Annotated in this window: 56 protein-coding genes, 1 tRNA gene and 1 riboswitch (1 of these 58 running past the window's edge); of the genes, 29 read left to right on the top strand and 28 right to left on the bottom strand. The window is 62.2% G+C overall.

The window, feature by feature from the left end; genetic code table 11:
• The 3 genes from dnaG to VKS22_09305 form a co-directional block, all read left to right on the top strand.
• On the top strand, positions 1-448 hold the final stretch of the coding sequence (dnaG, locus tag VKS22_09315) for a DNA primase (protein HLW70806.1). It extends 1,358 nt beyond the left edge of the window; 448 of the gene's 1,806 nt are visible here — the last part of the coding sequence; its start codon lies beyond the left edge, outside the window; its stop codon occupies positions 446-448.
• A 149-nt stretch (positions 449-597) separates the two neighbouring features.
• Positions 598-672 (top strand) — tRNA-Ile (locus VKS22_09310).
• 112 nt (positions 673-784) lie between these two features.
• Positions 785-1,489, top strand: a complete 705-nt coding sequence (locus tag VKS22_09305; GenBank protein ID HLW70805.1) for a C4-type zinc ribbon domain-containing protein — start codon at positions 785-787, stop codon at positions 1,487-1,489.
• A gap of 36 nt (positions 1,490-1,525) precedes the next feature.
• Here VKS22_09305 and gpmI read toward each other — a convergent pair whose 3' ends face one another.
• The 5 genes from gpmI to alr form a co-directional block, all read right to left on the bottom strand.
• Positions 1,526-3,061 carry a 2,3-bisphosphoglycerate-independent phosphoglycerate mutase gene (gene gpmI / locus VKS22_09300; GenBank protein ID HLW70804.1) on the bottom strand — a complete coding sequence of 512 codons (1,536 nt, stop codon included), beginning with the start codon at positions 3,059-3,061 and terminating at the stop codon, positions 1,526-1,528.
• Complete coding sequence (gene eno / locus VKS22_09295) at positions 3,058-4,359, bottom strand: phosphopyruvate hydratase (GenBank protein ID HLW70803.1); 1,302 nt, start codon at positions 4,357-4,359, stop codon at positions 3,058-3,060. Before eno ends, gpmI begins: the two co-directional genes overlap by 4 nt.
• A 77-nt stretch (positions 4,360-4,436) precedes the next feature.
• Entirely contained in the window at positions 4,437-5,858 is a 1,422-nt protein-coding gene (locus tag VKS22_09290) for a DUF1329 domain-containing protein (protein HLW70802.1), read from the bottom strand.
• Positions 5,859-5,878: 20 nt separating this feature from the next.
• Complete coding sequence (gene purH / locus VKS22_09285; GenBank protein ID HLW70801.1) at positions 5,879-7,495, bottom strand: bifunctional phosphoribosylaminoimidazolecarboxamide formyltransferase/IMP cyclohydrolase; 1,617 nt, start codon at positions 7,493-7,495, stop codon at positions 5,879-5,881.
• 13 nt (positions 7,496-7,508) lie between these two features.
• On the bottom strand, positions 7,509-8,636 hold the full coding sequence (gene alr / locus VKS22_09280) for an alanine racemase (GenBank protein HLW70800.1): 1,128 nt from the start codon (positions 8,634-8,636) through the stop codon (positions 7,509-7,511).
• Between the two features lie 66 nt (positions 8,637-8,702).
• Positions 8,703-8,802, top strand: a riboswitch (TPP riboswitch).
• A gap of 50 nt (positions 8,803-8,852) precedes the next feature.
• On the opposite strand from alr, the gene thiS reads away from it, so the two are divergent.
• The 3 genes from thiS to VKS22_09265 all read left to right on the top strand — a co-directional run bounded on the left by thiS (position 8,853) and on the right by VKS22_09265 (position 10,690).
• A complete protein-coding gene (gene thiS / locus VKS22_09275) occupies positions 8,853-9,074 on the top strand; it encodes a sulfur carrier protein ThiS (GenBank protein ID HLW70799.1) in 222 nt (73 codons plus the stop codon).
• A gap of 19 nt (positions 9,075-9,093) precedes the next feature.
• Positions 9,094-9,870: a thiazole synthase gene (locus tag VKS22_09270; protein ID HLW70798.1), complete on the top strand. Its 777-nt coding sequence runs from the start codon at positions 9,094-9,096 to the stop codon at positions 9,868-9,870.
• Between the two features lie 154 nt (positions 9,871-10,024).
• Positions 10,025-10,690 (top strand): thiamine phosphate synthase, encoded by a 666-nt coding sequence (locus tag VKS22_09265; GenBank protein ID HLW70797.1) that lies wholly within the window; start codon positions 10,025-10,027, stop codon positions 10,688-10,690.
• Positions 10,691-10,722: 32 nt separating this feature from the next.
• On the opposite strand, the gene VKS22_09260 is transcribed toward VKS22_09265, so the two are convergent.
• The 4 genes from VKS22_09260 to VKS22_09245 form a co-directional block, all read right to left on the bottom strand.
• Complete coding sequence (locus VKS22_09260; GenBank protein HLW70796.1) at positions 10,723-11,232, bottom strand: hypothetical protein; 510 nt, start codon at positions 11,230-11,232, stop codon at positions 10,723-10,725.
• A gap of 18 nt (positions 11,233-11,250) precedes the next feature.
• Positions 11,251-12,156 (bottom strand): cation diffusion facilitator family transporter, encoded by a 906-nt coding sequence (locus tag VKS22_09255; protein ID HLW70795.1) that lies wholly within the window; start codon positions 12,154-12,156, stop codon positions 11,251-11,253.
• A gap of 56 nt (positions 12,157-12,212) precedes the next feature.
• On the bottom strand, positions 12,213-12,737 hold the full coding sequence (locus VKS22_09250) for an adenine phosphoribosyltransferase (protein ID HLW70794.1): 525 nt from the start codon (positions 12,735-12,737) through the stop codon (positions 12,213-12,215).
• 89 nt (positions 12,738-12,826) lie between these two features.
• A complete protein-coding gene (locus VKS22_09245) occupies positions 12,827-13,579 on the bottom strand; it encodes a peptidoglycan DD-metalloendopeptidase family protein (protein ID HLW70793.1) in 753 nt (250 codons plus the stop codon).
• 274 nt (positions 13,580-13,853) lie between these two features.
• Between VKS22_09245 and VKS22_09240 the strand changes: the two genes are divergently transcribed.
• Positions 13,854-14,501: a histidine phosphatase family protein gene (locus tag VKS22_09240; GenBank protein HLW70792.1), complete on the top strand. Its 648-nt coding sequence runs from the start codon at positions 13,854-13,856 to the stop codon at positions 14,499-14,501.
• A gap of 59 nt (positions 14,502-14,560) precedes the next feature.
• Positions 14,561-15,631 carry a class I SAM-dependent methyltransferase gene (locus VKS22_09235; GenBank protein ID HLW70791.1) on the top strand — a complete coding sequence of 357 codons (1,071 nt, stop codon included), beginning with the start codon at positions 14,561-14,563 and terminating at the stop codon, positions 15,629-15,631.
• A gap of 51 nt (positions 15,632-15,682) precedes the next feature.
• On the opposite strand, the gene VKS22_09230 is transcribed toward VKS22_09235, so the two are convergent.
• The 9 genes from VKS22_09230 to VKS22_09190 all read right to left on the bottom strand — a co-directional run bounded on the left by VKS22_09230 (position 15,683) and on the right by VKS22_09190 (position 26,444).
• The gene (locus VKS22_09230) at positions 15,683-16,543 is read right to left on the bottom strand and encodes a hypothetical protein (protein HLW70790.1); all 861 of its coding nucleotides are present in this window, start codon (positions 16,541-16,543) and stop codon (positions 15,683-15,685) included.
• A complete protein-coding gene (locus VKS22_09225; protein ID HLW70789.1) occupies positions 16,543-17,586 on the bottom strand; it encodes a lysylphosphatidylglycerol synthase domain-containing protein in 1,044 nt (347 codons plus the stop codon). Before VKS22_09225 ends, VKS22_09230 begins: the two co-directional genes overlap by 1 nt.
• A gap of 294 nt (positions 17,587-17,880) precedes the next feature.
• Positions 17,881-18,912 carry a methyltransferase gene (locus tag VKS22_09220; protein HLW70788.1) on the bottom strand — a complete coding sequence of 344 codons (1,032 nt, stop codon included), beginning with the start codon at positions 18,910-18,912 and terminating at the stop codon, positions 17,881-17,883.
• A gap of 4 nt (positions 18,913-18,916) precedes the next feature.
• Positions 18,917-19,963 (bottom strand): DUF933 domain-containing protein, encoded by a 1,047-nt coding sequence (locus tag VKS22_09215; GenBank protein HLW70787.1) that lies wholly within the window; start codon positions 19,961-19,963, stop codon positions 18,917-18,919.
• Between the two features lie 30 nt (positions 19,964-19,993).
• On the bottom strand, positions 19,994-21,073 hold the full coding sequence (locus tag VKS22_09210) for an ABC transporter permease (GenBank protein ID HLW70786.1): 1,080 nt from the start codon (positions 21,071-21,073) through the stop codon (positions 19,994-19,996).
• Positions 21,070-22,050 (bottom strand): ABC transporter permease, encoded by a 981-nt coding sequence (locus VKS22_09205; GenBank protein HLW70785.1) that lies wholly within the window; start codon positions 22,048-22,050, stop codon positions 21,070-21,072. The genes VKS22_09210 and VKS22_09205 overlap by 4 nt, the downstream gene beginning before the upstream one ends.
• Positions 22,051-22,098: 48 nt before the next feature.
• Complete coding sequence (locus VKS22_09200) at positions 22,099-23,802, bottom strand: ABC transporter substrate-binding protein (GenBank protein ID HLW70784.1); 1,704 nt, start codon at positions 23,800-23,802, stop codon at positions 22,099-22,101.
• Positions 23,803-23,809: 7 nt separating this feature from the next.
• Positions 23,810-24,631 carry a DUF4292 domain-containing protein gene (locus VKS22_09195; protein HLW70783.1) on the bottom strand — a complete coding sequence of 274 codons (822 nt, stop codon included), beginning with the start codon at positions 24,629-24,631 and terminating at the stop codon, positions 23,810-23,812.
• Positions 24,632-24,635: 4 nt separating this feature from the next.
• Entirely contained in the window at positions 24,636-26,444 is a 1,809-nt protein-coding gene (locus VKS22_09190) for a tetratricopeptide repeat protein (protein HLW70782.1), read from the bottom strand.
• A gap of 165 nt (positions 26,445-26,609) precedes the next feature.
• Between VKS22_09190 and VKS22_09185 the strand changes: the two genes are divergently transcribed.
• The gene (locus VKS22_09185; GenBank protein ID HLW70781.1) at positions 26,610-27,986 is read left to right on the top strand and encodes an APC family permease; all 1,377 of its coding nucleotides are present in this window, start codon (positions 26,610-26,612) and stop codon (positions 27,984-27,986) included.
• On the opposite strand, the gene VKS22_09180 is transcribed toward VKS22_09185, so the two are convergent.
• From VKS22_09180 to VKS22_09170, 3 genes are read right to left on the bottom strand one after another with little or no spacing between them, the layout of a single operon-like run.
• Positions 27,950-28,522: an NUDIX hydrolase gene (locus VKS22_09180; protein ID HLW70780.1), complete on the bottom strand. Its 573-nt coding sequence runs from the start codon at positions 28,520-28,522 to the stop codon at positions 27,950-27,952. The two genes, VKS22_09185 and VKS22_09180, sit on opposite strands and share 37 nt — an antisense overlap.
• A 40-nt stretch (positions 28,523-28,562) precedes the next feature.
• The gene (locus VKS22_09175; protein ID HLW70779.1) at positions 28,563-28,991 is read right to left on the bottom strand and encodes a CoA-binding protein; all 429 of its coding nucleotides are present in this window, start codon (positions 28,989-28,991) and stop codon (positions 28,563-28,565) included.
• Between the two features lie 26 nt (positions 28,992-29,017).
• A complete protein-coding gene (locus VKS22_09170; protein HLW70778.1) occupies positions 29,018-29,533 on the bottom strand; it encodes a nuclear transport factor 2 family protein in 516 nt (171 codons plus the stop codon).
• A gap of 184 nt (positions 29,534-29,717) precedes the next feature.
• On the opposite strand from VKS22_09170, the gene VKS22_09165 reads away from it, so the two are divergent.
• Positions 29,718-31,682, top strand: a complete 1,965-nt coding sequence (locus VKS22_09165; protein HLW70777.1) for a choice-of-anchor D domain-containing protein — start codon at positions 29,718-29,720, stop codon at positions 31,680-31,682.
• A 45-nt stretch (positions 31,683-31,727) separates the two neighbouring features.
• Here VKS22_09165 and VKS22_09160 read toward each other — a convergent pair whose 3' ends face one another.
• The 6 genes from VKS22_09160 to VKS22_09135 all read right to left on the bottom strand — a co-directional run bounded on the left by VKS22_09160 (position 31,728) and on the right by VKS22_09135 (position 38,027).
• A complete protein-coding gene (locus VKS22_09160) occupies positions 31,728-32,222 on the bottom strand; it encodes a hypothetical protein (GenBank protein ID HLW70776.1) in 495 nt (164 codons plus the stop codon).
• A gap of 86 nt (positions 32,223-32,308) precedes the next feature.
• Positions 32,309-33,250 carry an SDR family oxidoreductase gene (locus tag VKS22_09155; protein HLW70775.1) on the bottom strand — a complete coding sequence of 314 codons (942 nt, stop codon included), beginning with the start codon at positions 33,248-33,250 and terminating at the stop codon, positions 32,309-32,311.
• A gap of 211 nt (positions 33,251-33,461) precedes the next feature.
• Positions 33,462-34,574 (bottom strand): beta-galactosidase, encoded by a 1,113-nt coding sequence (locus VKS22_09150; GenBank protein HLW70774.1) that lies wholly within the window; start codon positions 34,572-34,574, stop codon positions 33,462-33,464.
• 390 nt (positions 34,575-34,964) lie between these two features.
• Complete coding sequence (locus VKS22_09145) at positions 34,965-35,900, bottom strand: SDR family oxidoreductase (protein HLW70773.1); 936 nt, start codon at positions 35,898-35,900, stop codon at positions 34,965-34,967.
• Positions 35,901-35,949: 49 nt separating this feature from the next.
• Positions 35,950-36,705, bottom strand: a complete 756-nt coding sequence (locus VKS22_09140; GenBank protein ID HLW70772.1) for a class I SAM-dependent methyltransferase — start codon at positions 36,703-36,705, stop codon at positions 35,950-35,952.
• The gene (locus VKS22_09135) at positions 36,702-38,027 is read right to left on the bottom strand and encodes an NAD(P)/FAD-dependent oxidoreductase (protein HLW70771.1); all 1,326 of its coding nucleotides are present in this window, start codon (positions 38,025-38,027) and stop codon (positions 36,702-36,704) included. The genes VKS22_09140 and VKS22_09135 overlap by 4 nt, the downstream gene beginning before the upstream one ends.
• A 67-nt stretch (positions 38,028-38,094) precedes the next feature.
• Between VKS22_09135 and VKS22_09130 the strand changes: the two genes are divergently transcribed.
• The 18 genes from VKS22_09130 to VKS22_09045 all read left to right on the top strand — a co-directional run bounded on the left by VKS22_09130 (position 38,095) and on the right by VKS22_09045 (position 56,213).
• Positions 38,095-38,532: a hypothetical protein gene (locus VKS22_09130; GenBank protein ID HLW70770.1), complete on the top strand. Its 438-nt coding sequence runs from the start codon at positions 38,095-38,097 to the stop codon at positions 38,530-38,532.
• Between the two features lie 203 nt (positions 38,533-38,735).
• On the top strand, positions 38,736-39,545 hold the full coding sequence (locus VKS22_09125; protein HLW70769.1) for a beta-ketoacyl synthase chain length factor: 810 nt from the start codon (positions 38,736-38,738) through the stop codon (positions 39,543-39,545).
• The gene (locus VKS22_09120) at positions 39,538-40,329 is read left to right on the top strand and encodes a lysophospholipid acyltransferase family protein (protein HLW70768.1); all 792 of its coding nucleotides are present in this window, start codon (positions 39,538-39,540) and stop codon (positions 40,327-40,329) included. The genes VKS22_09125 and VKS22_09120 overlap by 8 nt, the downstream gene beginning before the upstream one ends.
• On the top strand, positions 40,322-40,582 hold the full coding sequence (locus VKS22_09115; GenBank protein ID HLW70767.1) for a phosphopantetheine-binding protein: 261 nt from the start codon (positions 40,322-40,324) through the stop codon (positions 40,580-40,582). The genes VKS22_09120 and VKS22_09115 overlap by 8 nt, the downstream gene beginning before the upstream one ends.
• Entirely contained in the window at positions 40,582-40,842 is a 261-nt protein-coding gene (locus tag VKS22_09110) for an acyl carrier protein (GenBank protein HLW70766.1), read from the top strand. Before VKS22_09115 ends, VKS22_09110 begins: the two co-directional genes overlap by 1 nt.
• Positions 40,826-40,978 (top strand): hypothetical protein, encoded by a 153-nt coding sequence (locus VKS22_09105; protein ID HLW70765.1) that lies wholly within the window; start codon positions 40,826-40,828, stop codon positions 40,976-40,978. Before VKS22_09110 ends, VKS22_09105 begins: the two co-directional genes overlap by 17 nt.
• The gene (locus tag VKS22_09100) at positions 40,975-42,330 is read left to right on the top strand and encodes an AMP-binding protein (GenBank protein HLW70764.1); all 1,356 of its coding nucleotides are present in this window, start codon (positions 40,975-40,977) and stop codon (positions 42,328-42,330) included. The genes VKS22_09105 and VKS22_09100 overlap by 4 nt, the downstream gene beginning before the upstream one ends.
• Positions 42,327-42,707 (top strand): hypothetical protein, encoded by a 381-nt coding sequence (locus VKS22_09095; protein HLW70763.1) that lies wholly within the window; start codon positions 42,327-42,329, stop codon positions 42,705-42,707. Before VKS22_09100 ends, VKS22_09095 begins: the two co-directional genes overlap by 4 nt.
• Positions 42,704-44,392 carry a glycosyltransferase gene (locus VKS22_09090; GenBank protein ID HLW70762.1) on the top strand — a complete coding sequence of 563 codons (1,689 nt, stop codon included), beginning with the start codon at positions 42,704-42,706 and terminating at the stop codon, positions 44,390-44,392. The genes VKS22_09095 and VKS22_09090 overlap by 4 nt, the downstream gene beginning before the upstream one ends.
• Positions 44,389-44,796 carry an acyl-CoA thioesterase gene (locus VKS22_09085; protein HLW70761.1) on the top strand — a complete coding sequence of 136 codons (408 nt, stop codon included), beginning with the start codon at positions 44,389-44,391 and terminating at the stop codon, positions 44,794-44,796. The genes VKS22_09090 and VKS22_09085 overlap by 4 nt, the downstream gene beginning before the upstream one ends.
• Complete coding sequence (locus VKS22_09080; GenBank protein ID HLW70760.1) at positions 44,793-45,434, top strand: outer membrane lipoprotein carrier protein LolA; 642 nt, start codon at positions 44,793-44,795, stop codon at positions 45,432-45,434. Before VKS22_09085 ends, VKS22_09080 begins: the two co-directional genes overlap by 4 nt.
• A gap of 2 nt (positions 45,435-45,436) precedes the next feature.
• Complete coding sequence (locus VKS22_09075; protein ID HLW70759.1) at positions 45,437-47,773, top strand: MMPL family transporter; 2,337 nt, start codon at positions 45,437-45,439, stop codon at positions 47,771-47,773.
• Positions 47,770-48,360: a DUF3261 domain-containing protein gene (locus VKS22_09070; GenBank protein ID HLW70758.1), complete on the top strand. Its 591-nt coding sequence runs from the start codon at positions 47,770-47,772 to the stop codon at positions 48,358-48,360. The genes VKS22_09075 and VKS22_09070 overlap by 4 nt, the downstream gene beginning before the upstream one ends.
• Positions 48,357-49,544 carry a beta-ketoacyl-[acyl-carrier-protein] synthase family protein gene (locus VKS22_09065; GenBank protein ID HLW70757.1) on the top strand — a complete coding sequence of 396 codons (1,188 nt, stop codon included), beginning with the start codon at positions 48,357-48,359 and terminating at the stop codon, positions 49,542-49,544. The genes VKS22_09070 and VKS22_09065 overlap by 4 nt, the downstream gene beginning before the upstream one ends.
• Before the next feature lie 4 nt (positions 49,545-49,548).
• Complete coding sequence (locus tag VKS22_09060) at positions 49,549-50,007, top strand: hypothetical protein (GenBank protein ID HLW70756.1); 459 nt, start codon at positions 49,549-49,551, stop codon at positions 50,005-50,007.
• A complete protein-coding gene (locus VKS22_09055) occupies positions 50,004-50,729 on the top strand; it encodes a 3-ketoacyl-ACP reductase FabG2 (GenBank protein HLW70755.1) in 726 nt (241 codons plus the stop codon). The genes VKS22_09060 and VKS22_09055 overlap by 4 nt, the downstream gene beginning before the upstream one ends.
• A complete protein-coding gene (locus tag VKS22_09050) occupies positions 50,726-51,952 on the top strand; it encodes a beta-ketoacyl-ACP synthase (GenBank protein ID HLW70754.1) in 1,227 nt (408 codons plus the stop codon). Before VKS22_09055 ends, VKS22_09050 begins: the two co-directional genes overlap by 4 nt.
• Before the next feature lie 202 nt (positions 51,953-52,154).
• Positions 52,155-56,213, top strand: coding sequence for a hypothetical protein (locus tag VKS22_09045; protein ID HLW70753.1), 4,059 nt, complete (start codon positions 52,155-52,157; stop codon positions 56,211-56,213).
• 35 nt (positions 56,214-56,248) lie between these two features.
• On the opposite strand, the gene VKS22_09040 is transcribed toward VKS22_09045, so the two are convergent.
• Positions 56,249-56,995, bottom strand: a complete 747-nt coding sequence (locus VKS22_09040; protein ID HLW70752.1) for a DUF1499 domain-containing protein — start codon at positions 56,993-56,995, stop codon at positions 56,249-56,251.
• A gap of 358 nt (positions 56,996-57,353) precedes the next feature.
• On the opposite strand from VKS22_09040, the gene VKS22_09035 reads away from it, so the two are divergent.
• A partial coding sequence (locus tag VKS22_09035) for a P-II family nitrogen regulator (GenBank protein HLW70751.1) occupies positions 57,354-57,671 on the top strand: 318 nt, incomplete at its 3' end.

Here is a 57,671-nt window from a genome sequence, read left to right as displayed (position 1 = left end):
GGCCGAACTGGGCCTCATCGCCATAGCCCATGTTTATCCGGAATTGCGCGCCGAAATTTTTTCCGAACAGCCTTTCAGACACTATAGGAATAAGGCGCTCGCTGATCTCCTTCAGTTTTTGCTCGAATCCATGTCTGAACCGCCGGAGTTGGGAGGCGTTCTAACAGAACGACTCTCTCAAGTTCAAAAGGAGTGGATCGCAAAGCAAGAAAAAGATCTAGACGACATCGTAGCGGAAGCAAAAAAACCAGTCACGGCTGGGCAGCAACCTCCTACCAACGAGATTTTTAAAGAATTTTTCGGCGGGCTCTATGAAAAAGAGGGACCAAGCGCGAGAGCCCGCGAATTAGCGCTGGTGCGTAAAATATTGGCTGGTTTCCTGAGAATCTTGAAGGAGTCTGACCCTCAGGAATTGAAGAAAAGGGCCACGATGCGCGGAGTCCAATAACGACTTCTGTAGGACCGAGGGAAACTGATCGGCGAGCGAATTCCGTTAGCGTAGAAAATGGCAATGGGACTCCCAGTCAGCATGGCTTAATTTGCGCCCGCGAAAACGCTAGAATCATTCCTGCCTTGCCACCCGAAATGCATTTACTGGGGCCCATAGCTCAGCCTGGTCAGAGCTGCCGGCTCATAACCGGCTGGTCCCAGGTTCAAATCCTGGTGGGCCCATCCAATCCAAGAGTGTCCACTCAAAGATCCTTAACCGAGTCCGGGCGAGAGCCTGCAGCACGCGCATTGAACTGCTGCGCTGCCGCAGTCCCGGGCCATTCCGGAGGACGCATTGCGTGAAGAAATAACCCGCCTCATGAGTTTGCAGGCGATCGACCGCGAATTGCACGAGCTCGAACAATCCCTCTCATCCGTTGCCGGCCGCGTCGAACAACTCCGAGCCGAATCCGAACTGCATCAGGCGGAACTCAGCCGCCTCACCGAAGAAGAACAGAAAAGCTCGACCACTCGGCGGTCGCTCGAAAAGGAGCTCGCGGAGGGTGAGGCGCGCATCCGCAACAAACGGATGCGGCTGAATCAGGTGCGCAACGACAAAGAGATGCAGGCCCTGACACACGAAGTCGAGGCCCAAAAGGAAACCAATCAGCGGCTCGAAGCTGAAGCGCTGGCGTTGATGGAAGGAGCCGAGCGCCGCTCCCCGCGGATCGCGGAGCTGACGGAGCTGGTCGCCGCTAAACGCAAGGAGCTGCTCGCCGCCGAAAAGGAAATCGCCGCCCAGGTCGAAGATCTGAAGGTCTCGATCAGCAAGCAGCGCGTCGATCGCGATCTGATGGCGCGCGGGATGGAGAGCAGCCTGCTGCAACGCTACGAGATGATTTTCAGCCGCCGCGGCGGGGTCGCGGTCACGGAAGCCAAAGGCGGCACGTGCCAAGGATGCCGGATGCGCCTGCCGCCGCAGTTGTACAACGAACTGCAGAAGCATCTGCAGGTGAACTACTGCCCGAACTGTCAGCGAATTCTGTATTTCGAAGCCTGACTGAGCGTTGCCACGGCCTCCGCACAGCCCGCAGAATTAACGCGGCGCCGGATCGCGCAGGTCGCGCCCGGTCATCTCCGCCGGAGGCTCGAGCCCCAGCATCGCAAGGAAGGTTGGTGCGACGTCGGCGAGTCCTCCATGGTTTCTCAGCCCACCTTTGAATGATGGATCGTAAAGGATGAGCGGAACCGGAAATGTCGTATGCGCGGTGTGCGGCTGGCCGGTCGCCGGGTCGGCCATGAATTCCGCGTTGCCGTGATCGGCCGTAATCAGCGCGACGCCGGCAACCCGCGCGAGCGCCTCGATCACGACACCCAGCGCAGCATCTGAGTTTTCGACCGCCTTGATCGTCTCTTCCAGTTTGCCGGTATGCCCGACCATATCGGGATTAGCAAAGTTCATGACGACCACACCGAATTTTCCCGAGGCGATCTCCGTCGCGGCGCGTTCGGCGATCGCCGCCGCGCGCATCGCGGGCTCCAAATCGTAGGTCGCGACTTTCGACGACGGGATTAGAATCCGTTCCTCACCCGCGAACGCCTGCTCGACGCCGCCATTGAGGAAGTAGGTGACGTGCGCGTATTTCTCGGTCTCCGCGATGCGCAAATTGGCGACGCCCGCGCGCGCGAAAACCTCCGCCAGCGTGTTGCGCACATCCTCCGCTCCGAAAGCCAGCGGCAGCCTGAAGCCGCGATCGTATTCCGTCATGCAGACGTAGCCGATTTGCGGGACGCGCGGCCGGCTGAACCCGGTAAAATCGTGGAGCGCCAGCGCCGCGGTCAATTCGCGCGCGCGATCAGCGCGGAAGTTGTAGCAGAGCACCTGATCGCCATCCTCGATTGGCGCCCGGCTCGCGACGATCACCGGCTCAACGAACTCGTCACCCTTGTTTTGTGCGTAGGACGCCTCGACCGCGGCGCGAGCGGTTGCAACGGCCGTGCCTTCACCCAGCACCAGCGCGCGCCAGGCGCGCTCGACGCGCTCCCAGCGCTTGTCGCGGTCCATCGCAAAGTAGCGGCCGCTGACGGTCGCGATCCGGCCGCAGCCGATTTCGCGCAACTTCGTCTCGACGCGATCGATAAACGGCAGCGCGGACCGCGGCGGCTTGTCCCGCCCATCGAGCACTGCGTGAACCGCGATGTCGCGGAGCCCTTCCCTTGCCGCCATCTCGAGCAGCGCCAGCAGATGATCGATATGGCTGTGCACGCTGCCGTCGGAGAGCAGCCCCCAAAGATGCAGCGTGCGGTGATTCTGTGCCGCGATGTGAATCGCGCCAAGGATCGTCTCGTTGCGAAAGAACGCGCCGGTCGCGATCGCTTTGCTGATCCGCATCACGTCCTGGTAGATGACGCGGCCAGATCCGATCGTCAGATGGCCGACCTCGGAATTCCCCATGACGCCCGCTTCTAGCCCAACGGCCTCACCCGAAGCCTCGATCTCGGTGTGCGCCTGCGTGCGCCACAACCGCTCCATGACGGGAGTGTGCGCGGCGAGGATCGCATTGGCCTCAGGCGCGGCGCGCAGTCCCCAACCGTCGAAGATCACCAGGGCGGCGACGGAGGGACGGCTCACCGCGCAGCTCCGCTGTGCGCCTTGAAAACGCTGCTGCCCGGCCAGGTCGCGCGCGGACCCAGCTCCTCGGCGATCCGCAGCAGCCGGTTGTACTTGGCGGTGCGCTCCCCGCGGCTCATGGAGCCCGTCTTGATCTGACCCGCGCCGGTGGCGACGGCGAGGTCGGCGATCGTGGTGTCCTCGGTCTCCCCCGAGCGATGAGAGATGACCGCGCTATAGCCGGCTGCGCGCGCGATTTTGATCGTCTCCAGCGTCTCCGTCAGCGTGCCGATTTGATTGACCTTGATCAGGATCGAGTTGCCCGCGCCTTCGGCGATCCCGCGGCGCAGGAATTTCGGATTGGTGACAAAGAGATCGTCGCCCACCAGTTGCACGCGCGCGCCGAGTTCGCGGGTCAGCAGTTTCCAGCCCTCCCAGTCCTCCTCGGCGAGGCCATCTTCGATTGACACGATCGGATAGCGCTCGAGCAGGTCTGCGTACAGGCCGACCATCTCCGTCGCCGAGCGCGCCCGCTTGTCCGAGCGCGCAAAGACGTATTTGCCGTTCTCGAAGAATTCGCTCGAAGCCGGGTCCAACGCGATCGAAACGTGCGTGCGCGGCTCGTAACCGGCGCGCACGATCGCTTCCATAATAGCCTCGATCGGCTCCTCGTTATTGCGCAGGTTGGGCGCGAAGCCGCCCTCGTCGCCGACGTTGGTCGAATGGCCGCCTTGCTTCAACACCGCCGCCAACGCGTGAAAGACCTCGGCGCCCATCCGGATCGCCTCGGCGAAGTTCGCCGCGCCATGCGGGACGATCATGAATTCCTGCATATCGACGCTCGAATCCGCATGGCGGCCACCGTTGATCACGTTCATCATCGGCACCGGCATCAGATGAGCCTGCGGATCAAGCTGGCGAAAGAGCGCGACGCCGTTGGCATTGGCGGTCGCGTGCGCCGCCGCGAGCGAGACTCCGAGCATCGCGTTGGCGCCGAGTTTGGACTTGTTTTCGGTGCCGTCGAGCGCAATCAGAATCGAGTCGAGTCCGGCTTGATTGGCAGCGTCAGTCCCGCGCAGCTTCGGCGCAATCACGTCGTTGACGTTGGTGACCGCACGCAAAACGCCTTTACCCAGGTAGCGGCTTTTGTCGCCGTCGCGCAGTTCGAGCGCCTCGTGCAGGCCCGTCGAAGCGCCCGACGGCACGGCCGCGCGGCCGAGCGCACCGCCGCGCAGACGCACGTCCACTTCGATCGTCGGGTTTCCGCGCGAGTCAATTATCTCGCGCGCGCGGATTGTCTCGATCTCGTTTGCCACCATCGATTAAATTCCGACTCCTTATCCTGACGCAGCTCGCGGACTCGCCTGCGCGGCTCCGCTAAGGCTCCGCCTAGTGTCTAACGCATCATGTTCATGATTGCGCCCGGATTTTGATACTCCTTGATATTGTTGTACTGCGGCTTCACCGCCGCATCGACGGTCCAGCTGCGATGGTTGGGGCCGGCGGTGAAGCCGAACGCCGCGTGATTCGTCGTCACGTCCCAGATTTGCACCATCCCGCCGCCCGCCCACGACTGCATCCCATAGGGCGGGAGCATTGCGGGCGTCAGACTTTCGACGATGATCTTGGCGAAATTGAGCTGATTGTCGTAGAGGTCCTGGGCCAACGGAGCGTAGGTGTTTGTGTCGATATACAGCACCCGCTTGCCGTAACAATAGCGCCCGCTGATCGCGGCGCGCGGCCGCACGTCGATCACCCACGTATCGCGCAACTCCCAGTCGCCCCATGAGGGCTTGGCCCACCCGAGCGGCATGTCGTAGTGGTCGGGAAAAGCGCCGTCATCGGTATTCATCTGGACGAGCGCGAGCAACTGCATCCGTTTGACAAACGTCGAATCGAAGTCGGCGATCCCGCCGTTCCATCCACCGCGGATGTCGTCGTGCGTGTAATCGGCAAAGGTGAAGATCTTCGAGCAATGCGCGGCGTCCGACAGTCGCAGCGAGCGGCGCAGTGACGGCACGAAGAGGAAATTATCCTCGATCCGCAGGTTGTCCTGATACAGCAGGACGAGATCGGTGGCGTAACGATATTGCTCCGGCTCGTCGACGTCGATCCACTCGCCGAGCCAGGCCCCGCCCGACTCTGCCTCCGTGCGCGGCACGCCCGGTTCCCAATTGTAAGCGAGTTGGCGCACGTCGTAGCCGAGTTTCCAGCAGAACGTATCGGCCAGCCGGTCCATGTTGCAGACGGTCAGCGGCGTGCCGGAATCGTCGAAGCCCGCGATCAGATGCGGCTGAATGCGGTAGTTGAGATTGGTCAGGATTTTCTGCCCCTTGTTCGGATCGTCAGGAATCGGAAAGGGCACGCCGGCGACGTAATTCTTCAAGACCCAGCGGCCGTCAGCCTGCTTTTCGATACGCGTCTGATCGCCGTATTTCTCCGAGTCCTCGACAAACGGGGTAGGCAGGGGATAGACCGTCGTCGCGGCGACCTTGATTTGCGCGTCAGCGGGCATTTTCCAGAACCACTTGCCCTGCCACAGACCAATTTCGCCCACCGTCATGTACTGCTGATAGGCCGACCAATTCGACGAGTTGATTACCGTGCCCGGCGGAATCGAGCCGGCGGGCGCCGCTACGGCTGCGGATTCCGCACCGGCAGCAGCGTCGCTATCAGGTGCGCTCTCGTCGGGGACCTCGGTCGCCCCCGACGGAAGCCACGAGGGCACCGCCGCCGGCGACTCCTGCGCGTAAACGAATCGAGGCAATCCCAACGCGACGGCAATTGCGATCACCAGCGCAAGTCGCTCAGCTCTCATAGCGCGCTCGCCGTTCAGGGTTAATGGCGGAAATGCCTCACGCCGGTAAAGACCATCGCGAGACCGAGCCGATCGGCCGCAGCGATCACTTCGTCGTCGCGCGCCGAGCCGCCGGGCTGCGCGATCGCGGTGGCGCCGGCTTCGGCCGCCAGCGTCGGTCCATCGGGGAAGGGGAAGAGCGCTTCCGAGACCAGCACCGAACCGCGCAGCGCAACGCCAAGGCGCGCCGCCTTTTCGCGCGCCGCATATACCGGATCGATCCGCGAGGTCGCGCCGCCGCCGACCGCGAGTGTGCGATCAGCATTGACGAAAGCGATCGCATTGGACTTGATATGCTTGCAAACCCGGATCCCGAAATTCATCGCGTCGAGTTCGTCCTCCGAGGGCCTCCGCTGCGTGACCACTTTGCCCGCGCGCGCATCCTCGAGGCTCAGATCGGCGGTCTGCACCAGCAGGCCGCCGACGACTTTGCGCAGGTCGAGTTCGTCGCGTCTGATGCGCTCCGGATGACAGCGCATCAGGCGGCGGTTCTTCTTCTTGCGCAAGAAGTCGATCACCTCGGCGGGAAAATCCGGCCCGATCAAAACCTCCGTGAAGAGTTCGTCGACGGCGCGCGCGAATTCGAGGTCCCACGGCCGGTTCGCGATTATGATCCCGCCGAACGGCGAATCCGGATCGGTGGCGAAGGCCTTGTCCCACGCTGCCTTGAGGGTCGCGCCGACGCCCACGCCGCAGGGCGTGTTGTGTTTGAGAATCGCGACCACGGCTTCGCGATAGTCGCTGAAATCGGCCATCAGGTTGAGCGCCGAGCTGATATCGAAAACGTTGTTGAAGGAAAGCTCGCGGCCGTGCAATTGTTCGGCGACGCGATGAAAATCTCCATACAGCGCGCCGCGCTGATGAGGATTCTCGCCATAGCGCAGTGCCTGCGTGCGCTCCAGCGTGAGGCTGAAGCTCGCGCCCAGAGGCGCCGCCTCGTCGCCTGCCGCGCCGAGGTAGTTCGCGATCGCGCAGTCGTAAGCCGCGACCCGCGCGAAAGCCTTGCGCATTAGCCGCCAGCGGGTCGCCGCGCCGAGCGCGCCGTCGTTGCTTTCCAGCTCCGCGGCGAGCGCCGCATAGTCCCCCGGATCGACGACCACCGCTACGTCCGCGTAGTTCTTTGCCGCCGCCCGCACCATCGCCGGACCGCCGATATCGATATTTTCGATCGCCTCCTCGCGGCTCACATCGGCTTTCGCGACCGTATCCTCGAATGGATAGAAATTCACCACGACGAGGTCGATCGGCTGAAGCTGATGCTCCGCCATCTGTCGGCGATGCGCCGGTTGGTCGCGCCGCGCGAGGATGCCGCCGTGGATCTTTGGATGCAGCGTCTTGACGCGACCATCGAGAATCTCCGGAAAGCCCGTGAAATCCTCTACCGCCCGCACCTTGACCCCCGCGCCTTCGAGCGCCGCCTTGGTCCCGCCAGTCGAAATCAACTCGATCCCGTGACGCTCGAGTGTGCGCGCGAAATCAGCCAAGCCCGCCTTATCTGAAACGCCAAGCAGCGCGCGGCCGATTTTAATCTTGTCGGTGGGTTTGAGGTTGTCTGGGGACTTGATCTTGTCGGAAGACATGACCTTGTCGGAAGGCATGGGCGTCATCCTTTCAATTCAGATAGACCCGCGCAACGCGGCGGCCGACCGTGCAGAGCATCTCATATGAGATAGTCCGTGCGATGCGCGCGACATCGTTGACGCTCAGGATCGTCCCGCCACTGGTCCCCCACAGAATCACTTCGTCACCGACCCGCGCCTCCGCGACACCGGTCAGATCGACCATCGTCAAGTCCATGCAGATCGCGCCGACCACGGGTGCGCGCCGTCCCCGGATCAGCACTTCGCCGCCATGCTGCAAACCCCGTCGGTAGCCGTCGGCATAGCCCACCGGCAGCACCCCGATCGTGCTCGCGCGCGAGGTCGTGAACGTATGGCCATAGCTGACGCCGGTTGCGGCGGGCACCCGTTTGAGCTGCATCAGCCGCGTCTTGAAGGTCATCACCGGTGTCAGTTCGATCCGCTCGCGGACCGCCTGCACCGGCGGCAGGCCATAGAGCGCGAGCCCGGGGCGCATCAGATTCAGATGAGCATCCGGGCGCAGCACAATCGCCGCCGAGTTCGCGACGTGATTTACCGCCAGCGCGAATCCGGCCGCTCGCAGTCGTGCGATGGCGTCATGAAAAATCGCGAGCTGCCGGTCGGTCACCGGGCTGGCTGGATCGGCCGCGCTGGCGAGCAGCGTGAAAGCGCCCTCGAAGCACAGCGCGCGCGCCCGCTTCATCAGTGTGATCGCCGCATCGAGATCAGCCGGCAGGATCCCGAGGCGGGTCGCTCCCGTATCGAGCTTGAGATGAACCCGCAGGGCGCCGCGGCCGGCGCGAGCCGACGCCCGGTCGAGCGGCTCGATCAGCGCAGGATCGAAGATCGCCGCCGTCAGATCGAGTTCAGCAATCAGCTCGGCCTGCGCCGCGAAGAACCCGCCCAGCAGATAGAGCCGCTCGCGCACGCCGGCGGCGCGCAACTCGCGCGCCTCCTCGATCGTGGCGACGCCAAAATGCCCGCAACCCTGATCGCGCAGCACTCGCGCAGCCTCGACCGCGCCATGCCCGTAAGCGTCAGCCTTGACCACCGCCATGATGTTTGCGCCGTTGGTGTAGGCGGCGAGCGCGCGATAATTGGCGCGCAGCGCTGCCCGATCGATTTCGGCTACAGTCGGCCGCCCGCTGTCATCTCGCATCGTCGAAAAGTGCCCGCCCGTCGTCTGGACCATTTTTGACAAAATTTCGCACGCGGTGATATAAGGAATCCAGGCTGGGGGTGTGCGCAAGCACTGAGAACTCGCTCGAGAACCCCTTGAACCTGATCCGGATAATACCGGCGGAGGGAAGCCGACTTTGTGGAACGATCGTGTTCCACCGGGGCCGCTTCCCAGAAAATTCTGAGAAACGGCCTCATGGCATCCAACACCGACAGCTTCCAAGTCGTGCTCAACGGCGAGCCCCACGCGGTTGCCGATGATGCGCGGCTGACCGCCCTCTTCGACCACTTGAACCTGCGGCGCGGCCGTGTTGCCGTGGAAATAAATCAAGTCGTGATACCCAAAGCTGACTGGGACGCCGTCGTGCTCCGGCCCGGCGATAAGGTTGAGATCGTGAACTTTGTCGGCGGCGGGTGAATTGCCCTGCGAGGCTGAAATGAACAATGACTCTTTTGAGTTGGCGGGCCGCATCTATCAATCGCGGCTGATCGTCGGGACCGGTAAGTACCGCGACTTCGCGGAAACCAAGGCTGCCATCGAGGCGAGCGGCGCCGAAATTGTCACGGTAGCCGTGCGCCGCGTGAATATCACCGACGCCAGCAAGGAAAACCTGCTCGATTATATTGATCCTTCGCGCTATCAAATCCTGCCCAACACCGCGGGCTGTTACACTGTCGAAGAAGCTGTGCGAACCTGCCGGCTGGCGCGCGAGGCGGGGGTGGGCGACCTCGTCAAGCTCGAGGTAATCGGCGATCAGCAGACCCTCTTTCCCGACGTTCCGGCGACGCTCGAGGCGGCAAAGATTCTGGTCAAGGAAGGCTTCAAGGTGTTGCCCTACATTACCGACGATCCGGTCGCCTGTCTGCGGCTTGCCGAAATCGGTTGCGCGGCCGTGATGCCGTTAGCCGCGCCGATCGGCTCGGGCATGGGTATCCGCAATCCCTACAATCTCCGCATTATTCTCGAGCAGGCGCGCGTGCCAGTGATTGTTGACGCCGGCGTCGGCACGGCGTCGGACGCGGTCGAAGCGATGGAGCTCGGATGCGACGGACTGCTGGTGAATTCCGCGATCGCGGCCGCGAAAGATCCGATCGCGATGGCGCGGGCGGTCCGCCTGGGAGTGGAGGCTGGGCGGCTGGCGTATCGCGCGGGTCGCATCGAGATGAAGCTCTATGCGACCGCGTCGAGTCCGCTGAGCGGCATGATTCGCTAGTTGCCGTTTCACTCGCGCAAGCCAGTTTGTCATTCTGAGAGAAGGCTCGCTAGGCGAAGTGAGGCTTGGCGAATGCAGCCGAACAGGCGAGTCTGCGAGCTGTGTTAAGAATCCTCATTGCGAAGAATCCCGGATATCTACACCTCGCAGACTTGTGTTCCAACTCTACCTGATCACTGATCGCAAGCTGGCGGCGCGCCATGGCGGGCTGCGTGCGATAGTGGAGGCGGCGCTGCGCGCCGCCTCCACTATCGCGTCCCCGGGCGCTGTCGCCGTCCAGTTACGTGAGAAAGACCTCGACGCGCATGAGCTCTACGAGTTGGCGCGCGCGCTGCGCGAACTATGCTCGCGCTATGGCGCTCCGCTGCTCGTCAACGATCGCCTCGATGTTGTGATGGCCGCAGAGGCCGACGGTGTGCATTTGCCGGCGAACTCGTTCGCCGTCGCAGATGCACGCCGCCTCCTCGGACCGTCGCGCCTGATAGGCGTCTCGACGCACCACGCCGGCGAGGTCGTGGCGGCCGCTCATGCGGGCGCCGACTTCACGGTTTTCGGGCCGGTCTACTCACCGCTGTCAAAGCCCGCGGCCGGCGCGGGACGCGGCGTCGCGGCGCTCTTCGCCGCTGCCCACGCGGGCGCTCCGATGCCCGTGTATGCGCTCGGCGGCATTACCACCGAGCGCATAGACAGATGGGCGGGGGTGGCCGCTCCAGGGAGCGACCGCCCCCGCGGAGCCGCCGTCATTGGTGCGGTCTTCGGTGCCGAAGACCCGGCCACCGCGACCATTGCATTGCTGCGCGCCCTCTCAGCCGCGCATTAGCATCGGTACCTGGGCGGACGCTAGCCTCGGCATTACTGCACTTTGTGCGGTCGGATTTCACCGCTTAGATAAAGAAAGAGTGTCCAGAAGCTCCGCGACCACGGGACGATCATGACGCCCGCGCCGACTGCCGCCAATGAAGCCACGATTATCTGTGCCGTGGCGGAACAGTCGAACATGACGAGCAGCGCCCAGGCGGCGAGCGCCCCCGCCAGCGCCGCGCTGTAGTTAATCACGGCCGGGCCGATCCATTCCCCTTCGTTGCTCCAGAAGGTCACGCTGCATCGCGGACACGTCTGGTTCATTTGAAACAGCGAACGCGAGATCGCGCCGCGTCCGCATACCGGGCATCGTCGCGCCAGCGCCAACCTGACGAAGCCGAAACCGGAGCGCGCAGCCGCAGGACCTCTGCGTTCGGCGGCGGACCTCTCGAAGTCCTGCCACGCCATTCCGATCATCAGAAATGCGGCGATAAGGGTTAGCAGAACGAGAATCCCGACGGCGGCGAGAATGCTGAGTGCGATCTTCTCGTTGACCGTCATAATCCCAGTCCGAGGGTTTTAGAAATGACCGGGCTCGCGCTCCTTACGATTGTCGCGTTCAATCTGCAAGGTGATGTGATGGATGTTGAATTGGCTTTCGATTAACTCCGTCATGTCAGTGAGCACGCGATCTTGATCGCCCGCCCCCGCCACAACGGCGTGCGCTGAGAGGGCTAGCTGATGGCTGGCCAGCGACCAGACGTGCAGATCGTGAATCTCTTCAGCGCCGGCGACTGCGAGCAAGCCTTCGCGCAGCCGCTCCAGATCGATATGCGCCGGTGTCGATTCCATCAGGATGTCCACGCCGTCGCGGATTAAACCCCACGACCCATAAATAATCAGGCCGCCGATCAGGAAGCTGACGAGCGGATCGGCCGCGCGCCAGCCGGTGAAATAGGTGATCGCGCCCGCAGTCACCACGCCGGCGCATCCGATCAAGTCGGAGATGACATGGATCAGTACCGCGCGCACGGCGAGATTCGCGTGGCCGTCGCGACTCGTCCCAAAAGTAAGCCACGCGGAGATGCTGTTGACCACAATCCCGACTGCCCCGATCGCTATAACCACCGCGGCCCGAACGTGCGGCGGATCGCGCAGGCGTTGCGCCGCTTCGAACCAGATAAATGCGACCAGCATCCACAGGAATAGCCCGTTGAACAAAGCGCCCAGGATTTCCGCACGCAGGTAGCCGTAGCTCTTGTCCGAATTGGCCGGGCGCGCCGAAATCCACAGCGTGAAGAGACTCATGCACAGCGCGGCAATATCGGTGAGCATGTGGATCGCGTCGGTCATCAGGGCGAGACTGTTGGCGTAAAAGCCGCCAGTCAATTCGGTGGCGAAATAGACGATCGTGATCGTCAATACGATGCGGATTCGGCCACTGTCGCTGCCAGCTTCGAGACGATGGTCGTGCGCGTCTTTCACGGGTTTGCTGTCGGATTGTTGGTCGTCGCGCCGGCCGTTTGATGGCGCGCGTTCGCTTAATCGTATTCGATCAGCGCCGCGCAATTGAGCGGTGCGAGGCGCTGGCGGCCACCGAGCGCCTTCAGCTCGATCACGAAGGCGCAGCCCGCGACTTCGGCGCCAAGCTGCGTGACCAGCCGGACGGCTGCCTGTGCGGTGCCGCCGGTGGCCAGAAGATCGTCAACTATCAGCACGCGTGAACGCTCGGCGAAGCTGTCCTGATGCATCTGCAGCGACGCGCTCCCGTATTCAAGCTCGTAACTCTCCGACAGGGTGCTGAAAGGCAGTTTGCCGGGTTTGCGTGCGATCGTGAGGCCGACTCCGAGGCGGTAGGCGACCGGTGCGCCAACGATAAAACCGCGCGATTCGATCCCCACCACGCGATCAATCTTGCCCAGCCAGGGTTCGGCGATCCGGTCAATCAGCGCGGCCAGTCCCTCGGCGTCGCCGATCAGCGGCGTGATATCTCGAAACAGGATTCCGGGCTGAGGAAAGTCCGGAATGTTACGGACGAGCTGCTTGAGTTCTTCGGCGGACAACATGCTGCGCGGCGCTCCCTTGCGCTAGAGATGCATTCACTATTTGACTTCCCGACCGAGCCAACGCACGGCCGATCAGGTCAACCAAAATACTAGGAGCCGCCGTTGCGGGCAAAGCTGATCCCGCTGGCGGGTCCCGGCGCCGGCAGATAAGCGAGCGGGTTCTGCGGATGATTGTGATAGCGGACCTCGAAGTGCAGGTTGGGACCGGAGGCGCGGCCGCTCGCGCCCAGCTCGGCGATCTCGCGTCCCTTGCCGATGCGCTCGCCCTCACTCACGAGGTTGCGCCGATTGTGCCCGTACACCGTTATGTAGGCGTCCACATGTTGCACAATTACGACATTGCCATAGCCATGCAGTCGTCCGGAGAAGACCACACGGCCGTCGTCGGCAGCGCATACGGGAGTTCCAGCGGGCGCCGCGATATCGACCCCATCGTGCATCACCCCGTTGCGCATTCCGAACGGCGATGAGACCACGCCCGCTAATACTGGCCACGCAAATTGTCGATCGGCAGGCGCAACCGACCAGGGATCACTGAAACCTAACGCCGATGCCTCAGACATCCGGCCAGGGATCACCAAAACCTCGCCAACGTAGAGGTTTTCTGGACGAGTCAGATGGTTTACTGCGATTAGACGATCGGGGCTGACCCCGTACTCATGCGCGATATGGTAAATGGTTTCGCCGCGACTGACGGTATGAGTGCCGCCGGTACCGATTGCGCTGGCCGCGGACGCGGTTACCTCCGCAGGAGCACCGCATCCGGCAAGTGCGATCAGGATGCCGAGACCAAGCGCGGCCAAGCTCAGCCGCGCAAGATGCAACTTCCTTCTTTCCGCCACCTCACCACCGCAGCAAAGCTCACACTCGGAGCCTCCGCAGCCGCGCTCCTCCGACCAAGAATCTTAACGCAGCTCGCAGACTTCTGACGTTGACCGCGCCTCGCAGACTCGGCCGCCCCCTGTGCTCGCTGCGCGCGGCAGTCGCGCTCCGCTAGTGTTCAGATTGTAGCTCTGCTCGCTAAGCAGCGGTAGCTGGACGGTTCATGTTGCGTTCAGCGCCCAATCTCCCGCTAAAGCATTTTCCGAATGGCTCGGCTAGAGTATTGCTTCAACGATGCCACCGCTTAAGGATTCAAATCCGACGCCTACTGCGCGCGGCCGCTTTATCATGGTTCGCCACGGTGAAAGCGAGGGCAACCGCGATCGTCACTTCACGCTGACGACGGAAACCCCGCTGACCGACCGGGGGCGCCAGCAGGCGCGGGAAGCCGGCCGGCGGATCGCGCTACGGTTCCGTCCCGAGCGGATCGTCTCGAGTCCGTTTGCGCGTGCGCGTCAGACCAGCGAGATCATCGCAGAAGAATTGCAGCTTCCGATCGAAATCGTCCACGACCTCCACGAGCGCGACCTCGGCTGCCTGAAGGGCCAATCATACGACTCCCTGCGTGAGATGGTGCGCACCGACCCGAATTATGATCCGGCCAACGGTTGGGCCTGGAAGCCCGACGGCGGCGAGAGCTACGAGGACGTGCGCCGCCGCGTGATGGTCGCGATGGCTGACTTGCGCGAGCGTTACGCCGCGCGCGAGATTGTGATTGTCAGCCACGGCGGCGTGATGCTCTCGGTGTGGGCGGATCTTGTCGGCGCCTGGCACGGCTCGCATCTGCCGCCGAACTGCGGGATCGTGCTGGTCGAGCACGATCGCGAGCGGATGTATCCGCCGAAGATCGTCACCGGCGCTGAGGAAGGCGAGCTCGGCTGACCCGCGCCGACCAGGGCTTCCAGCCACCGCTATTAAAGATCGCAGAGGAGAGAACCACGATGGCCGAAGAGCAAAGTCTCGATTGGGGCAAGGTGAAGGAATTCGCCGGCCTGATGACCAACGATCTTGGCGCGGCGATGCAGGGGGCGCTCAGTTACGTCGGCGACCGTCTCGGCATCTTCAAGACCTTGGCCAGCGCCGGCGCAGTGACCAGCGTCGAGCTCGCGGCGAAGACCGGACTCAACGAACGCTACCTCCGCGAATGGCTCGGGGCCATGACCGCGGCGAAATATATCAGCTACGACCCCGCCGGCAGCCGCTACTCGATGTCGCGCGAGCACGCAATGATTCTGGCCGACGAGACCTCACCATTCTTCATGGGCGGCTTCATGCAGATCGCCGCGCTGGAAGTCGGGATGGCGCCCAAGCTGCTCGAATCCTTCCGCACCGGTAAAGGTATCCCGCAAAGCGAATATCCGCCCGAAGTCTTCGAGGGAATCGAGCGCGGCTCGGCGCCGATGTATCGCCACTCGCTCGTGCGCAAGTGGATGCCTGCGATGCCGGAGGTGGTCGAGGCGCTGAACAACGGCGGGGTTGCGCTCGACGTCGGCTGCGGCAGTGGCCGCGCGGTGATCGCACTGGCGCAGGCCTACCCCAAGGCGAAGCTCTTCGGTTACGACGGCCATCCGGGATCGGTCGAGCGGGCGCGCGCCAACGCCGCGGCGGCCGGCGTTGCCGATCGCGTCGTTTTCGACGTAGTCGATTGCACGAAGCTGCCGGCGGAGAAATTCGACTTCATCGCAACTTTCGACGTGGTTCACGATTCGGTCGATCCGCTCGGCCTGCTGAAATCGATTCGTGCGGCGCTCAAACCCGGCGGTGCCTATTTGATGGTTGAGGTCAACGTCTCGAGCAATCCCGAGGACAACATCAACCCGATGGGCCGCATGATGTATTCGGCGAGCACGCTCTATTGCATGACTGTCTCGCTGGCGCACGGCGGCGCCGGAATCGGCGCGATGATGGGCGAGCCCAAAGCGCAGGAGCTAACGCAACAGGCCGGCTTCACCCGCTTCAAACGCTTGCCGGTCAAGGACGCGTTTTCGGTGCTCTACGAAATCCGCGCCTGAGCGATCAGCCGCGCTCGCTAATCGTCATCTGAAACCGCGGCGAGCAGAGATTTACTCCGGAACCTTCCCTGCGGGCGTCGCGGGCGCCTGCGGCGGAAGCCCAAATACTGGCGCGCCCGAGCCCGGCCGTTGGCCCATCGCGCCCGGGGCAGCTCCCATCGGCGGACGCGCGCCCATCATCCCCGGAGCCATCATCGGCATCTGCTGCTTGGTGTAACCCTTCGGCGGCTGGAAGGTATCGGCGGCCAGATTTTCTTCTGTGACTTTAGTGACGGTCATGTGAATCACCGTCGGCGGACGACCCGCCAGACGCTTGTTCATCTCTTCCATCTGCTGCGGGGTCAGGCCGGGCATCGACATGTGCGTCACTTTCATCGTGGTATCGATCTTGAGTGGGATGCCCGGTGGCGAATCGCTCATTAACGCCATCGGCGTGCCCTTGACTTTGTCGGCCATCGCTTTCTGAAAGTTAGTAAAGACTTGCGCGCCGGGGGCAGAGGACGAGAAGCAGCCAACGATGGTCATGTCGTTGCCGTTCATACTACCGGCGCCGGTATACTCATCGCAGGAATAACCGGCGAGAGTCTGCGTGCCGCCGGTTTTCTTGAAGGATATCGCCGTCGGGTTGGGTCCTTTCGGCATACCCTTGGACGGAAATGGCACTTCGACGTACATTTTGCGCGCGTCGCTTATCATCATCCGCATCCCCTGATCGAGGTCGATGATCAGCGACTGTTTGACGTCATCGATGACGGACTTCTGCTTGTTGCCTTGAACCATCACGACGATTTTGTGGGTGATCGGCGCGCCGCCGCCGCGGTCGCTGACCTGCTGCTCCTCGACGACGACGCCGGCTCGCGCGCTGGCCGCGAGCATCAGAATCCCGCAGAGCGCGGCGAAAAATTCCTTCATCAGATATCCCCTTCATGCGCACCGCGCATCTTAAGCAGATTTCGGCGGGCGCGCCGCGTGACGAGAGACTGCTTTTCAGCGACCACCCGATGGAGCGTCAGCCAGCCGAGACCGAACAGCACCCAAACCAGCTCTTTGAGCCGCCGTAAAAATCCGATCGCGAAACCGATCGCGGCCGGATAGCCCAAGAGCGCGAGTATCAGCGCCTTACCCCCCTCCTGACTGACCAGCTTGCCCGGTATCAGAAATGTCGCGCGCTCGAGCAAGAGTCCCAAGGCTTCGACGAGCACGGGCGTGGTCCAATTCAACGGCTGATGGAGCAACGTCAGGTATATCAGAATTTCGAGCGGACCCATGCTCCAGGCGAGCAGGTAACACAGGCACGAGAGCGCGAACCGTCCACGCTGGCGCGCGTAGAAATCGACCAGAATCGCGTCGGCTTCGGCGGCGGCCGCTTTCACTTCGGGGTCGGCCAGTTGCGGCACATTGAACCTGGCGGCGACCTTCCAGAGATGGGAGAAGGGCTGGCGCAATTGCACATAAAAAAAACCGCCCGCGAGCGCGACAGCGATCAGCAAACCGGCGATGATCGGCAAGAGCAGACGGTGATGCAGGTGAGCAGCAAACGGCAGCGCGGCGATGAGCGCCGCGCTGATGAAGCCGATCTGGCCGATCGCTTCCGCCAGCGACGCAATAATCACCGTCGCCAGCCCCACCGCCATCGTGAGTTTGCGCCGGACCGTCAGCGCCATCACAAATTGCCCGCCGAGTTGCGCCGAAGGCGTGACGTAGTCAATCGCCTCGCCCGCGACGCGCGCCATGAAGAGTTCACCGAGACCTAGCGCGGCCGGACAATCTGCAATCGCGACGCGCCATCCGAGCGTGTTGGCGAAGCGCGCGACGGCTTCGAGCGCGATCGTAAATAGCAGCCCCCAGCCAATCAGCCTGACGTATTCGAGAACCTGGCTCAGTCCAAAGCGCCGCAGAAACCAAGCATAAAACGCCAGCGCCAGCAGGATTATCAGGGTTTCAATGCGACGCATTTGTAGGGCGCGGCTGGCGAGCGCAACTGGAGTGCTCGCGGCATTCTTTCAGCCGCGATGGCCCCGCGCAAGGCGCGTTGTCGGCTTGATAGTGCCTCATGGAGGGGTTCAACATCAATTTTCTTTTTCGTGCTTGCCCGACTGCGCTATGCGGAATCACGCGGCTGACGCCGCAATTTTATTTCGCGAATGAAACCCCCAGCGGGTTCGGCGGAGCTATGTCGCGGCGTCCGGCCACTCCTTTGCTAAGGAGGAGAAATCAGATACCGCGCGCTAGGGTTGACTCGAAAACGGCTAGATTTTGCGAGCGGTGACAATATCGTAGGGACCGCCGGTGGGCGTAATACCGAGGAACCCGAAATCTGCGCCTTCGAGCAGCTTACGAAACTCGGCGGGCGTGCGCTCGCGGCCTCCTGGGGTCATAACCAGCATAGTCAGATCGATAAGATAGCGCAGCGCGGCTTCCACAGCGGGCTGCTCGGGAAGCACGCGTTCGAGTAGCAATAAAGTCGATGAGGGCGTCATCGCACGGTGACAGTTCCGCAGGATCTTCATCGCGTGGGTGTCGTCCCAATCGTGGAGGATGCTTTTGAGCACGTAGGCATCCCCGCCGGAAGGCACGGTCTCAAAAAAGTCACAACCAATAATCTCGCATCGATTGGCGACGCCGGCACGATTAAGGACCTCGGCGGCGCGGCTCACGACATGCGGGAGATCGGCGAGCTTTCCGCGCAAAGCGCCGTGCTGACGCAGCAGTGTCGCCAGCAAAGCGCCGTTCCCGCCGCCAACATCGACGAGCGTGCGAAACTGGGAAAAGTCATATGCGGCCAGAACGGCTGCCGACCCTAGCGTAGACAGTCCTTCCATTGCTTCGTCAAAAATTCTTGAGAAGTCGGGATGACGCTGCGAATACTCAAAGATGGACATCCCCCATGCGTGATCAAAGGCGGGCTCGGCTGTGCGGATGCTGTGTGGCAGATTTTCCCACGCTCGCCAAGTCGACGGGTCCGCAACAAATCGGACGGCGGAGCGCATCGAGCCGGGGAGATCGCTGCGAAGGAACTCAGCAATCGGGGCCAGCGTGAAGCGCTCCTCGGCGTCACCATTTAGTATCCCGAATGCGACGAGCGCGCGGAGCAGGCGGGCGAGGGCGTCGGGATGCGAGCCGGTTTTGCTGGCGAGTTCCTGCGCGGTCAGCGCCCCGTGGGTCAGGTAGTCGGCGAGGCCAAGGTCGGCGGCGACATACAGGGCTTGCGCGGCGACATAACCGTTAGCCATCCGGAAAAGCGCAACGGCATTTTGCGGGTCAGGATTGCTGTTCGACATATGTTCAAACCTTAAAGCGGATATGGATAATGTCGCCGTCGCGCATGACGTAGTCGCGGCCCTCGAGGCGCAGCTTGCCGGCTTCCTTGACCTTGGCGTCGGACCGCAGCACGGCGAAATCCTCGTAGCCGACGACCTCGGCGCGGATAAAGCCGCGCGCGATATCGCTGTGGATCCGTCCGGCCGCCTCCAGCGCGGAGGCTCCGCGCGGCAGCGGCCAGGCATGGGCCTCGGGCTCTCCCGCAGTATAAAAAGTCATCAGGCCGAGATGACGAAAGAGCGCCGTTATCAGGCGGTCGCGCGCCGGCGCAGCGAGCCCGGCCTCTGCGAGCATCTCGCGCTGGCTGACCGCGTCGAGCTCCCAAAGCTCAGCCTCAAAGGCCGCGGCCAGCCGCAAGAAATCGAGTCCGTGCTCAGTGACGATTTTCTGATCCGCAGGTGAGGACTCAGCCAGTGCGCGATCGACCTCGCAGTTGACCACCGCGAGTGCCGGCTTGCGTGAGACAAAGCCGAAGCTGGCAAAAGCCTGGAGTTCCTGCGCGGTCAATTCGAGCAGCCGCAAGGGCCGTCCGGCTTCGAGCCATTTGAGGCATTTGTCGAGCGCCGCGCGCTCGAAATCGGTCTGCCCCTTCTCTTTTTTGAGGCGCTCGCCCCGGCGCTCCGCCTGCTCATAATCGGCGAAGACCAATTCGGCCTCGACGCTGGCGACCGTCTCCGCCAGCGGCATCTGCTTGCCCGCAAACTCCGGCACGACGATCAGCAGGGCGTCGAGGTCGCGGATCAGTGGCAGCAGGCTCGGATCGAGCGCGGCGCCTTCCTTTTGCTCCTTCGGATTCGGCGCGAAGTCGAGGACGGTCAATTCGATCTCGACTTTCTTTTTCGACCCGTAGGTGACTTCGAGAAAATCGAGGCGCTCGTCGGCAACCTTGAGCTGTCCGGGGCGGGCGCGATTGCGCGCGTCCGCGTGCCCGGGCAGTGGAGCGAGTCCAGTAAGGGCATGAAACACCATCGATTTGCCGACGCCCCGCCCGCCGATAATTCCGGTCTTCACCTCATCACACTCCAATCACTGAATTTGACGTTAACGCAGATTGCCGGGGTCGAGACGATCCCGCAAATGATCGCCGAGGAAATTGAACGACATCACCGCGGCGGAGATGAAGAGGCCCGGGATCAGCACCCAGGGATAGTGCTCGATATTCTGCGGGTCCATCGCCTGCGACAGCAGATTCCCCCAACTTGACGCCGGCTCCTGAATACCCAGTCCCAGCAGCGACAGCGCGCTCTCGCCGAGGATATAGCCCGGAATCGCGAGCGAGGCGTTGATCGCGGCAAAGCCGAGCATCGAGGGAATCACGTGGCGGCGCAGAATCCGCATCCGCGAGCCGCCGAGCGCCCGTCCCGCATCGACGAACGGCGCCGTTCTGACGGCCGCCGCCATCCCGCGGATCACCCGCGCGAAGCCCGCCCAGCCGATGAAGGACATGATCGCGACGATCATGAAGAAGGTTGTGACGGTGCTCAGCCCCGAAGGGATCACGGCCGCCAGCGCGAGCAGGAAATAGAACTGCGGCAGCGACATCTCGATCTCGCACCAACGCATAATCAGGTTGTCGGTCCACCCGCCCATGTAGCCCGAGAAGGCGCCGACAAAAATGCCGAGCGAGAAGCTGATGAACACGCCGACCAGCCCGATACTCATGCTGACGCGTGCGCCATAGACGATGCGTGAAAAGAGGTCGCGACCAAGCCCTTCACTGCCGAGGATAAAAAACGGCATCGAGGCGTCGGCGGTGGTGAAGAGCCGGCCATCGTGAAAAAACCGGATGAAGGTTTTGCGGCTGTGATCCTCGGTGAAGCGCCGCGCCAGCGGATCGACCATCGTCAGCGGGTAGGCAAAGAAGAAACCGCGATCGCGATCGGCGCCGCGGCTGAGATGCAGCGTCATCGGCGGACAGTCGGGCAGATTGCGGTACTGATAGGCCGGGTCGTATGGCGCTATCACGGGCGAGGCCGCGGCGAAAAGATAGAAGATCAGGAGACAGATGATCGAGAGCCGCGCGGGCCAGCGCGCGACACCCCATTCCCGGCCGAGTCCCGCGATCAGGCCGTCGCGGGCTGGGGCTGGCTCGAAAGCGATTGGCTTGGGCAGGGCGCTCATTGTGACGCCAGGGTTGCGAAATCCACTCGCGGATCGACCGCGACGAGCGCGAGATCGGCAAGCAGATTCCCGAGCAGCAGCAGCACCGTGCCCATCAGCACTGAACCCATGACGAGCGGAACATCGAGCGAGCGCACGGCGTTGAGCAGCAGCAGGCCGAGGCCCTGCAGGTTCATGACGGACTCGACCAGCGCGGCGCCGCTCAACAGATCAGCCAGCGCATAGCCAGCCATCGTGACGAAGGGATTCAGCGCGTTGCGCAGCACGTGTATGTAAATCACGCGCGACTCGGGCAGACCCTTGGCGCGTGCCGTGCGGACAAAATCGGCGTTCTTGATTTCGAGGATCTGCGAGCGCATCAGGCGCATCAGGGAGGCCATCCCGGCCAGACCCAGGATCGCGGCGGGCAGAATCAGATGGTTGACGCGGTCGGCTAGCCGGTTCCAGGCATCGAGGTTCGCGTAATCGGGCGAGAAGCTGCCGCCTACCGGAAACCATCCGGTGCGCAGCGCGAAGTCCATCCCGAGAAAGGCCAGGAAAAAAGCCGGCACCGACATCCCGAGAAAGCTGAAAAAAGACAGCGTCCGATCGAGGATCGAGTTCTGCCGCATCGCGACGACGATACCGATCGGAATCGCGAGGGCCCACGAGAACAGCATGCTCGCGAGCGCCAGGATAACGGTGTTGAGGGCGCGTCCAGCGATCAGGCCGGTCACGTCCACGCGATAGGCGAGCGAGACGCCCAGATTCAGATGCGCGACCTCCCACAGCCAGCGGAAGTAGCGGATCAACAGCGGTTGATCGAGGCCGAACTCGGCCTCCATCTGATGAATCACCGCCGGTGAGATTTGTGGATTAAGCGCGAGCCCGGTGAGGAAATTGCCCGGCACCAGTGACATCGCGCAGAACGAGATGAAGGTGATCCCGAGAATCAGCGGGATCATCAGAAGGAGGCGTTTGAGCAAAAATCGAATCATCTTTCGCTTTGCTGTTCCAAATGACTATTCGACTGAGTATTGCCCACCTCAGTTGCGGAACTCGATATACTCGGGCTCGTAGAGCCCCCAGACAGTCGGGATATAATTCTCAAGCTGATTGCGGTAGGCGGCGAAGCGGCGTTGGCGCACGGTCTCGATAATCGGCAACTGGTCATGCAGGATTTGCTGAATTCGCCAATAGTATGGGGCACGTGCATGCGGATCCATTACCCGCGTGCCCTCGTCGAGCAGCCGATCGATCTCGGCTTCCCATGGCGTCGCGGGCTTGGGCTCCGACGGATTCCAGATATGCAGATTGCCGGAAGAGCGCAGAAAGTTGGCGCCGTTGTTGGGCTCGACCCCGCCGCCGCTAAAGCCCATCAGCATGCAATCCCAGTCAAAGCTTGATTCAATCCGTTTGACCAGCGTGATGAATTCCAGCGGGCGGTAGTTGACCTTGATGCCCAACTGTTCGAGATCCTGTTTGAAGATGACGCACATTTCGCCGCGCACCGATTCATCGCCGGTTGAAGTCGTGAGATCGAAGACCAGCGGATGGCCTTGCGGGTCGCCGCGCACGCCCGGCCGCAGCATCCGGTAACCAGCTTCGTCGAGCATCCGTCCAGCCAGGGCCAAATCATAGTCGTAATCCTTGAGGTTCGGGTTATAGAAGATTTTGTTCTCCGGCGAGATGTCGCTAACCGCCGGAATAGCCAGTCCGCGGAAACAGAGATTGATCATTCCCGCCTTATCGACCGCGTGGGCGAGCGCGCGCATGAAATTTATATCGGTGAACCAGCGGTAGCGCGGGTCGGTGACATTATTGTGAACGTACCGCCGTGGATTCCGGTTGAAGGCAAAGAATAGCGAACCGGTATCAATGCCGACGGGTTGGATCGTAATCCCGAGCGCCGCGGCTTGTTCGCGCAGGCTGAAGACCTCTTCGGGGCGCGGCGAGTAAGTGTCGGTCAGGCCGCCGACAAAGCGCAAGTACTGGGCATTGCGATCGGGCACGATCAGCAACGTCTGGCCGTGCAGGAGGGGTAGCGCGCGGCCGTCGGTGGCGCGCATCCAGTAGGACCGATAGCGGGCAAAAGCGATTTGCTGGCCCGGCACGTAACGGAGCATCTGGTAGGCGCCCAGCGAGACCAGCCGGTTGGCGGGAGTATCGATCCCCCAGGTGCGATTGAACTTGCCGGCGGCGAGCGCATCTTTGAGCGAGTGCTCGGGAATGATCGCAAAGCCGATGGAATTGAGCAGCGGCGCGAAGAGGCGCGGCAAGCGCATCACGACGGTGTAATCGTCGGGCGCCTCGGCTTTGATCGGCTGGCCGTCAACGGTCAGCACAAAACTTTCGCTGTTCGGTACGCGCGGATCGTAGATCACGCGCATCGTGAAGAGCACGTCGCGCGCGGTGAAGGGCACACCGTCGGACCATTTCACGTCGTGGCGCAGATGGAACGTGATCGTCTTGCCGCCGTCGCTCAGCTCCCATTTCTCCGCGAGGTCAGGCTCGATCAATGTGGTTTTTGGATCTTCTTTAGTCAGCCCTTCGAACAGATCGCCGATCGCTTCATTCGAAGCCCCGTCGGTGACCAGGACCGGGTTGAAGGTGTTGGGGTCGCTGGTCATCGAGTCATAGAGAATTTGCGCCGCAGCATGATTAATCGCCGGACGATTGACGCGGCATCCGGCGCTCAGCAGGGCGGCGAGCATCAGGATTGCGATCCCGGGAAACTGATAGGAACGCAAGTTCGTCTCAGCCGCGCGGCTCGGTAATCGAGTTGAAGCCGAGTCGCAATTCCCGGGTCTGCGGGCCGGGTGCCAATACGAAATCGGCGTCAGGAATCGCGCCGTCGATCAGCGGGCGCTCGTAGTGCAAATTCAGCGTGGTCGCCGAGGGTGCGAAGTTCGCGGCGATTGTGTAAGGAAAGCGCATCGCCCCGATATCGCGATAGTCGCTGTAACGCACTTCGTAGACTAGCGCACCGTCGGCCGCGATCTCACGCACCATCGCGAGGTCGCCGGCGGCGATCGCAATTTCGATCCGGCCGTCCTCTGCGCGCGAGTACTTGAGCAGCGTTGCGCCGTTATCCTCGCTGGAGGAAGTTGGCGCCGAATCGAGGGCCGCGTCGTCCGGTGGAAGTGCTAGCAGGAGGCGGACCGCCTGCGCCGGATTCAACGGGATGCGCGCGACCAGCTCGAGCGTCGCCGCGGTCGCCGCGCCGCGCGTGATCGTATTTTTCGACGGATCGAATACCGCTATCTCAGTCGGACCGGCGGCGACGACCAGAGCTATGCCCAACGGCGTCAGCGCCTCGACCCGCAAGCTCGACGGTCGCCGCACGGTAATCTGCTCGCGCGCCTTAAAGTGGCCGCCCGGGCCCATGTATTCCATAATTGCGGGAGTCTGCAACGCGGTCAGATTGCGCTCCCGCGCGTCGAGGATAGCGAGCTCCGCGCTGGCCGGAGCGGGCGCGGCAGCCGGAGTCGCTGACTGCGTGGCGCAAGCCGTAAGCAGCGTTACTGCGGCCGGCAGCGCAATCCAGGCGAAGCGATGAATCCTGACCCCGCGGCCCATCGAATCAGTGCGCGGCGCGTCGTTCCGTATCGCCGAGCGCCATCAGCTTGGCCTTGAGCCGCGTCGCCTGCTCGGCGTCCGCCGCCTTGACGAGAGCGTCCTCATACTGATGGCGGGCGTCGTCGGGTTTGCCAGCTTTGGCGTAGGCGTCGCCGAGATGCTCCGTGATGGTCGGGTCGCTACTGGTGAGATTGACCGCGCGTTCGAGTTCCTCTACCGCTTTGCGGTAATCGCCCTTCTGATAGTAAACCCAACCCAGGCTGTCCACGTAGAAACCGTCCTCAGGCTCGATCACGAGCGCGCGCTTGATCAGTTTTTCGGCCTCGTCGAGCCGCGCGCCGGATTCCGCGTAGGTATAACCTAGGTAATTCAGCGCCGCCGCGTTTTTGGGATTCAGCGCGATCGCCTGGCGCATCTCCGCCACCCCGAGGTCCTTTTGCTTGTTCTCGTCGTAGAGCGCGCCGAGGGTGAAGCGGAACTTGTCGTCGCGCGGATCGAGGCCGACCATTTTCTGGGCGAGCGCGATCGCGCTAGGGTAGTCTTTTTTCTCCTGATAGAGGCCGACCAGGAAGCCCATGATCTCGGTGTCATTGGGCTTAACCCGCAGCGCGTCGTTCAGTTTCGCAATCGCCTGATCGTATTCGCCCTGCTTGTCATAGATGTACGCCTGCTGCAGGCGCGCTTCGGGGAAGCGTTCGTCACTTTGCGGAATTTTGTCAAACTCGACGAGCGCCTGCTGGTACTCCTCGAGTTCCGTGTAAACCACTCCGAGGTAGTAGCGCACGCGGTAGTTGTCGGGCTCGGCGCCGAGCACCAGGTTGAATTCGGTCGCTGCCCGATCGAAGTCGCCGCGCTCGAAAAACAGCAGGCCGATCTTGGTGCGGGTGTCAGCCGGCGTGGTTTCGAGCTGCTCCTGGCGCTGCAGTTCCGCCAGCGCCGCTTCGAGCTTCGCGTCCCCGCCATAGAGATCGGCCAGGCGCTTGCGCGCCTCATCGTTATTGGGATCCGATTGCAGAATTTTGTGGTAGATATTGCTCGCTTCAGCGGGCCGGTTCTGCAACTCGCGCAAGACCGCGATGTCCATCAGCAGCAGTTGCGATTGTGGGCTCAGCGCCAGCGCTTTCTGATAGTAACGATCGGCGTCGTCATAACGCTTCGCCGCGAGCGTGACGCGGCCCGCATAGTAGTAGCCGAGAAACGACGACGGATCCTCGGCGATGAGCTGATTGAAGATCTGCTCGGCCTTGGCGTAGTCGCCATTCTTGGCCGCCAGCGTGCCCAGAAAAAGATAGGCCTCCTGCGTCTTCGGGGCCTGCTCGATCACCGTCTGATAGCGCGCGCGCGCCGCCTCGTCGTCGCCGAGCGCCGAGCTAATCCCAGCGTCGAGCAATTGCGCGCGCAGGTAGTTGGGATCAAGCTTGATTGCCGCATTGGTCTGCTCGAGCGCGTCCTTAAGGCGGCCTTCATGCACGTAGAGATCAGCGAGCTTCACCCGCAAGGCGGCGTTATTCGGGTCGTACTTGACCGCGGCCTCGTATTCGCGAAAAGCCTCTTGGTGATCGCCGTTCGCGGTCGCCATCTCAGCCTTCAGGTAAGCGCCCATTGCATAGGCTGACGCGGGAATATCCACTGCCGGTGCGGCGCCGAACGGATGCTGCCCGAGGCCGCCGCCCGGCGACGGTGGGCCGCCGAAGACGTGAAGCCCGGCGCATCCTGCGACGGTCGCCAGCGCGAGCGCGGCAGCTATCGATCTCCAGGGCGACTGCATTATCATTTTGCGGCCATGACCCACCGAGCCATAACCCCGTGACATGATCCGGAACACTATCGGTCGAACCTCTTGCGGCTCCTGCGACTACCGGCGGGAAATTCACCCGTCGCACCGCCGGAAGCATCTTATCAGTGTGGCGCGCCGCTTGCCTGCCGTGCAATCCCTGACCGGATGGCGGCAAAAGCTTGATCTGCCCAACACCCTCTGATGACGCTCGCCTCAACCTCCCAGCCGCAACTGCCCCATCGCATCGGCCTGCTCCCGCTGATCTGCCTCATCTATCTGGTCGTCAGCGGCGGCGCCTATGGGATCGAAGACGCTGTCGGCCTCGCCGGACCGCGGCTAACGCTGCTCCTGTGCGCAATAATCCCGCTCACCCTCAGCCTGCCGACAGCCCTGATGGCCGCGGAACTGACCGCTTTGATTCCATTCGAGGGCGGCTTTTACTTCTGGGTCAAGGAGGCGCTGGGACCGTTCGCCGGGTTCGCCGAGGTCTGGCTGACGCTGCTCTTCGCTGCGGTGGATACGGCGATCTATCCGGTCCTGTTCGCCACGTATCTGGCCTTTTTGATCCCGCTTGGCGCCGCCGGCCAGTTGGTCTTGGAGATCGCACTGGTCTGGTGCTCGGGACTCTTGAACCTGCTGGGCGTCCGCGTCGTCGGCAATAGCTCGATTATTCTTACAACTGCGCTGCTGGCACCATTCGTCGCGATGGTGCTCGTCGGCGCGCCGCACCTGATCCACTGGCGGATGCCCCTGGAGCCGCACGGTTCGCGCGACTTTCTCGCGGCGCTCGGCGGCGGCCTTACGGTCGTGATGTGGAATTACGGCGGATGGGAAAATCTCAGTGTCGTAGCCGGCGAAATCCAGGCGCCCCAGCGCAACTACCTGCGCGCGATCACGATCGCGATTCCGCTGGTCGCCCTCGGCTATCTTCTGCCGCTTGGCGTCACGCTCGCGGGCGCGAGCGCGGCGGCGCAGTGGCGCGCCGGATGGTTCGCCGCGGAGGGTGTTCGGCTGGGCGGCCCGCTTCTCGGGACGGCCATCAGCGTCGGCGGCGCTATCTCGGCCTTCGCGCTGTTCGAGGCCGCGATACTCTGGGTCTCGCGCCTGCCCTTCGTGCTGGCCGGCGAGGGTTATCTACCCCGCGCGCTGGCGGCAATGTCAGACAAGCGCGACGTCCCGGCGCGTTCGATCCTCGTCTGCTGCGTGGTTTTCACCCTGCTCGCGCCGCTTGGCTTCATGAATCTGGTGGTGCTCGACGTCTTTTTCTACATGCTGGCACTGGTCCTCGAAATGGCGGCGCTGATTCGGCTGCGCCGCCTGCAGCCGCAGCGCCGCGGACTCTTTGTGATCGGCGGCGGCAGGCTTGGACTCTACGTAGTCGCCGCCGCGCCGCTACTGACCTGGCTCGCGACCTTTGGCCTGATCGCCACCCACGGAGCGCGGCAGATCGATCTCATCGTCGCGCTCGCGATGGCCCTCGCGGTTCTGCCGGCCTACGCATTTCTGCGCCGCTATTATGGCGGCCCACTCCCGAAAAAGCCTCAGGACTTCGAGGTGGCGCGGGGCGGCGGATTGTAGACGTGAAAAAATGAAAAGGCTGCGATCACGAGTGCATGCGTGATTTTGCCTGACGCGATCAGCCCCTTGATTTGCGTCAGCGGCACGAGCGTTACTTCGGTCTCCTCCGAACCTTCTGGATCGGCGTGCGGACCGCCCACCGGGCGCACGTCGCGCGCGAAGAACGAGTAGCAGATGTTCGGCTGGATGGCCGGATTAGGATGCACCTTGCCCAGCGCGATTACCCGGCCGCCGTCGTAGCCGGTCTCCTCGACCATCTCCCGCCGCGCCGCGATCGCCGGCGTCCGATCTTCCGGATCAACCATCCCGCCCGGAATCTCAAGCGTAAACCCGCTGATACCGTGACGATACTGCCGCACCATCACCACCTCGCGCTTGGAGGTCAGCGGGATGATATTCACCCAGGCCGGCGCCTCAAGCACATAGAAGTGGCGATCACCGCGCGTCGGATGGCCCGATTTGCGCCGATGGAGATCGAAAATCGGCGTGCTGTAGACCTGCTCGCTGGCGAGCGTTTCCCAACGCCGAGCCTTCATCTCGCTAACGAAGGGCTTGTTACGGTTAGATTGTTCGCGTTCAAAAGAGCCGCCGGTATTCTATCGCGGGACAGCGATCCATTACGACCGTCAGTCCGGCCGCCCGCGCGCGCGCGGCCGCCCCCTGATGGACGACGCCGAGTTGGCCCCAGAGAATCCGCGCCCCTTTCCTGATCGCTTGTTCTGCAATCTCGGGCAAATTCGCCGGCCGCCGGAAGACGTCCACCATCTCGACCGCATCCGGAATCGATTCGAGGTCCGGGTAGCATCGTTCACCGAGTTCCGCCCGCAGGGCTTCGGGGGCGAGCTGCGGATTCACCGGAATTACGCGGAAACCGCGGCGCTTGAGCAGCATCGCGATATTCAAACTGTCGCGCTCCGGATTATCCGAGCATCCGACCACCGCGACGGTGGTGGGTTTGGCGAGAATCGCATGAATCTCGCTATCAGGCGGATTGTCGAACGTCATAACGGCCTCGTACGATTCATTATCGCTCAGATTTTGCGAAACCACGGATGGGCCGGGCTGAAATCATTGGACCAGTTCAAGCCTGTCACCAGACCGTTTTCAGCCGCCGCGTCGGCGTCAAATGAACGCTGCCAGTCGGCGACATAGATTCGTCGCGCGATCCGCCATTCGCCGCCGCGCCGCGCGAAGCGATCGAGGTAGCGCCCGCCAAAAATATCATGCACCGCGCGCCCGTCGCGCATCGCGATTCCGGCGGCGAGTCCGTAGCACTCGCCCTCCGCGACGTCACCGCTGACGCGCACCAGCGGACTCGCCGTCATATGCCAGCGGCGCACGAGGCTGTGTTCGACCTTCATCACTTCGACGCTGAACTGATCGCCGCGGCCCTTGAAGAAGCCGAAGTCGATCTCGGCGTCGGGCCAGAAGACCGTCTTCAGCGCATCGTCGTCGAGCCAGTCCAGCGCCCGGCTGTAGCGCTGCACCAGCTCGACGCAGGCCTGCTTGTCCAGAAGCTCTTGTAACGCCGCGCTTGAATTCTGCATCGGCATACCTCAGAGCCTATCCTTCCATCTCGCGCGCAGATGTCAAAGAGCCGCAGAGCTGGTGCAAAGGTTTCGCTGGTATCAAAAAAACAATGCTGTGGTACTGTTCTTTCGTAAGAAGCTCAGGTAGTTTGGCGGAAGCCACGTTGGACCGATTTAGCTAAAGGACGCGCGCATTTTCATTATGAAACCTCAATCGATGATTATCGCGATTGCGGCGCTTATCTTGACCGCAGCCGCCTCGGCGTCGGCGACACAATATCCCTATACCGATAGTGGCGGCAGCGTCAGCTCGACCGCGACCGAGTTGACCATCACAGGCGCGACCCTCGGGAGTCCCGCCGGCACGGTGACGATTTCGTGCCCGCTGGTCGCCTACTCGCCGATTTATTTCCCCTACTCCGAAGAGTGGACCTGTATTGGCGGCAGCCTGACGGCGCAATCGAATGACGGTACTACGAGCATCAGCGGGAGCTTCACGACGGGTCGTCTCACCCTCCAGGAGTTCACGTCTAGGGGCGCCACGACTTATGATTATGTGCTTTATGCCAACTTCTCGGGCTCGCAGACGATCAAGGGCGCTTCGACCGCGGTGCTTGGCGAGGTAATCGAGACGCTGGCGCCGCTAACGACGACGCTCGATCTGACCAGCGGAACGATCCAGAGCGGAACGATAGACATCAACCAGCAATATGAGCCGATCTATGTCGCCGACACGGGCAATAATCGCATCGTCCGGATGCTTGACATGCTGGGCTCGGGTTGGACCACCCTGGGCAAGGCTGGATCGGGGATTAATCAGTTCTCGGCGCCGTGGGGCATCGCAGTCGATTCCGCCGGCAAAATCTATGTAACCGACAGCACCAATTGCCGCATCGTCCGGATGGACAACATCAGCGGCAAAAACTGGACCTCGTATGGGACCTGCGGCGCGGGTACCGGCCAATTCTCCAGTCCAAAGGGGCTATGGGTCGATGCCAGCGGCATCTATATCGCCGACAGCGGCAACAACCGCGTGGTCTTCATGAGCGACCTTAGCGGGACCAACTTCACGGCGTTCGGCAGCCTCGGGAACGGCACGAATCAGTTTGACGATCCAAGCGGCGTTGCGCGCGATAGTGCGGGTAAGATTTACGTCGCCGACACAATCAATGGCCGCATCGTGCGGGTTGACGATTTGACCGGAACCAACTGGACGACGCTTTCGTCAATCTTCCCGATGTACGACGAACTGCTCGCGATCACACTCGATGCGGCATCGAGGATCTACGTCACCGACGATGAATTCGGCATCAGCGAGGTGATCCGCACTGATAATATCACCGGGGCGAATCCGGTTTATGTGGGGCTCGGCAACCCCAATTATCTGTATTACCCCTACGGCAGCTCGGCGGTATTTGTCGATCCTGACGGCGCCATCTACATCCCCGACACTGCAGATCGGATCATGCGTTTTTTTGACTTAACCGACAACGGCATCCTCATCCTTGGTACGTATGCCACCCCCGGAACCGGTGTCGGGATGTTTTCCAAACCGGAGGGGCTCTTCGTCGTGCCGAGCACGAGGAAAGGCGCGGTCGCGTCTGTCAGCCCGGCGAGCCTCAGTTTCCCGACGGAATTAGTTGGTTCGCCGAGTCCGGCCGAAAGCGCCACGCTGAGCAACATCGGGACTGGGCCATTGACCTTGACCGGCGTCGGCACCGCAACGGCGGATTTTCCGGCGACCAACAATTGCCCGACCACACTCCTCGCCGGCCAAAACTGTTCCGCGTCAGTCGTCTTTCAGCCGGTGGTCGGCGGCCTGCTGAAGGACTCGCTCAGTTTCACGACGGCCAAAAGTGCTGTGAAGGTAAGCGTACGAGGTAGTGGGGCGCTGGTCTCGCTCTCACCCAGTTACCTCGTTCTGTACGACGGCCAGAGTGGGGTGGTCACGATCACCAACCCGTTGACGACGACGGCCGGGATCACCTCGATCAAAGCAACCAAACCTTTCTTCCAGGTGGCGAATACCTGCGGCGCGAGTCTCGCGCCCGGCGCGAGTTGTTCCTACACGGTCGGATGGAACTATACGGGGTACGTGGTGCTCGGGGATGTCATCGTCACCGACGGTTCGGGCACGCCCCAATACGTGGGCATCACCGGCGAGTAAGCGGCCTCGAGCGCACCGGAGATCCATACGATCGCGCGAAATTAACTAGGCGGACGCGAGAATCCGATCGATCGTGCGCGGCACGAGCCGCATGATTTCATCGCGGCAGGCGGCGAAGACCGCGTCGCCCTGCTCGAAGGGATCCGCGATATCGCCCGCTTCATCGGCGAACTCGCGCAGCGTATAGACTTCGAGGCCGGCCGGCACGGCGAAGCGCTCATGCAGCTCGCGCGCCTGTGCTTGCGTCATCGCGATCACGAGATCTGCCTCTTCGAGGAGCTCGGGATGGCGCTTCAAATCAGTGGAAGTGGCCTCGTCGCCGATGTCGATCCCGACCTCGCGCAGCGCCATCCGCGTATCGAGCGAAACCAGCGCGCCGTCACGCGCATAGGGTGCGATACCGGCTGAGCGGATGCGCACCGCGTGGGTGGCGTCGTGCCGAGTCAGCTCGCGAACCATGAGATGTTCGGCCATCACGCTGCGCGCGGTGTTAGCCGCGCAAATGATCAGAACTGAACGAAAACGCGGCCGCTTAGACACTAGCGGAGCGCGGCTGCCGCGCGAAGCGAGCAGGCGAGTCTGCGAGCTGCGTCAAAATTCTGAAGTCGCGCGCCAGTCGATCAAAGTCAGACTTTTCCCGACAGAACCTCGCCGAGATTCTCTTTCTTGGTCACCCCAGTCGCGAGTTCCTTTTTGACACGCGCGCCGAGTTCTGCAGGATCCCAGAACCTGAGTGGCCCGCTCTGGGTGATCTTGGCCACGCTATGCCATCCGCGCATCAGCCAGACGTTGCCGAGCCCGACGCGAAAGATTTCACCATGACAGTCTTTGGCGTCGTCGCTGCCCAGCCACGCCACTAGCGGGGCCACGTGGGCCGGGCTGAACATGTCTACTTCGCCGGTCTTGGGCGTTGGCATTGTCGCCGCGGTCTGCGGCGTCGCGTCGATCGTCAGGCGGGTGCGGGCGACCGGCGCGATCGCATTGATCGCGACGCCGTAGCGCGCCATCTCGCGATCCATGATGATCGCCATCGTCGCCACGGCGGCTTTCGCGGTACCGTAATTGGCCTGTCCGGCATTGCCGAGCAAGCCCGAATCCGAGCTCGTGTTAATCAGCCGGCCGTTGAGCAGATTGCCCGCCTTATGCTGCTCGCGCCAATAGTTGCAGGCGTGGCGCGCCATGTTGAAGGTGCCCTTCAGATGAACGCCGATGACGGCGTCAAAGTCATCTTCGTTCATGTTGAAGATCATGCGGTCGCGCAGGATGCCGGCGTTGTTGACCACGACGTTGAGCTTGCCGAAGTTGTCGATTGCGCATTCGAGGATGCGCTTGGAGGACTTGAAGTCTGTGACGCTCTCGAAGTTCGCGACCGCCTCGCCGCCGCCCGCGCGGATTTCCTTGACGACGTCCTCGGCGGGCGAACGCGATTGGCCGGTGCCGTCGAAATGGCCGCCCAGATCGTTGACGACGACCTTCGCGCCCTGCTTGGCCATCTGCAGCGCCTCTTCGCGCCCGATTCCGCGGCCCGCGCCCGTGATTACAACAACTTTGCCCTCGAGTAATGCCATCGCGCCTGTTCCTCTCCCGTTACGGCCTGTGACGCCGTGATCTGTCTGCGTGGTTGTGGATAGACTCTGACGATGATCAAAGTCAAGCTCCGACACTAAAACGCGCTAAGGCGAGGAGCGCCGCAATTGCCACACTCCTCGCCCATTGATGGCGCATGCTCCCGATCACAGTGGTCGCACTTCGCGATTCCCACTACGCTCGGGAGTTGTCCTATTGCGCGTTGGCGATCAGCGCCACACGGCTCTTCGCGATTGCGCTCTGCAATGAAGAGTTGTCGAGGTCCGACGGGTAGAGCTCGAGATAATGTGTCCCGGCGTTGGCCGCCAAGTTCATCGCCGCGGGCAAGCCGCCGCCCAGCGCCGCGACCGTCTGATAGCCCGTCGTAATTTGGTTCGCATAACTGGTCTCAGTCGGCCACGCCTGTCCGTAACCCACGAGTCCATCGTTCTGCAACGCGAACTGCGCGCCATAAGCTGCTACCCCATCGGCAATTATATCCAGCGTCGCCTGACTATCCTGTCCGGCATCGTACTTACCTGGGGTGAAAACCAGGCCGTTATCGTCGATCGGCGGAAAGCCTCCCATGTCCATCGTCGCCACCAGGGTCTTGGTCGGAAAGGCGCTCTGAAAGGCCGCGGCGATCTGTCGCCACGCCGCTTCAACCTGCAAGCGTGTGTAGCCGGCGGCTTGCCAGTTAGCTACATCATTGTAACCGGTGCAGCTCGTTTTACCGTTGTGGATCGCCTGGTTCACGCCGAACGGCACCGAGGTCTCTTCGTCGACCGAATTCAAGCCCGAGATTTTGACGCCAGTGACGGTGGCATTGGCGCTGTAGCGCGCGCCCAGGGCTTCCACGAAAGCCGTCCATTTCTCGATGAACACGGGATCCCAAGGCACCGGGATCTTTGTTACCGAGCACATCTTCGGACCCCAAGGCTGAGACCACACAAAGCTGAACGCTTGCGCCCTTTGAGCGAACAGCCAGCTCGGGGCCAGATAGCCTCCGACCACGTCGATCGTGACGCTTTTGCCGGCGCCGGCCGCCTGCGCGATCATATTATCCAGTGGCGCCCAGGCGTAAACGCCGTCCGCGGTCTCGATCGCGTTCCACGCGAACTTCAAGGCCACCCCGTCGATATTGTTGTTGGTCAGTACTGACGAGGTGATAAACCACTGAGTCCCGTGGGCTCTTGACCACTGCGAATAGATCGAATTATAGGCGTAAATGCCTTTTACTTCAGACGTTTGCGCCGCGGCGATCGATGAACCGAGTCCACTACTCAACAGAACGGCGAAAAACAGACGAATCGCGGAATCTCTCATTTTGACAATTACCTTTGCAATAGCTTTGCAAAGGAAGCCTTAGCGCAACGGTCATGCCGCTTTGACGTTGCGCCGATCTAACTGAAAAAGCTGTTCAGGCGATGAGGTCCGCTTCACGATCAGAGATTGTCGTGCCGGAAGCGTGCTTGAGGCCGGTGTCCGAAACCCGCGGCGACGGTCGCGATTCGTGACGGCCGGTTCGCGCCTCGCGTTGCAACTTCGTGGAGATGTTCGAGGGCCGGAGCTCTTGCGCTACGACCTGGACCGCAGTTACGGGTCAGGCGTTTCGGGATAATTCGCGACCGGGATCGACAAAGGCCGCCCCGGCGCTGCCGCCTGATGGGCATCGTCTAAGCTGACGCGGGAAGCTGTCCGGAGGCCTCGAAGCCTTTAGGACTTGCGGCTGTCGAAATAGGACCCCTGGTCAAGGTCTTGGATCAGATCCCGCTGCGCCGGACGCCATCCCACGCGCTTCCGGGTAAGGCTGCTGGACGTGGGATTGTCCATCGCAATGAAGTTCGTCAGCCAGCCGAAATGGTCTCCTGCCCTGGCGCTCGGCACCGAGACCACCGGCACGTTCAAATGCCTGCCGATGGCGATTGCGATGTCGCGAAGTGCCACCCCCTCCTCAGCTACCGCGTGAAGCCTCGAACCAGCTGGCGCGCTCTCCAGCGCCAGCCGATAGAGCACCGCCGCATCCAATCGATGCACTGCCGGCCAGCGGTTGAATCCCTCACCCACATAGCCCGAGACGGCCTTCTCGCGGGCAAAATTGATCAGGCCTGGGACAAAGCCGCGATCGCCGTCCCCATGGACCGACGGGGGAAGGCGCACGACGGAGGCGCGCACGCCACGCGACGCCATTGACAGAGTGGTTTCCTCCGAGGCGACGCGGGGCGCCGCGCTCGATGCCGGATCAGGCCCGTCGTCTTCAGTGCCTAGACGATTGGGCGCCAGAAGCGCGGTACCGGAGGTGACCACGAGGGGGCGATCGGAACCGGCGAGCGCTAGGCCCAGCGTCTCAATGGCGCGCCGATCCGTTTCGGCTGCAGCCAAGTAGAGGGAGGAGAAGTCGCGGACTGAGTTGTCAGACAAGAAGTCGTGGACGAATGCGGCGTGGATCACGCCGTCCGATGCCTCTGCTCCACGCTTCAGGCTATCAGGATCATCGAGAGCGCCACGATGCACCTCGGCCCCGACGGCCTTGAGAGATGCAGCGGCCGCATCCGAGCGGGCAAGGCCGAGAACTCGGTGCCCCGCACCAATCAGTTCGCTCACGATGGCCGAGCCGATGAACCCGGTCGCGCCGGTGACAAAAACCCGCATGAGAGTCCTCTTCAGTTCGCTGAGGGGATAATATGAATCCTCGCAGCTATCAATCGCGAGTCGCCACCAAATCGATTAAGGTCTCTTCGCGATCGGCGGGCGGCGTTATCCCAAACCAGCGTTCCATGATCGCGAAGTCCGCGCGACTCCACCACAAATAAGGATACGAAATCGCCTGCGCATCAATTGTGAAGCCGGCCGCGCGAAGCATCGTGAGATATTCCGGCGCGGTGCGTTGCACCTCCATCGGATGGCGGAAGAGCAGGCGAATGATCCACGAACGGATATACCGGCGGGTCGATTCGGCAAATAACAGCACGCCGTCACGCTTGAGCACGCGATGAAATTCGCGCAGCGCACTCTGTTGATCGACCAGGTGATGAAACGTCTGATGGCAGAACAGCAGATCGACCGATTGGTCGGGAATCGGCAGCGCGGCGCTTGAGGCTCGCTTGAATTCCACCGCGAGTTCGTGGCGATGTGCTTCCGCCCGCGCACTCGCGAGCATCTCCCGGTCAATGTCGACGCCGATCATCCGCACCGGCCGGAAGCGCTCATTGAGCAGTTTGAACGAACGTCCGTGGCCGCAGCCGACATCGACGATCACAGGATAAGAAGCACGTCGATTTTCGATCAGACCGTCGAGTTCTGCGAGCGCGGGTTGCAGCACATGGCGGGTCCAAATCTCAGTGCCGAGAAACCATAAGCCGAAGCGGGATTCCGCCACGTGAAGCCGCGCCCGCCCTTCGTCGCGGGCGGCGGCGTCAAGGCTCTGCAGTGATCGCTTTGCGCCTGGCGCACTCACTCGGGATTCATCTCGGGAGCGGTCGGCACCGGCAGTCGAAAGCCAAAGCGGTAGGCCAGCGACAGTGCGAAGAACGCAGCTTTGAACGCGAGCAAAGGCGGTGAATATCGCCAGCTCGGTTGCAGGTTGCCCGCCAGGATCGAAACCAGCCCGGCGCGCATCCGAAAACGGTTGCTCGGCGCCATGAACATATCGCGCAATACCGGATGGTTGATGCGGTAAATCAGCCACGAGATCTTGTTCAGCGCTTGCCGCATGCGCCGTTCGGCCTTGCGCGCGAGCGCCAGCCCGGCGCGTGGATTGTCGAGCCAGCGCAGCGCCACGGCGGCGCCGCTCTCGCCCGCCGTCATCGCCAGCAGGACGCCGGTGGAAAACACCGGATCGACGAAGGCGAAGGCGTCGCCCATCAGGAAGTAACCCTCTCCGCACGCCGACCGCGCGCAGTACGAATAGTTTCCCGTCGCCGTCACTTCCGAGACCAGCTCGGCCCGCCGCATCCGCGGGCCGACCATCCGGCTGTTCCGCAGCTTCTCGAAGAAAAAATCCCCCATCGTACCACGGCGAGTTTTGAAGGCCGCCTGATCGCCGACGAACCCGACGCTCATGATGCCGCCGGGTAGCGGGATTACCCAGAACCATCCGTCGCTGGCCAAGTGAATGCTGATCGACCCGGCCAATCGGCCGCCGCGCGGCTCCACCATGCGGAAATGCGCGAACACCGCGGCCGTGGAGTTCCGCTTGTCCGCTTCCAGCAGCCGGAACTTGGTCGCCAGAAAAGCGTCGCGCCCGGAGGCGTCGAGCACCAGCTTGGGGCTGAAAAGCTGCATACCATTCGAGTTCCGGGCCGACACTCGCGCCCGCGCGCCGCCGGCGCCGAAGGTCACATCTGCGACCGCAGTGTGCTCGTAGGTGCGGACGCCCTTGCCGCGTGCATTAGCGAATAGCGCTTGATCGAAATCTGCGCGTTTGACCTGGTAACTATAAGTGTATTCGCGATCGAGCCCGGTCGCGAAGTTGAATTCCACGCTCCGGCCGGTCTCGTCCGAAATGAATTCAGCGCCCGGTTTCAACACGCCCATGCCGGCGATTTCTTCGAGCATCCCGAGCCGCTCAAGCGCGGCAAGATTGCGCGGCAGCAGCGATTCGCCGATATGGAAGCGCGGATGCGCCTCCTTCTCGAGCAAAACCACGTCCTTGCCGGCAGCCGCGATCAGTGCGGCAGCGGTCGAGCCGCACGGTCCTCCTCCGATAATCAAAACATCGCACGGCTCGCCCGCGGGCGAAGGGCTAATCGCGGTCGTGCCCGAGTTGATTATGGCCACTGGGGCTTGGTAGCCTCCGTCAACGAAATGTTACCCGAGTCTTCGCAGCGGAGGAGCTGAAGCGACGATGTTTCGACGCAGCTTGTTCATGGGTCTGGCCTTGATGACGCTAGCCGCGAGCGCCGCGGCGCGCAACGATGCGTACACTTTGAATAATGCGGACGTTGTCAATGATCCGGCGTTCAAACAGCTCGGCAGTGATGTAGCGCTCTATTTTGCCGATCAGACGGCGCCGAAAGCCGCGCAGAACCTTGGTGACGCTGTTGCCAAGAATATCGCCAAGAAGCGCGGCGAATCCGATCAGCAATGGTGCCAGGCGGCGGCAATCGGCGCTTTGTCTGAACTGCGCAACGAGGCCACCACCAGAGGCGGTAACGCGGTCATCAATATCCACAGCTTTTATCATGAGGCTCCGATCGCAGACAAAACCAAGTACGAGTGTCACGCGGGCGGCACCGGCGGGCACGTCGAGCTGCAAGGAACAATCGTCAAGCTCGCCAAATAACACTAGTGGAGCGCGGCTGCCGCGCGGCTCAGTGAAGGACAAGACTCCGCCGGCCGCGGCGTCAAGCATGAAAACGCCGCGCGAAGTGTCCGATCTTTCCGCGCCAGGGTTCATCGTCGCGGTCTATCTTTCAGCCCCTCCCCCTACCTTTATCTCCGATGCTGATGTAAATTTCAGCCGGAATCGTTGAAGACGCCAAAACCATGCTGTCAGTTTTGGAAGACGCCGAAGCTGCCGCGGAAGTTGCAGTGATGACCGTTGCGGCGGTCAAGGCGTTCCCGGCGACACGCTTCCGCGTCGCCGACTGGATGGCTTACGCGCTCGGGCTGGAGACCCGCGAAGCTTGGCGCGCCTGGGCGCGCGGCTTGGGAAATCCCGAACCGGATAACGCACGAACCGCGGCAACCTTGCCGCCGATGCTGCGCCGGCGCATCAGCAAGGTTGGCCAGATGGCCTTTCGCGCGAGCTATGCGCTTTCCGAGCAGCGGACGGCCCGTCTGGTCTTCTGTTCGCGCCACGGCGAGCTTGATCGGACGCTGCGGGTTCTGCGTTCGCTGATCGCGAGCGAGCAGATGTCGCCCACAGACTTCACGCTTTCCGTCCACAATGCGCTCGCGGGCCTGCTCTCGATCATCTGGGGCAACACCGCCGGGCATACCGCGATCGCCGCGGGCGCGGATAGTTTTGCTTACGGCCTGATGGAGGCCGTCGCCTCCCTGCAGGCTGAATCCGGCGCTCCCGTGATGCTGGTTTATTTTGACGACCTCGTGCCTCCGCCGTATGACGAGATCGCTGACAGCGTCGACAACTGCCTTGCCCTCGCGCTTCTGCTCGAGCCGCCGCGCGACGACGGCGACGATTTGATGTTCGCGTTCGAGTCGCACGCGAGCGCGCCGGTGCAGCTCTCGGCGAGCGCGCAGGCGCTCGATTTCCTCAGCTTCATGCTCTCAGGCGAGCGCGAACGCAGCTTTGTCGGGGAGCGCGCGCAGTGGCGCTGGCGGCGTTGTGCTTAGCCGTGGCTTCTACCTGTGGCGCCTCTGCTGGACCGCGATAGCGTTTGCCTTACTTGGGCTCGGCGGCTTCGTCCTTGCGATTGCGGTGATTCCCCTCGCTACCTTGTCCATACGCGACGAGCAGGCCCGCAGCCGGCGCGCGCAAGCCGTCATCCGCGCGAGCCTGCGCCTTTACCTCGCGATACTGCGCGCACTGGGCGTGCTGAAACTCGAGACCGTCGGCGGCGAGAAACTCTCAGCCTGTCGCGGCAGTCTGATAGTCGCTAATCACCCGACGCTGATCGATATCGTCCTGCTGATGGCGATGGTGCCGGAAGCGAAGTGCATCGTGAAGCCCGAGCTCTTCCGCAACCCCCTGCTGCGCGAGGCGGTGCGCGCCGCGGGTTACATTCGCAACGACGACGAACCTGAGGTATTGATCGAGAAGTGTCGCGAGATCTTGGTGGCCGGCAGTAATCTCATCGTGTTTCCCGAAGGCACCCGCTCCGTACCGGGTCAGTCGATCCACTTTCAAAGAGGCTTCGCGCACATCGCGACGCTGACTGGCGCAACCTTGCTGCCCGTTACCATCACGTGCGAACCCGTGACGTTGATCAAGGGCGAGCCGTTCTACAAAATCCCCCGGTCACGCCCCAACTTTCGCCTCGAAGTCGCCGAGGAGATCGACCCGGGACGCTTTCTGGGGACCCAATCACGCGCGCGCAGCGCACGCAGTCTCGTCGCGTATTTGCAAGCGGACTACTGTGCGAGGTTAGTTTCTGGTGCGAGGTTAAATCATGGCTGACCTCGAACACGAGCTGAAAGAGCTCATCGTCAGCGCCCTTGACCTCGAGGATCTCTCCCCCGACGACATCGACAGCGACGAACCCTTGTTCGTAACCGGTCTCGGACTTGACTCCATCGACGGCCTGGAGCTCGGCGTCGCGATCCGCAGGAAGTACGGACTGAAGGTGCAGGGCTCGAAGGAACAAATCCGCGCGATCTTCCAGACCGTGCGCACCATCGCGCAATATCTGGCGGATCAGGAATCTCATTAATGGTCTCTAAGGATGAGATTGCGGCGCTGTTGTCGAAATATCTGCAGGAACTGTTCGACTTGCCGCCGGAAAAGCTCACGCTGGATGCGCGCCTAGCTGAGGACCTCGACCTCGACAGCATCGACGCGGTCGACATAATGGTCAAGCTGCAGGAATATACCGGCCGCAAAATCTCGTCGTCTGAATTCAAGACCGCACGCACCATCGGGGATGTCGTCGACAGGATCTATGCGCAGGTGAACCATGGCGCGCGCCCTTGATCTTGCCCGGTTTGCGATCGGCGTCGCCTATCCATTCCTGATCTACTTCGGCCTGGAGATTTTTCCGCCGCGGATGCTCGCAGCCGCGAGGTTGGCGCGGCGGGTGGTCCCTCAACGCCTTCGAGGCCCGGCGTGAGCCTCGTCGCATTAGCCGATCTGCTGGCCGGCGCGCGTCCCGAGAGCCACTGCGTTGCGATCCAAAATGGCCGCCCAATCACGTTGGCGCGCCTGCGTGCGGACATCTGCCACAACGCCGATCGCCTTGCCGCCGACGGCATCCGGCGCGGCGCCGTCGTCGCCGAAGATGGCTACTGGTTCCTCGTCGGCCTCCTTGCGCTGATCAAAATTGGCGCCGAGGTCATGCTGCCGCCGAACGCGCAAGCCGGCGCCTTGCGCCGCCTCGCCGGCGAGGTCGACGTCTTGCTGACTGCTGCAGAGCCGATCGAGCTTGGCAACCAGGTCGCGTTGCAAGCCGGCCCGGCCGCCGTCGCGCCCTTTGCTTTCGATACCGTCGCCGGCCGAATCGAGTTTTTTACCTCCGGTTCGACTGGCGAGATGAAGCGTGTCGCGAGGTCGCTGACGCGGTTGGAGCGCGAGGCCGCGGTGCTTGAACAGATGTGGGGTGGGGAGCTCGGCGATGTTCCAGTTCTCGGCACCGTCACGCATCAGCATGTATTCGGCATGACCTTTCGCATCGTCTGGCCGCTGGTGGCGGGACGACCATTCCACGCAGAATTTCACGTCGCCTGGGAGCCGCTGACGGCCCAATTGAACGGCCCCGCAATGGTAGTCACGAGTCCGGCGCAACTGACGCGCCTGGGCGGCCTCCCGCCGCTCGCTGCAGCCCAGCGTCCGCGGCTAATCATTACCGCGGGCGCGCCGTTGCCGCCTGCCGCCGCGCGTGAAGCTACGGCGATCTTCGGATGCGCGCCCACCGAAATCTTCGGCAGCACCGAAGCCGGCGTTATCGCCTGGCGGCGCGAGGTGGCGGAACCCGTGCTCTGGCAGCCGTTACCCTCGGTCGAGGTTGCTGCCGATGCCGACGGCGTTCTGCTGCTGCGCTCCCCGCACGCATCCGGCGACGGCTGGGCTCAACAGGCCGACAGAATTGCGTTTGCGGCCGATGGACGTTTCCGCCTCGAAGGGCGAATCGATCGCGTGCTAAAGATTGAAGGCAAGCGGGTCAGCCTCCAGCGCCTCGAGCGTGAGCTCGCCGCGCTCCCATGGGTCGAGGAAGCCGCGGTGGCCGGCCTCGGCGAGCACGACGCCTATCTGGGCGCGGTCGTGAGGCTCTCGGCCATGGGCGCTGCCGAGCTCGAGCGGCTCGGCAAATTTCGCTTCGAGCGGATGCTGCGATGGGAGCTCTCCTCGACCGAGGATCCCGCAGTACTCCCGCGGCGCTGGCGATTTGTCAATTCGATGCCGATGGATGGGCTGGGCAAGCGCCGGGTTCGAGACGTGGTGGCGTTGCTGGAGCAGAACCTGTGAGCGCGGCGTCGCCGCCCGCCGTGCAAGCGGAGCCGAAGCATCCCGAAATCACCGAGGTCGTACGATCCGGAGATCTGGTCGAGATGCGGCTGGCCATACCCGAGGCGCTGCCGTACTTTCGCGGACACTTTCCAGGCTTCGCGATTCTTCCGGGCGTGGTTCACCTGGATTGGGCGATCTACTATGCACGCCAGTCCTTTGTGCTTGGTGCGGGCGCTCCGGCGACTGTCCAGATCAAATTCATAAGGCCGATCCGGCCCGATCATCGCGTCACCCTGACACTCAAATACGCGCCCGCGCGCAACCGCGTTCAGTTCGATTATAGCGACGTTGACGGCCCCTGCTCATCCGGGCGAATCGGTTTCACCATCGCATGACATTCAAGTGTTGCGCGATTATTCCGAGCTACAACCACAGCAAAATGGTTGGCGAGCTAGTGCGGCGCCTGCGCGAGCTCGAGCTGCCGGTTTTTATCATCGACGACGGCAGTGATGCGCCCACCCGCGCCGTGCTTGCTGCGCTGCACGCGCCGGTCTGCGGGGTGACCGTCTATCGTCTCGACGCCAATCGCGGCAAAGGCGCCGCCGTCATGCAGGGTTTTGAGCTCGCGCGCGCGGCCGGGTTTACCCATGCATTGCAGATCGACGCCGACGGGCAACACGATCTCGCGAAGCTCCCCGAGTTCCTCGCGCTTGGCGCAGCCCATCCGGAGGCCTTGATTGCGGGAGCTCCCACGCTCGATGCGTCCACCCCGCGCGTGAGGCGCATCGGCCGCTCGATCACTCACTTCTGGGTCGGCGTCGAAACGCTGACGCTACATCCGGTTGATACGATGTGCGGTCTGCGCCTCTATCCGCTCGACCGCGTGGCGAGGCTCTATACGACTCATCGGCTCGGCCGCCGGATGGATTTCGATATTGAGATTTTCGTCCGCTTGATCTGGGACGGTGTCCAGATTTTTCTGGTTCCGGTGCGGGTGGCGTATCCCCCGGACAACACCTCGAACTTTGCCATGGTCCACGACAACTGGCTAATCACTGTGATGCACACGCGGTTAGTGCTTGCGATACCGTGGCGGCTGCGGCAGATTTTGCGCAATCGCCGGCGGCCCATTGGCCAGCCGCGCCACTGGGCTGCGCTCGCGGAACGCGGGGCCTCCTGGGGCCTCAGTGTCTTGGCGCTGTTCTATCGCCTGACCGGACGCTGGGGATGCACCGTCGCGGTCGTTCCGGTCGCGCTTTATTGCCATCTGACCGGAACCGAACAGCGTCGCGCTTCGCGCGAGTTTCTCCGCCGCGCCTACCGGGCAAAGGGCATCGACTACCATCCTGGACTGTTTGCAACCTTCAGGCACTCGTTCGGGTTCGCGCGCAAAACCGTCGACACCTTCGCGGCGTGGGTTGGCGGTATAGATCCGGCAGCCGTGGTTGTGAGAGATAAGAGAACGCTGGATGACGTCACGGCGGGCGGACAGGGTATCCTGCTGATCGTCTCGCACCTGGGCAATATCGAGCTCAGCCGCGCGCTGCTCAATGACGCGCAACGATCACGCATCAAAATCCTGGTGCACACGGTTCACGCCGAAAACTTTGCGCGTATTCTGCGCCAGTTCCGACCCGAAGCGATGGCTGACACGATCCAGGTGACAGAGATAAATCCCGGGGCGATGATCGCACTTGAGGAGGCTATCGCGCGCGGCGACTGGGTGGCGATCGCGGGCGACCGCACTCCCGTGCGCAGCGATGAACGCATCGTCATGGCGCCTTTTCTCGGCCGCGACGCGCCCTTTCCCCAAGGCCCCTACGTCCTGGCCCACCTGCTCGAATGTCCCGTCTATCTCATGTTTTGTCTCCGCCAGGAGGGCGGCTATGTCCTGTACTTTGAAATCTTTGCCGAGCGCATAACGCTGCCGCGCCGCGACCGCCACTTGTCAATTGCAATGTGGGCGGCGCGCTATGCCGCGCGGCTCGAGAGCTTCTGCTCGATCGATCCGTTTCAGTGGTATAACTTTTTTGACTTCTGGCAGCAGCCGCCCGCGCCGGAAAAGCCGGCGACGCCATGATCTCCGCCGAGGTCGTCATTCGCATTCAGTTCTACGACCTCGATCCGATGCGCGTCGTCTGGCACGGCAATTACCCGCGCCTGCTCGAACAGGCGCGCGCCGCCTTGTTCGAGAAAATCTCTTTCGGCTACCGCGAGATGTCCGAAAGCAATTTCACCTGGCCGATTGTCGACCTCCGCATCAAGTACATCCGCGCAATCAATCCGCTCCAGACCATCAAGGTGACGGCGACCTTGGTCGAATACGAGAATCGTCTCAAGATTGACTACCTCATTACTGACAACGCGACCGATGAGATTCTGACCAGAGCGCATACGGTACAGGTGACAGTTGATCGCGCGAGCAACGAACTGTGCTTTGAAACGCCGGCGGCGCTGGTGGAAAAAGTGCGGCGCGCGTTGTGATTCGAATTCCGGCGCGATCGTTCATCGTGACGGTCGCGATGCTCGCGCTCGCCACTGCGGGCCGTGCGCAATTCATCGCCGGACCGAGGTTGGCGCCCGGGCAGACCCTGCGCGGGCGCTTCGTCCAGACGCGGCGTCTGATCGGGCTGCCGTCCCCGCTGACCAGTGACGGCAGCTTCGTCCTCGCACCCGGCCGCGGACTTATCTGGCGGCTCGAACACCCGCTCCAAACCACCACCGTGATAACGCCCAGCGGCATCCGGCAGCTCATCAACGGCAGCCAGGTGCAACAGATCGAGGCGGCAAAAGTCCCCTTCATCGCCAGCTTTTATGACATGCTTGGCGGCACGTTGGCCGGAGACCTGGCGGCTCTGCGGCGTGACTTCGCGATCAAAACCATCGGCGATCGCAACTCCTGGAACACCGTTCTGACGCCAATCCGTCCCGACGATCCGGTCGCCGCGATGCTCGCATCGATCGTTATTACCGGCGGCAAAATGGTCGATAGTGTCAGCATCACGCGCGCGAACGGCGATACCGAACGGTTGACCTTTCTGCAGCAGACCATTTCGAGTCTTCCCCTCAGTAGTGACGACCAGCGCTTGCTGAGTAATCAGGAAATCCAGCCGGCCGGCTGAGCATGAAGATCGCGGCGTACGCCTGGGCTCTGCTGGTCGCCGTCGCGGGTATCACGCTGCTGCTGCAACTGCGTCGCGGCGTCGAGCTGCAGACCGACATGACCGCGCTCCTGCCGGTCGAGGAACGCGACCCGTTCGTGCACCTGGCAAAAGACCGCGTCAGCAATATGTTATCGCAACGCGTTTTTATTCTTGTCGGCGATCGCGATCGCGCCAACGCCCGCGCCGCCGGTGCGACTCTGGCGCGGACTCTCGAAGACTCCGGCCTGACGAAATCGGTGGCCTATCATATAAATTCCGGCCGTCTGAAAACGCTCGGCGCGATCTATTTCCCCTATCGCGGCGGGCTGCTCAGCGACGCCGATCGCGCGCGCCTGCAAGACAATCAAGCCGCGCAAATTGTCGAGCGCGCGCTCGCCAGCGTCTACGGGCCGTCGTCAATCGCGGATGCCAATCTCTTGCGCCGCGATCCGTTCCTGCTGCTGCCCGAATTCCTTAGCAATCTGCCGATGCCCGAGGGGCGGCTCGCCCCGGATGACGGAGTGCTGACGACGCGCGCCGGCGCGACGACCTGGACCCTGTTGGTCGCGCAACTCAACGGCCGGGTCTACTCAGGCGCCTTCCAGGATCGTTTCATTGCGAAGTTGGACGCGGCCGTGCAAAGACTGCGCGCGACCTTGCCGCATTTGCAGGTCCTGCGCGTCGGCGCGATCTTCTACGCTCACGATGGCGCGAGCCGCGCCACCCGCGAAACCACCCGCCTGAGTATCGTCTCCCTCATCGGCACGATCGTCCTGGTCCTGAGTGTTTTCCGCGCGCTGCGGCCCTTATGGCTGACCCTGCTCGCGATCGCGGTCGGCGTGGTCTGCGCCTTCGCGGTATGCCTCGCAATCTTCGGCGGCCTTCACGTCGCCGCGCTTTTGATCGGCGTCAGCTTGATCGGAATCGCGATCGACTACTGCCTGCAGTACGTCTCCGCACGCTTCGGCGCCGATGCCGGCCCCCCGCGCGAGCGCTTGTGCCGCGTGCTGCCCGGCATCACTCTCGGAGTCGCCACGACCCTCATCGGTTATGCGACCCTGATGCTCGCGCCCTTTCCAGGATTGCGCCAGCTCGCGGTTTTCTCTGCGATCGGGCTGATCGGTTCTTTCATCACGGTCGTCTTGTGGCTGCCGCGGCTTGATAGCCCCGAGCCGCTGATCCACGGCGCGCGCATTCTCGGCATCGCGAATCAACTCTGGACGTTTTGGGAAGAGGCGCGCTATCGCCCTTGGCGCTTGAGCCTGGTTGCGCTGATTGGAATTGGCGCGATGCTGGGCGCCGCCAGGCTTCGCGTCGATGACGATGTGCGGCATCAGCAGACGCTCGCGCCCGGGCTGCGCGATCAGGAGGCGCGAATTCGCGGTCTCACCGGAATTACCGGAGGAACTGAATTCCTTCTCGTGAGCGCGCCGGATCTTGAGGGCGCCTTGCAGGCCGAAGAGGGTTTGCAAACGCGTCTCACCGCAGCCATGCAGGACGGCGCACTTCGCGGTTTTCAAGCGCTCGCGCAGTTCTTCCCTTCGGTCGCCCGTCAACGCCAGAACCGCGCCCTGGTGCGCGACAAGCTGATGCGCCCCTACCTGATGTCGTTTTACCAACGTCTCGGCATGACCGGCGCCGCACAAGCCGACACCGGCGCCGCCGGATTCCTTACCCCCGACGCCATCCCGGATGATTCGCCCCTCGCCTTCCTGCGCAACCTGAGCGTCGACTCAAAGGGCGCCACGCAGGTCGTGATCCTCACCGGTGTCACGCGGCCCGATGAGATTCGCGATCTATTCGCGGCTATACCCGGCGTCCGTTTCGTCGATCCGGCCGGGGATGTCACGCGACTTCTCGGCGAGTATCGCCGGCGCGCGATCCTCCTCATCGCGGTCTCCGTGCTGCTGATGATGCCGATCCTGATTTGGCGCTACGGTTTACGCGGCAGTCTCGACGTTACGCTGCCGCCGGCTATCGCGGTGCTCGCAACACCGCCGCTCCTGGCGTTGGTGGGGGTGAGCTTTACCTTCTTTAACGCGATGGCGCTCGTGCTGGTAGTGTCGATCGGCTTCGACTACGCGGTCTTCTGTCGCGAGACCGTGCCCTCACGCCGTTCAGTCACGATGCTCGGCGTATGGCTCGCGATGATGACGACGCTGCTGTCCTTCGGCTTGCTGGTCTTGAGCAGTACCTATGCCGTGCATGCGTTTGGCGCGACCATCCTGGTCGGAACAACTTTGGCTTTCGCTTTCTCTCCACTGGCGGGCACGCGCGTTAAAAATCGTCCAATCCGTGCGGTCGAGGCCGACGGATGAGCACGACGCCCGCGCGGTTATTGTTGATCGTTCTCACAATCTCCCTCGCGGCGTGCGCCACCCATAAGCCCGCGAGTCGCACTAACGTCACAATCGCACCAGGACTCGAATTCGCCATGCCCACCGGCCGCGAACTCGGCTATTCGGTCGAGGCCACGCAACTCATCACCGCCCATTTCCACGATCAGGTGCAGGTGTTCCAGGCCTACGTCAGTGTATCGCCCGAAAAAATCACCATGATTGCGCTCGATCCGCTTGGCGGCCGCGCACTCACTATCACTGCAACCGATGAGGCGCTCACTTTCGCGGCGGCGCCGACGGCGCCCGCGGCGCTCCGCCCCGGAAACATTCTCGCCGATCTCGCGATCGTCTATTGGCCCGCACCGGCGGTTCGCCGCGCTTTGGCGGGCAGCTCCGCCTCGTTGGATGACGATCAGAGCGGGCGCACGATCATCCTCGACGGCCGTGTCGTGGTGCAGGTCACCTATGAAGCGCCGCATGAAAACACCTGGACAAAACTCGCGCATCTGCACAATCTCGAATACGGTTATGAGCTCGATCTGCAGTCGGCGGTGACCGGACCATGAAGCTCCATCTGAACGCGCTCGGAGTGATCAATCCGCTCGGTCGCAGCAAGCACGAGGTCGCCCGCAATCTTTTCGCAGGGTCGCGCACAGGCCTGATTAGTCGCAACGAGTTGCTCCCTGATCGATCGGTTCGCGTAGGAGTAGTATCGGGGCCGCTACCCGAATTGCCGGCGCGACTCGCGCCGCTTGATTGCCGCAACAATCGCCTCGCCCTGGCAGCCATTGGTCAGATCGAAAATGACATTAGAGCCATCGCCGCGCGCGTCGGCCCCCATCGCGTGGCAGTGGTGATGGGCACCAGCACCTCGGGAATTGCCGACGGGGAAGCTGCCCTTCTCCAGCGCATTACGAAAGGCGAGTGGCCGGAAGAATTCCGCTACAGCCGTCAGGAGATTGGTAATCTCGCCGGCTGCGTCGCCGCCTATCTCGAGCTCAGCGGCCCGGCCTATACCGTCGCGACCGCCTGTTCGTCGAGCGCGAAAGTCTTCGCCTCGGCGCAGCGCTTGATCGCAGCCGGACTGTGCGACGCCGCGGTAGTTGGCGGCGCCGACACGCTCTGCCGCATGACGCTCGGCGGCTTCGATTCGCTTGAACTGCTGGCCAAAGATTATTGTAATCCCTTCAGCCGCAACCGTGACGGCATCAATATCGGCGAAGGCGCCGCGGTGTTTTTGATGACGACCGAGGAATCTGCGGTATCGCTGCTCGGCGTGGGCGAAAGCTCGGATGCCTACCATGTCAGCTCCCCTCATCCTGAGGGCGAGGGCGCCGCGCTCGCGATGACCCGTGCGCTTGAAGCTGCCCATCTGCGGCCCGAGCAGATCGATTACATCAATTTGCATGGCACCGCGACCGCACTCAACGACGCGATGGAGGCGCGCGCGATCAACCGAATCTTCAGCGAGCGAACGCCGTGCAGCTCAACCAAATCGATAACCGGTCACCTGCTGGGCGCCGCCGGTGCAAACGAGGCCGCCTTCCTGTGGCTGATGCTCGACGCGGGCTTCGCGAGCGGTTGCGTACCGCCACACGTCTGGGACGGCGAGATCGACCCGGCAATACCCCGGCTTAATCTGGTCCCGCCACAGTTTCATCTTGGACATTCAACGCGGCGCGCCGCGCTCAGCAATTCATTTGCTTTTGGCGGCAGCAATGCGAGCCTCGTGCTGGGACGAGGTTGGTGAAGCGATGCGCGAGTGTCCCTATGCGATCGAAGCTTTGCTGATGCATCGGCCGCCGATGCTCCTGCTCGAGCGGGTCGTCGGCTATCAGGAAGGCCACCTCGTCGCACGCGCTACAGTCGACGAATCGAGCTTGTTTCTCACCCCGCAAGGCGTACCGGGTCATATTGCGATTGAATACATGGCGCAAGCCTGCGCGGCTTACGCCGGGATCACTGCCCTCGAGGCCGGCGAGCCGGTCAAAATTGGCTTCTTGATCGGCGCGCGAGAGTGCCGTGTGCTGAGACCGTGGTTCCGCCTCGGCGATCAGCTACTGATTTCGGCATCGATCGTTTTTCTGGATGAGCAGATGGCGGTTTTCGATTGCAACGTCGAGATTAATGGCCAGCTCGCGGCTGATGCGCGGCTCAGCGTTTATCAGCCAGATGGCGATTCGTTGGCCTCGATGAGGACAGGCGAAGGATGAGTCGAAGCATCCTCGTTACCGGATCGAGCAAGGGGATTGGGCGCGCGATCGCGCAGCGCCTCGCCCGTGAAGCCTTTACTGTGATTGTGCATTACCACCGCGATCGTGAAGGCGCGGAGCAGACCCTAAAAGGCATCTGCGAGAATGGCGGGATTGGCAGAATCATGCACTTCGACCTTGCCGATCGACGGGAGTGTCGCGAACAGATCGAAGCCGACATCGCTGAACATGGCGCTTACTACGGCGTGGTCCTCAATGCGGGTATCGCGCGCGACAACGCCTTCCCGGCCCTCGAAGATGAGGATTGGGACAGTGTCGTCGATACTGACCTGGGCGGTTTTTACAACGTCCTGCGCCCGATCGTGATGCCGATGGTATCGGCGCGGCGCGGCGGCCGCATAGTATCGATTGCGTCGGTTTCCGGCATCATGGGAAATCGTGGTCAGGTCAATTACAGCGCGGCCAAAGCCGGCATAATCGGCGCCACCAAGGCGCTCGCGATCGAGTTGGCGAAGCGCAACATCACCGTCAATTGCGTCGCCCCCGGCCTGATCGAAACGCAGATGCTTGAGGGCGCACCGCTCGATGAAGTGCTCGGAGCAATACCGATGCGCCGCGTCGGCCGGCCCGAAGAAGTGGCCGCCGCAGTGAGTTTTCTCTGCTCGGATGACGCGAGCTACGTTACGCGCCAGGTGATCTCGGTCAACGGCGGAATGGCATGAGGCGGCGGGTAGTTGTCACCGGGATGGGCGGCGTGACCGCGCTGGGTGAGGATTGGCCGGCGATCCGTGCAAGCTTCACCACTGGGAAGACCGCGGTGCGGCGCATGCCCGAATGGGATCGCTTTCAAAATCTGCATACACGCCTCGCTGCGCCGATCGATGGTTTCGACGTCTCCCGCCGCTACGATCGCAAGCAGTTGCGCACGATGGGTCCGGTGTCGCGCATGGCGGTGTATGCTACCGAACGCGCAGTCGCTGATGCCGGACTCGCCGGCGATCCGTCGCTAAGGCAGGGGCGCGCTGGTATCGCCTATGGCTCGTCGTTCGGCAGCCCGGAGGCGCTCCGCGGCTTCGCGGAATTGATGATGAACGGCAGCTCCAACAATCTGACCGGCACGAACTATTTGCAGTTGATGAGTCAGACCGCCGCAATCAACATCGGACTCTTTTTCGGCATCAGCGGACGCATAATGCCCACCTCGAGCGGTTGCACCTCGGGCAGCCAGGCGATTGGCTACGGCGCCGAGGCGATCCGCTATGGCATGCAGGATATGATGATAGTTGGCGGGGCAGACGAGCTCAGCGTCCTCGGCGCTGCGGTCTTCGACACCCTCTTCGCGACCAGCACGCGCAACGACGCGCCCGAAACCACCCCTCAGCCGTTCGATCGCGATCGCGATGGGCTGGTGATCGGCGAAGCCGCAGCGACACTGGTGCTCGAGGAGTTCGAACATGCCGCAGCGCGGGGCGCTCGCATCCATGCCGAAGTCGCGGGCTTTGGCACCAACTCCGACGGCAACCACGTCACCCAGCCGTCGGCGATTACCATGGCCGCGGCGTTGCGCCTCGCCCTCGAAGCCGCGGACCTCAAACCCGAAGCTATCGGCTTTGTGAATGGTCACGGCACCGCGACCGAATGGGGCGATATCGCTGAAAGCCGCGCAACCTTTGACGTCCTCGGCGGACGCATCCCGATCCACGCGTTGAAGAGCTACTTCGGACACTCGCTGGGGGCCTGCGGGAGCCTCGAGGCCTGGCTCGGAATCGAAATGATGAAGGATGGATGGTTCGCGCCCACCGCGAACCTGGTTAACGTTGACGAGCGCTGCGCCGCGCTCGACTATGTGGTTGGCGCAGGATGCCGCCGCGACATCGAATATCTGATGTCGAATAACTTCGCTTTCGGCGGAATCAACACCTCGCTGATTTTCAGGAAACTCTAGCGGGCGACTCTCACACGCGATCCATCCGAAGTTGTATCGACCCGTCGACGACCCGTCGGTCGCTCGATAATGTTCTCGCGCGCATAACACCAAATAAGTCGAAGCTGATTGGCGGCGTGGGTCGCAATTAAACTCTGCCTTAGAATTGTGCTATGAGGACAAGCAAAGACTAAGGTCAAGGGACTAGGCGAGGGACAGCACGATGAGCGCGCAGTCAAAATTAAACCATTGGATTAAGAATTTGCTGCGCCTCGCCGCAGTCGTAATTATGGTGGTCGCGATGGTCCGACAGACCGCGGCCAGCCATTTTGCTGCGACCACCCCGACTTGCGGCAGCGCGACCGGTCAGGATTTGCCGCCGGGCGGCAGCGGCGAGGATCTTGAGGTCACCGGCGGCGTTTGCAATGTGTTAACCGGGATGCACCATCTCGGGAACGTCAACATCTACAACGGCGGGACCTTGAAGTTCCCGGACGCGCCGGTCGATTTTTGGGCGAAGTCGATCCTGATTGAGAACAGCGGCACCCTCCAAGCCGGCGACATCAACGCTGCCACGGGCACGATTACGCCGCTCGGCACTCTCGGGCGCAACGCCGCCGGTACCAATTCGCACGTTTTGGACATTCACCTTTACGGACCTGAGGCCGCCGATCGACGCCATGGGCTGGGCATTCTCTGCAAGACTGATTCGCAGTGCGGCATTCCGAACTCGATCTGGAATCCCAACAATCAGAATCCGACGTCGCCGGTCACGATGAGCAATGGCGTTACCGACTACTTTTACAATTATACTCCGCTCCCCTACGACGACGGCGCCGATCCGACGACAAAGCAACAGGGCTTCTTTGGCTATAAGGTGCTGGCGCTTTCGTATGGCGGGACGCTGCAATTGTTCGGGGCCAAGGGCGCCAGTTACGATGCCGCCATCAATCAGGATCCATCGAAGTCCGGCGCCAGTTGGGCGCGCCTCAACACGGTGTTGGCTCCGCCGCCGGCGAGCGCGCCGGCGCCCTCGACCTTCATGCTCGATCGCGTGGTCGACTGGCAGGCTGGGGACGAGATTGCGATCTCGAGCACGGATTATCTGCCGGGTCACGCCGAGCAGCTCACGATCGCAACCAACACGACCGTCACCGACCCCAAAACCGGCAAGAATGTTTCGCAGATAACCACCGACATCGCGGCCGGCGCTGTGCTCAAGTGGCCGCATAATGGCGTGCGCTATCCGCTGAAAATTCCTGCCGGGATGGGTCCGACGCTGCCCAACGGCGATCCGCTGGGCGCCGCCGAGACCCGCGCCGCAGTCGCACTGCTCTCGCGCAGTATCGTGATCGAGTCGGCGAACAATTTCGGCGACACCAGCTTCCCGGCCCAACCGGGCAATTTCTTCGGCGGCCATACGATCTTCCGCGAGGGTTTTCTCAATCTGCAAGTGCAGGGCGTGGAGTTCGCGCGGCTCGGACAGGGCGGCAAGCTCGGCCATTATCCGGTGCATTTTCATATCTCGCGCAAGGCCCCGCCCAATACATACGTGAAGGACTCGTCGATCAACGAGTCGATGACCCGTTGGTACGTGCTGCATGCGACGCAGAACGTCTTGCTGCAGCGCAACGTCGGCTATCTCTCGGTCGGGCATGGTTACTATCTCGAGGATGGCACTGAGACGGACAATAAGTTCTATTCGAATCTAGGAGTGCTGGCGCGCGGCGCGGTTGACGACGCGATGGTCAACCCGCGCAGCGTCCCCGGCATCCTCGCCGCCCCCGACTATCCGATCCTGCCGGGTCCGCCACCCAAACAGCTCGGGCCGGCCGACGACGTCGTGCCCTATCATTCAGACTGGGACCATCCGACGGATTTCTGGATCATGAACGGCTGGAACGACTTCGAATACAACATGGCCGCGGGCGCAGGTACCTGCGGCATCTGCTATTGGCTGCTACCGGGCATCAACAGTGGCGTGTCATCGACGATGATCTGGGATTCCTACGCCTCCGAGCAATCGGATGCCGGCCGCGCAGGCACTTCGCCGCTGCAGGAGTTTCTCGGCAACTACTGCAGCTCGGCGATGAACTCCTTTAACACGGTCGCTAATACCAGCGCCTGCTTCGGGGTGCAGGTCGGGCCGAATCAGGCGAATCCGATCTTCCCAGTACTCAATCCGGTCAAGAACGACCTTGCGCCCTCGGCCAATTCGACCACGCCCGACGAGAACGGTTTCAACGCGAAAAATTTCTATCCCCAGGTGGGCGGCGGCGGTCGCTTCCCGACGAAATGTCCTGCGAGCGGCGATTGCAGCAAACAACCGGTCTGCGCCGACGGCAGCGAGGGCAACTGCGTCATTACCGCGCTCGACCAGTACACTTCGGCGTTTCATTGGACGGAGACGAACTTCGCGGCGGTTTGGCTGCGCCCGCAATGGTATCTATTTCTAAATAGTGTGTTGTCGGACGTGCAGAACGGCGGCATCACCTTCGTGACCGGTGGCGGCTACACCCGCTCCGACGTTATTCCGGGCCATTGGGCGCTCGCGCGCAAGAACGCCTTCGTCGGCACGACCCAGAACGGGCCGAACAACCAATACACGACTAATGGCGGCGCCTTCAGCAAGGCCAGCGGGCTCAAGTGTGCGACGGCGACGAACGGCGCGTCGCCGGGTAATTATTGTCTCTCCGCCGACGACGAGCTCAGCGTGCCACTGAGCAACTTCGGCGACAATCAACGTCTGTTCAATATTTACGACGGGCCGTCCTACGAGGACGCCAATGCCTATCTCGATATCACCCCAACCAATATCACCGACTGCCAGCCGAACATGAGCGCACCTGCCAACACCTGCTTTCAGAGTGCATGGTCCGCCGGCGGAATCCTCGGGATGCCCTATGACCCCAATACCAAGACTTGCTATTTGCCCAACGCCGCGATCGCATGGAAGCAGCCCAACGGCTTCTACTATCCCCCGGCCTTTCATTCGAAGAATCTGTTCTTCGACAATGTCGGCATCCGCCACTTCGTAATCGAGCCGCTGTTCAAGACGACCGGACGGTTCCAGACTGATCCCGACCAGGTGAAGCAGCGCTATTGCACCTGGAACGACGGCATGTTCACCGGCTTCACCGATGTCGATCGCCAGACCGAGCTGAACGACGACGATGGCAGCCTGACCGGGCTCGTCGATACTATCTCGGTGAACGAAGATCCTTTCTTCAACGCGCCCGTCTCGACCGCCGAGTGTCTCTCTGATGTCGGGGTGACGCCGGAGCGGGCCGCTGATCCGACCAATTATCCCGGTACCGCGAAAACCAGCCCCTACAGTTATGTCAGCAGCGTGGTGTTTCCGGACTGCGCAGCGGGAGGGAAAAAATGCACCGGCGAAGATCAATGGAATTCAAACTGCGGTAGTCCGAACTGCTCCGGCGTGCCGCTTTATCGCCTCAATCTCACTGCCGAAGAAAGCCAGGAAAAGCCCTTGCCGACGCCTTTCATCCGCATGATGGGTCAGGACAAATTCCAACGCAGTACGCTGACCGCCAACAACAATACCTATTACATCGATACCACGCCCAGCGCGGCCGCCCAGAATGCGGGACTGCTCAACGTCTTCCAAGCGGGCAAGACCTATTATGTATTCCTGCTCTTCGCCCAGGCGGACACCAAGCAGACTTACGAGCTGTACGTCGGCAAGGATCCCGCGTTTGACCGGACCAAGAGTGTTTTTCTGACCCGCGTCGATCTGCCGGGCGCCTACAACTTCTCGTCTAACGGCGCCAATCCGTGGCCGGATGGTTGGAGCCGGGTTTACGACCCGAGCAGTGGAATTCTCACCGTCACGATGGACATGAGTGCGATCGCGAACTTCAAGACCGAATATAGCGACACGCAGCAGGCGCATTGTCAGCCCGCTTCATTCTGCAAGTGGGACGCGAGCAACACCAGCAATCAATGTCAGTGCGCGGCGTCGTCGGGCGGCGGAATCTTGCCGGCTTTCCTCGGCAATGAGTGCACCGCGCAAGACAGCGCAATCTGCAGCTCGGCGATTCGTGACGTCGATTGCCCCGAGGGCGGCTGCTACGGCTTCGGCGTGACGTTGTCGCCGCTCTTCACCACTAGTGATACGCCGATACCGCCGCCGCCGGCAACTTGCTACCCGAACAACACCGGTTGGAATCTGCCGTTCCAGGGAATCACGGACGCTACGGACGCCTGTTTTTACATGGATCCGCCGGCAGGCGCATTCTGCGCGCCACCTGGCGCACGCTGACGAGAGGAAACCGGCCGCAAGTTTCTGATTCGGAGCTACGGGGCGACGACGCCGCGTGGTTGACCCTGCACCAGGCGGAAGAAGCTTTGGATCCGATTGTAGTTGGCGCCGAAGTCGCCCTTGCCGTCGCGCGACTTCGAGCGCATCTCGAGCAGGCTGCCGCCACCGTCGGCGGGGCGCACCTGGATCACGAAGTCATCCTGGAAGCGAAACAGCCAGGAAGTAGCCACGCCTTCGAGTTGCCGCCGCTGCGGGTCTGTGTAGGTGATCTGCCAGACCGGCGCCTCGCCGACAATAATCTCGGTCTTTTTGAAGACGTCATCGGGCGACCCGTCCAGCTTGAGCGGCGCTAAATCCTTGTAGGCGGACGCGGCCTCCTGCACTGGCGCGTAGGCCGCAGCATTATATTTCAGGTCGCGTCCCTGGTTGGCCGGCAACTCCTGCGCGTGGATGAATTCGGGCGGATTCTTCGTGTCCGTCGTGATGTCGTTGATCGCCGGATAGGGGTGCGTGACGATCACCAAAACCACCGGAACCAGGATTGCGAGCGACAAGATGCCGCCGGTGATCGCCCGCGGCATCGCGGTCCGTCGCGCTGGCGAGAACGCCATCATCCCGAGCGCAATGAGCGTGAAGACCAGGGCAAGTAGCGCGAACAGCAGACCGCCCGCGAATAGCTGAAAGCCGATGAACGGCTTGGTGAGCGAGTAATGCGCCGCGGCGATCCCGGCCATCGCGAGCGCTACCGCAATCATACTGTCAAAGAAGGCGAGCCATGCCATTGCCATAATGGTTCGATTTCAGCGTGCCGGTGATGAGAACCGCGCGCGTCCCTTGACTGTCTTGGTTAGCGGAAGCGCGCGCGATTTCAAAGCGCGGCCGCGGCGCTTCCGGGATTCGGAGAGATATTTATCGGTAAACGTGTCCTGAGCCTGCCCAACTCGGGCGAGCAGAGGACAGCGCGCAACCTCCTCGCACGCTTCTCAACGATGGCATTGCATTATGCAATTGCTCGTTCTGTAGGCAGAGCTTGCCGGCAAGTGCCACGTGTGCGCCGTCTTTAGGATGGCATTCGCCTTGCTGAAGGCCCCGACGGCGCGAGCTTTCGATAAAGTGCGTGCGCTAGGAAAGGAGAGCCAGATGAAACGAATCGAGGCCGTGATCAAGCCTTCAAAGCTCGATGAGGTGAAGGCGAGCATCACCGCGCTGGGGATCACCGGACTGACCGTATTCGAAGTCAAAGGTTTTGGCCGGCAAAAGGGGCATACGGAGATGTACCGGGGGACGGAATATGTCGTGGACTTCCTGCCTAAGGTGCTGATCAGCGTCGTCGTGGTTGAGGAGATGGTCGAGCCGCTGGTAAAGGCGATCGCGGAAAACGCGAGGACGGGCAAGATCGGCGACGGGAAGATTTTTGTCTCGTCGCTGGATGAGGTCGTGCGAATCCGCACTGGCGAG

The sequence above is a fragment of the Candidatus Binataceae bacterium genome (assembly GCA_035308025.1).
Taxonomy (GTDB): Bacteria; Desulfobacterota; Binatia; order Binatales; family Binataceae; genus JAJPHI01.
Note: the sequence above shows the minus strand (reverse complement) of the source record. Positions and strands in the feature narration are given on the sequence as shown.

Coding starts and splice junctions, on each gene's coding strand:
- VKS22_09205 (HLW70785.1), bottom strand. CDS start 22,050: ATGATTCGATTTTTGCTCAAACGCCTCCTTCTGATGATCCCGCTGATT.
- VKS22_09230 (HLW70790.1), bottom strand. CDS start 16,543: ATGAAGGAATTTTTCGCCGCGCTCTGCGGGATTCTGATGCTCGCGGCC.
- VKS22_09290 (HLW70802.1), bottom strand. CDS start 5,858: ATGAGAGCTGAGCGACTTGCGCTGGTGATCGCAATTGCCGTCGCGTTG.
- VKS22_09060 (HLW70756.1), top strand. CDS start 49,549: ATGCGCGAGTGTCCCTATGCGATCGAAGCTTTGCTGATGCATCGGCCG.
- VKS22_09045 (HLW70753.1), top strand. CDS start 52,155: ATGAGCGCGCAGTCAAAATTAAACCATTGGATTAAGAATTTGCTGCGC.
- VKS22_09165 (HLW70777.1), top strand. CDS start 29,718: ATGAAACCTCAATCGATGATTATCGCGATTGCGGCGCTTATCTTGACC.
- VKS22_09155 (HLW70775.1), bottom strand. CDS start 33,250: ATGGCATTACTCGAGGGCAAAGTTGTTGTAATCACGGGCGCGGGCCGC.
- VKS22_09040 (HLW70752.1), bottom strand. CDS start 56,995: ATGGCATGGCTCGCCTTCTTTGACAGTATGATTGCGGTAGCGCTCGCG.
- VKS22_09150 (HLW70774.1), bottom strand. CDS start 34,574: ATGAGAGATTCCGCGATTCGTCTGTTTTTCGCCGTTCTGTTGAGTAGT.
- VKS22_09130 (HLW70770.1), top strand. CDS start 38,095: ATGTTTCGACGCAGCTTGTTCATGGGTCTGGCCTTGATGACGCTAGCC.
- VKS22_09075 (HLW70759.1), top strand. CDS start 45,437: ATGAAGATCGCGGCGTACGCCTGGGCTCTGCTGGTCGCCGTCGCGGGT.
- VKS22_09185 (HLW70781.1), top strand. CDS start 26,610: ATGACGCTCGCCTCAACCTCCCAGCCGCAACTGCCCCATCGCATCGGC.
- VKS22_09240 (HLW70792.1), top strand. CDS start 13,854: ATGCCACCGCTTAAGGATTCAAATCCGACGCCTACTGCGCGCGGCCGC.
- VKS22_09065 (HLW70757.1), top strand. CDS start 48,357: ATGAAGCTCCATCTGAACGCGCTCGGAGTGATCAATCCGCTCGGTCGC.
- alr (HLW70800.1), bottom strand. CDS start 8,636: ATGCGAGATGACAGCGGGCGGCCGACTGTAGCCGAAATCGATCGGGCA.
- VKS22_09085 (HLW70761.1), top strand. CDS start 44,389: ATGATCTCCGCCGAGGTCGTCATTCGCATTCAGTTCTACGACCTCGAT.
- eno (HLW70803.1), bottom strand. CDS start 4,359: ATGGTGGCAAACGAGATCGAGACAATCCGCGCGCGCGAGATAATTGAC.
- purH (HLW70801.1), bottom strand. CDS start 7,495: ATGCCTTCCGACAAGGTCATGTCTTCCGACAAGATCAAGTCCCCAGAC.
- VKS22_09050 (HLW70754.1), top strand. CDS start 50,726: ATGAGGCGGCGGGTAGTTGTCACCGGGATGGGCGGCGTGACCGCGCTG.
- VKS22_09145 (HLW70773.1), bottom strand. CDS start 35,900: ATGCGGGTTTTTGTCACCGGCGCGACCGGGTTCATCGGCTCGGCCATC.
- VKS22_09250 (HLW70794.1), bottom strand. CDS start 12,737: ATGTTGTCCGCCGAAGAACTCAAGCAGCTCGTCCGTAACATTCCGGAC.
- VKS22_09175 (HLW70779.1), bottom strand. CDS start 28,991: ATGACGTTCGACAATCCGCCTGATAGCGAGATTCATGCGATTCTCGCC.
- VKS22_09125 (HLW70769.1), top strand. CDS start 38,736: ATGCTGTCAGTTTTGGAAGACGCCGAAGCTGCCGCGGAAGTTGCAGTG.
- VKS22_09115 (HLW70767.1), top strand. CDS start 40,322: ATGGCTGACCTCGAACACGAGCTGAAAGAGCTCATCGTCAGCGCCCTT.
- VKS22_09260 (HLW70796.1), bottom strand. CDS start 11,232: ATGACGGTCAACGAGAAGATCGCACTCAGCATTCTCGCCGCCGTCGGG.
- VKS22_09070 (HLW70758.1), top strand. CDS start 47,770: ATGAGCACGACGCCCGCGCGGTTATTGTTGATCGTTCTCACAATCTCC.
- VKS22_09055 (HLW70755.1), top strand. CDS start 50,004: ATGAGTCGAAGCATCCTCGTTACCGGATCGAGCAAGGGGATTGGGCGC.
- VKS22_09110 (HLW70766.1), top strand. CDS start 40,582: ATGGTCTCTAAGGATGAGATTGCGGCGCTGTTGTCGAAATATCTGCAG.
- VKS22_09090 (HLW70762.1), top strand. CDS start 42,704: ATGACATTCAAGTGTTGCGCGATTATTCCGAGCTACAACCACAGCAAA.
- VKS22_09210 (HLW70786.1), bottom strand. CDS start 21,073: ATGAGCGCCCTGCCCAAGCCAATCGCTTTCGAGCCAGCCCCAGCCCGC.
- VKS22_09195 (HLW70783.1), bottom strand. CDS start 24,631: ATGGGCCGCGGGGTCAGGATTCATCGCTTCGCCTGGATTGCGCTGCCG.
- thiS (HLW70799.1), top strand. CDS start 8,853: ATGGCATCCAACACCGACAGCTTCCAAGTCGTGCTCAACGGCGAGCCC.
- VKS22_09180 (HLW70780.1), bottom strand. CDS start 28,522: ATGAAGGCTCGGCGTTGGGAAACGCTCGCCAGCGAGCAGGTCTACAGC.
- VKS22_09225 (HLW70789.1), bottom strand. CDS start 17,586: ATGCGTCGCATTGAAACCCTGATAATCCTGCTGGCGCTGGCGTTTTAT.
- VKS22_09270 (HLW70798.1), top strand. CDS start 9,094: ATGAACAATGACTCTTTTGAGTTGGCGGGCCGCATCTATCAATCGCGG.
- VKS22_09170 (HLW70778.1), bottom strand. CDS start 29,533: ATGCAGAATTCAAGCGCGGCGTTACAAGAGCTTCTGGACAAGCAGGCC.
- VKS22_09190 (HLW70782.1), bottom strand. CDS start 26,444: ATGTCACGGGGTTATGGCTCGGTGGGTCATGGCCGCAAAATGATAATG.
- VKS22_09105 (HLW70765.1), top strand. CDS start 40,826: ATGGCGCGCGCCCTTGATCTTGCCCGGTTTGCGATCGGCGTCGCCTAT.
- VKS22_09220 (HLW70788.1), bottom strand. CDS start 18,912: ATGTCGAACAGCAATCCTGACCCGCAAAATGCCGTTGCGCTTTTCCGG.
- VKS22_09235 (HLW70791.1), top strand. CDS start 14,561: ATGGCCGAAGAGCAAAGTCTCGATTGGGGCAAGGTGAAGGAATTCGCC.